Source organism: Vibrio sp. CAU 1672, assembly GCF_029223195.1.
Classification (GTDB): domain Bacteria; phylum Pseudomonadota; class Gammaproteobacteria; order Enterobacterales; family Vibrionaceae; genus Vibrio.
In genome coordinates, this window is sequence record NZ_JARHUF010000022.1 from 1 (window position 1) to 57,671 (window position 57,671).

A 57,671-nucleotide genomic window follows, 5' to 3' on the forward strand; every position below is an offset into this window, starting at 1 on the left:
ATTTGCTTACGGCGGAGAAAAGTTTTAAAGCAGGGATCAAGAGAAAGCAAAAGAAAGCGAATCGCAGTAATGCGTACCTTTCTCAAGTCCTTGCGGGGCAAGGGGCTTCGTAATCTTGCCCTGATTCTCCAGCCACTTAAAATCAAGAACTTTTCCATTTGAATAAGGAGTATTCAGCTTCACTATTTGGTGTGCCTTTTAATGAGTCTCTTACTGCGTTATTCCATAAAATATGGTTTAAGATTGAGAGTATGGATAACTTTCAATTTTGAGCACTTTTTTGTTTTAGTTGTTCGTAACTGTCCAATTCTACTGTAACTCTTTTTCCCATTTTTGAACTAGCAAACCGGTGGATGTTCTTTCCACGAGACTTAGTTAAATTACGAGCGGGAGTTTGGAAGGCACGCTCAAGGGCAATGAGTGTGGCATTGGAGAGGGTTGGTAGAGAAGACATAAAAATTGCCTCTTCATAAATATGTCGTAAACTTACAGAAGCTTAGACCATGAAGAGGCAATATCAATTTATGGTTGTTTCAACAGATTTTTAGGAAATTTGGTCGATTCACTCTTTACCGAACACGTTGTTCTCTTGTTCCTGAACGCGGATAAAAGTCGCACGCTTTGTCAGCTCCTTAAGCTTGGCCGCGCCTACATAGGTACAGGTTGAGCGCACCCCGCCAAGGATATCGGAGATGGTGTCATTGACGTCACCACGGAACGGTAACAATACGGTTTTTCCTTCTGCTGCGCGGTACTTCGCCACTCCGCCAGAGTGCTTCTTCATCGCCGACTGAGAAGACATGCCGTAGAATTTCATGAACATCTCACCGTCTTTCTCGATGATTTCTCCACCAGACTGTTCATGGCCGGCCAGCATACCACCCAGCATCACAAAATCAGCACCGCCGCCGAAGGCTTTCGACACGTCCCCCGCGCAGGCACAGCCGCCGTCACCAATGATCATACCACCCAGACCATGCGCGGCATCACCACATTCAATGATCGCAGAGAGTTGCGGGTAACCCACACCGGTTTTTACCCGAGTTGTGCATACTGAGCCCGGGCCAATCCCCACTTTAACGATATCCGCACCAGCAAGAATCAGCTCTTCACACATATCACCTGTCACGACGTTACCGGCAGAAATGGTTTTGGTCGGAAAGGCTTTGCGCACGCGCTCAACATACTCAACCAGATGCTCAGAATAACCGTTGGCAATATCAATACAGATGAACTCCAAGTCGTCACTCAACGCCATAATTTGCTGTGTTTTTTCAAAATCGGCGTCCGATGTACCGGTAGAAACAAAGACCTTGTTCAGGGTTTCTTTATCTGCACGGTTAACAAACTCTTTCCACTGCTCAACCGTGTAGTGTTTGTGGATCGCCGTCATCACACCATGCTGGGCAAGAGCGAATGCCATTTCAAAACTACCGACAGAATCCATGTTCGCGGCAATGACAGGTACGCCAGACCATTGACGACCACTATGCTTGAAGGTAAACTCGCGGGTTAAATTTACTTGAGAACGGCTTTTTAGGGTAGAACGTTTCGGGCGAAACAGGACATCTTTGAAACCTAACTTAAGTTCTTGTTCGATACGCATTATGTAATTCCTTGATTCATAAATATATGTGTCATCTCAGAGTGCGTAGTGAACGCGTTGGCAGACGAGTTCACTGTTCTTCGGACACAAAAAAACCGGAGCGTTGGCAGACGCTCCGGTTTTCAGCATTATAGGCTGTGATTTAATTCGTACAAGTCTGATATTGCAATTTTTTTTGTGGTATCATTTCGATACATTGCATATCAAAATCCCCCTTCAGCAGCCCTTATTAGAACTAAATTCTTTTAATTCATAGAGTTAAAACACAAACCTAACCAAACGCTTGCGCAACCCTTTGCGTTACGAACGCCATTCACCACCGGTTTACCCGCTGTTTGGATGCATTATTACCGAGACAGCAATCTTCTTCGCCCGGTAAATTGAACCACATCAACTGCAAATTTCCTTTTCACAGATAAACCGCTCTTGTGGTTGACCGTCGTCATCCGATTCATTTGACGCGCTGGTTGATAGCGGTTCTTAACTCATCAATGACATCACTGGCCAGCAACCCGACAGTTCCGAATTTGGTCACATTAAGATCAGCAGCATGACTGTGGATCACTACCGCCAAGCGAGCAGCAATCGCTAAAGATAAGCCTCGGGCTAGCATCGCTCCCAAAACGCCTGAAAGCACATCCCCCATGCCTCCGCTCGCCATGCCGGGATTGCCCGCAAGGCAAACGTACATTCGCTGGCCGTCATAGATCAGTGTACCCGCCCCTTTCAGCACCACCACCCCACCATATTCCTGCTGCAGGCGACGGGCCGCAGCAAAGCGATCCTGCTCGATCTCGGCAACAGAAACACCTAATAAACGCGCCGCTTCTCCCGGATGTGGCGTAATGATCCGCTGTTGATCCGGCGCCGGCTTGTGCTGCGCGGCCAACATATTAAGCCCGTCAGCATCGACCACTTTCACCTTCGCTTCCCCCGAGAGTTGCTGATAAGCACAATAAGCCCATTCATCCACGCCAAAGCCCGGGCCATAGACCAATATATCAGCCCACTGAATTCGGCGTGCCAAAGCATTATCCCGCTCACTGAGCGATTGCGCTGAAACCGCGGCGCTCATTACCTCAGGGCAGCCGGTCTGCAGTGGTAATACGGAGTCAGGATGGGTAATGGCCGCCACCAGCCCGGCGCCCGCTCTTGCTGCCGCGGTTGAACACAGCCGGATTGCCCCGGCCATACCTTGGTTACCTCCGACACACACCAACCGGCCATGGTCACCTTTGTGGGCACATGCTTCGGTTTTTGGCCACAGGCGTGGAATAATTTTATGGTCGATCCCGAGTGCGCTTTCCTGGCTGAGTGATTCAAACTCTTTGTCGACCCCTAATCCGCAAAAATGCAGCTCTCCGACATGATTTCTGCCACTCCCGGTGCACAAGCCTTGTTTCACACCAATAAAGGTGACCGTGTGGGCCGCTTTAATCGCGCAGCCCAGTGCAGCGCCGGTATCAGCAGACAAACCAGAGGGAATATCAATGGCAATCACCGGGCTGTAATTATCATTGATCTGCTCGATACGGCGGCGGAACTCATCCCTGACCTCTCCGGTTAATCCGGTCCCCAGCATCGCATCAATCACGACATCGGCTTCAAACAAATCATTTCGCCACTCACCCCAATCTCTGAGCTCACCGCCCTGAGCACGCCAATCCAGATAAGCTTGCCTGGCATCACCCTGCAACGACACCGGATCGCCCAACTGGTAAACATTTACTTTGAGCTGCGCTTGCATTGCCAGCGTTGCAAACACGTAACCATCACCACCGTTATTGCCCTTACCACAGACCACCAGTACATGTTTGGCTCGGGGGTAGATTCGTTGGAAACGTTCATAAACCGCCATACCGGCCCGTTGCATCAGACTGTACATAGGTACGCCTGCCATCTGCGCCGCCGTAACCTCACCGGTTTTCACTTGCTCAGCAGTGTATAGTTTTAATGCCAGACTGAAATCCATATCGGTGCTCCACCCTATCATCAGGTCTCTACATAAAGGGTATACAAAAAAGCCAAGGTTCTCCTTGGCTTTTAAAGGTTTATTTCTGCTGTGCCATTAAGGCTTCGGCGGTCGCATCCTGTATTGACAAGAACAGCGACTTAACTTCACCGGTTGGCGAGCGCATCGGGTTGAGGGTAACGTTCTGATACATGAACTCCGCTTGTTGGGTCACGGGCCTGACGTTACGGCAACGGAACAAATATGGCCGCTGACGCCAGGTGATAAAACTGCGGCACCCCAGGTTATATACCGGCTTGGTTTTTAGCACAAACCACTCTTGCGGAATTTCCGGGAAAATATCAAAAATAGACCGGCCAATCACATCCTTTGAATGCAAACCACTGTGGTGGGTCATAAAGCCGTTCCAGACCTGAACCGTGTAGTCTTTGTCTAATACCACCAGCCCCAGATCCACATTCTGTACCATATCGACCATCCAATGGAACTGCTCAAACTCAGCAGGTAAATGCAACATTAGAATTCCTCCATCAGATAGGAAAGTTTCTCGTCCAGTAACGGCAGAGACTCATCCACAAACATAAACAGTAAGTCGCAGCGAATGGATGTCCCGTCAATGTTATAACTCACCTCGAAAGTCATGGTTTTCTGGAAAGCGCCAGTGGTGGATTCGATGATCGAATCAATAGAAATATGCTGGCCCAGCAACACGGGTTGGCTTTGGAAAAAGCGCACCTCGGCCTGCTCACCCAGCCCGTTTAAGAACGAACCGACCAAAATATTGGAAATGTCCATCAGCATTTCCAGCTCTTCCAGCTCGTCGCTTTCGGCAGGGACGTTCATCAGCTTCTTCAAATCAGAAACGCTGGAGTCACTCAGAATAACCAGGGCTTCGCCCGCAATGCCTTCTCCACTGAATCCCTGGCACACACCCGACACGTTGTCGTGAGAAGCCAGGTCACGCAATGCCATGTGTAACTCACTCACCTCGAAAATATTGACATTAGGCAAAGGCAAATGAACAAAAACATCAAAATGGCGGGCCAATGCGTCGGCTGCGCGGCCTATCGCAAGGTTAGATACCTCCAGGTATATATCTCGGCGGCGTAAAACTGGCAGCTCAACCGTTGTTGGCGTCACAAACTGAGGTTTTTCCCGAGGTTCAACCAACGCATTCAAAGCAAGCTTCAAATCTTGTTTGGCAATCGGCTTCTGGATAAAAGCTTTCGCCCCCAGCGATAATACCCGTTCTTTAGCTTTAGGCTGGATATCTCCCGACACCACCACAACGGGAACATTTATCCCCTGGCGGCGCATTTCCTCTAATGTTTCAAAGCCATCCATTTCCGGCATAGTAAGGTCGAGAAACATTAACTTGAATTCTTTTTGCGCTAACTCTTCGAGCGCATTTTTACCGTGAATCGCAAAGGTAATATCGGCATTTAGCGTCGCAGGCAGTGATCTCGCCATCTGCTTTCGCGCTAAGGCTGAGTCATCACAGATGAGTACAGGATAAGACATTCGACCACCTTTAATAATTGGCACCGTTCAATGATGCAGAACGGCTATCGTGCGTGTTGCAGATAACTGACGAGCAATAACATCAGTATATGCTTTAGCATACGAGATATACGCGACTGAGTGAACCTTGTCGCATTCAAAAGCGTTATATTTAACCACATTTATCAATAAGAAGATAAGATCAGTGATCTTGGTACCGATATGATCAAAAAACCCGTGTATTGACACACGGGTTTAAACGATTCAACCAAGCCACGCTCGCTACTTGATGTCCCCAAAGCGTTCTAAATACAGTACAGTGGCAGCCGTACGTGACGGTACTTTTAGCTTCTTAAGCAGGCTTTTCATGTGCACTTTAACCGTCGATTCAGAGATAAACAGCCGGTCTGCAATCTGTTTGTTTCTAAAACCCCGTGCGACTTCCTGTAAAATTTGAGTCTCGCGATCCGTCAGTAAAGAGAAGACATCTTCACAGCCGGAGCGTTCACTCAAATACGCCGCGACCGCCTGGCTATAGGCTTTATCACCCTGATAGGCTTTTTTGAGCAGCTCCACCAGCTCATCCGGCTCAGTATCTTTGAGTAAATAACCATCCGCACCGGCTCTGACCATCGCTTCAATATCTGCCGGGCTATCCGACACTGTCAATATAACAATGCAGGCTGCACAACCATCCGCCCGCAGGGCTTTCAGCGTATCTAAACCAGACATGCCTTTCATGTTCAGGTCGAGCAGGACAAGGTCAAGTTCCGCTTCATGAGCTTTAGCCACCGCATCGGTACCGTTACTCGCTTCGTCAACCACTTCAAATTCAGGTTCAAAACTTAAAAGCTGCTTGATACCACGTCGCATTAGTGGATGATCGTCCACCAACATCACTTTACACACTGTCACTGTTTATATCCTTCGTTTGCCTGAACTCTAACCTTACGGTACACCCTCGTTGTGGCAGAGCCTCAACATGCAGTTCTCCGTTCAGGCGAGCTGCTCGCTCTTGCATAATGCTTATCCCGTAATGGTTTACTTTTTCATTTTGTTGTTCAAATCCGATCCCGTCATCACTGACCGTTACGCACACTTTGCCGTCGGATTCCAGGCACTGAACATCAATATGTTTGGCGTGAGAATGTTTGATGGCATTGATCGTAGCTTCACGGATTAACTGTAGCAAGTGTACTTGCCGATGGGCATCCAATTCTGTCGAGGAAAGCTGATTTCTTAAAGAAATCGTCGCAGGCGTCTGCTCATTTAATGTATTAAGCATCTCACTCAGCGCCTGACCAAAACTGCCCTCTTTAATCGTTAAGCGAAAGGTGGTTAATAACTCGCGCAACTGAGTGTACGCGGCCGAAAGCCCGGTATCCAGCTCTGCAATCGCCTGACTGGTTTGCTCAATCGCCTGGTCGTCCGGTATTTGCTTAACACTGCGTTTTAATAGCGACACTTGGATTTTCAGATAAGACAATGCTTGTGCCAATGAATCGTGCAGCTCGCGGGCGATCGTCGCACGCTCTTCCATCAGCAACAGCTGCTCAGCCTGGCGTTGTGCCTGGTTGTAATACACCGCGCGAGACAAGATTTGCACAAAGTTATCTATCAAAGCCTCATCCGGACAAGGCAGGCCCACTTTCCAGTGAAGATAGCCGAGATGCTCTCCATCAAGTGTCAGCGGTTTAGAGTGACATTCGTGATCGCACGCGTGGCACTCCTCTCCCTCCATCAAAATCTGGCTGGGCTCGCCTTGCTGATCTATCTCAAGTTTCACGGCGCGAATCCCCTCAATACTGATAATATGCTGGAGAATCGCCTGAAAGTTTTCCGAACTAATGCGTGAAGCCGTCAGCTCCTGTGAAGAATGATACAGAACCTGCAATGATTGATTGGCGTGCTGCAGTTTACGGGTTTTTTCATCCACAGCCTGCTCCAGGCCACGGTACAGTTTGCCCAGCTCGCTCGCCATTCGGTTAAACGTATGGGCCAATAACCCCATTTCATTGTCTTTTGATGCGTCCAGCGAGATTTCAAACGAGCGGCTTTGTATTTGTTCACTGGCCAACACCAGAGCACGTAACGGGCGCACGACTTCAAGACGGATGAAATACACCACAAACAGGCTGACCGACAAAATGCCGCCCAAGCCAAGCCCGCCAACCCAAGCCAGATTAATCAGTTTTTGCTCAGAGTGGTTTTGCAGCTTAAGCACAAAATCATCGATTTGTGCGACAAAACTGGCCACCAGCGTCAGGTAACGTAAGCGTTCCTCGCTTCTTAACACGGATTTCAGTTCATGCCAGCGTTGGATAAGAAGATAATAATCCTGAGTAATATCCGCTGGAACACTCCAGTGCTGGAGCGCTTTCATTGAAGGCGAGTAAATCGACTGCTCAAACATATCGATGTGCGTGGCATAGTCTTCAGATTTGGCCTGAATGTCATAAGCAAGGCGGTAGCTTTGCATTCGCATTGAGCCGGAAATATTCACGGCTTCAGCATCGTTCAGGCTCGACGCCAGTGTGAAAATAGCGAAGCCGGTTGTTGCCACAGATAGCATTAAAATCAAAAACATAGCTAAAGCAATCGTACGCACAACCGACTTTTTTACCGTTTTAAGCAATCTCAATTCCTCATCTGTGACTTAATAACGACGTTTAACACCGCTGACCCTCATTTTTTGGTTAGCGACATCAATATGTGATCACTCTCACTGGATTTTATTGATCTAAAACAATATAGCATCCCAATTACCCCCTTCGAGGTATTTAAGCAAATGTGTCAAAAACTACAATTATTATGAACTTAAATATCAAATTATGAATAACAGCATTGTCGGTAATTTTTAGGAAAGCCTTCAATGATTAGGTGTCGCAGTGATTGATCTGTCCAAACGAAGACTCTTCGCCAGAAACACAGTTCCTGACCGTTCTGCGCGCTTACCATGGTTAGCCAATCGCGCTGATTTTACTGATATGTGCACTCGTTGCGGTCAGTGTATTGAAGCCTGCGAAACACAAATCATCACTATAGGTGATGGCCGCTTTCCCGAAATCGATTTTTCGCGCGGTGAATGTACCTTTTGTTATCAATGCGCCGATGCGTGCCCTGAATCACTGTTTTTGCCCAAGGCAGAGACACCTTGGCAAGCAAAAGCGGTGATCGCCGATAGCTGTTTAGCCAAGCAAAATGTCGAGTGCCGCAGCTGTGGAGAAATGTGCGCAACCATGGCGATTAAATTCCGACCAGAGATAGGTACCGTCGCACAACCCAGTATAACCCTTAATGAATGTAATGGCTGCGGTGCCTGCGTTTCAGTTTGCCCCGCGTCATCCATCAGCGTGAGCAACATAACAGCCGAATAGGCAATAACGAGCGAGAGAAAGGTATGGCACTAAACGAGGTGCACATTTCAAGCTTAGTGGTCCACGTGCTGCCCGAGCACCTGGCTGAAATTAAACGCCAGATTTGCGCATTTGAGAACGCGGAAGTCTACGGTGACAGCCCTGAAGGCAAAATCGTGGTGGTATTGGAAACCGAAAACCAAGGTTTCATTACCGACACCATTGACGCGATTAACAATTTACCAAACGTCTTAAGTACGGTTTTGGTGTATCACCAAATTGAAACCGAGCCTAGCTTAACTGACGAGCAAGACACCGCAACACAACAATCCCAACTTGAGGGTGATGTATGAAAATGACAAGACGTGCGTTTGTGAAAGCAAACGCGGCTGCATCAGCTGCTGCTGTCGCAGGTGTGACACTACCAGCTTCTGCAACCAACCTGATTGCAAGCTCTGATCAAACCAAAATTACATGGGATAAAGCGCCTTGTCGTTTCTGTGGGACTGGCTGTTCTGTTCTTGTCGGTACTCAAAATGGCAAAGTAGTCGCCACGCAGGGTGATCCTGAAGCGCCGGTAAATAAAGGGCTGAACTGCATCAAGGGTTACTTCCTGTCTAAGATTATGTACGGCCAGGATCGCTTAACCCAGCCACTACTGCGCATGAAAAATGGCAAATACCACAAAGACGGTGATTTCACTCTCGTGTCCTGGGATGTGGCGTTCGACACCATGGCTGAAAAGTGGAAGCAGGCACTGAAAAAGCAAGGCCCCTCGGGCGTTGGTATATTCGGTTCTGGGCAATGGACGGTAATGGAAGGCTACGCCGCAGCTAAGATGATGAAAGCCGGCTTTCGTTCTAACAACATTGACCCTAATGCACGCCACTGTATGGCATCGGCCGTTGGGGCGTTTATGCGCACATTTGGTATTGATGAACCGATGGGCTGTTACGATGACTTCGAGCACGCCGACGTTTTCGTACTTTGGGGATCAAATATGGCCGAAATGCACCCAGTGCTATGGACCCGTATTACTGACCGACGCCTTAGTCAGCCTCATGTAAAAGTTAATGTACTGTCTACTTATTACCATCGTTCATTCGAGTTAGCAGATCACGGCTACATTTTTCATCCTCAATCTGATCTGGCGATTGCTAACTTTATTGCCAACTACATCATTGAAAACGATGCGGTGAACTGGGATTTTGTCAACAAGCACACCAACTTCAAACAAACGGCAACCGACATTGGTTATGGCCTGCGTGACAGTGACCCGCGGCAACAAGCGGCCAAGAACCCAAATTCCGGCAAAATGACCGCCATCTCTTTCGAAGAGTACAAACAGTCTGTCGCCCCCTATACCGCTGAAAAAGCGTCAGAAATTTCGGGTATTTCTGAGCAAAAACTGATTGAGCTGGCAAAGCAATACGCCGATCCAAACACCAAAGTGATGTCGCTATGGACGATGGGGATGAACCAACACACTCGTGGTGTGTGGATGAACAGCCTGATCTACAATATCCACCTGCTCACCGGTAAGATCGCCACCCCGGGCAACAGCCCGTTCTCCCTCACCGGCCAGCCATCGGCGTGTGGTACGGCTCGCGAAGTTGGCACCTTTGCTCACCGCCTGCCTGCCGACATGGTGGTTGCTAACCCTAAACACCGTAAGATTGCCGAAGGTATCTGGAATATTCCTGATGGCGTCATTCCGCCAAAGCCAGGTTATCACGCTGTGCTTCAGGATCGGATGCTAAAAGACGGCAAGCTGAATGCCTACTGGGTAATGTGTAACAACAACCTGCAAGCAGGCCCGAACATCAACGGAGAGCGCCTGCCAGGCTACCGCAACCCGGAAAACTTCATCGTCTGCTCTGACCCATACCCGACCGCAACAGCTCAGGCCGCTGACCTTGTTCTGCCAACAGCCATGTGGATAGAGAAAGAAGGCGCTTACGGCAACGCCGAACGCCGCACCCAGGCCTGGTATCAGCAGGTTAAAACTGTGGGTGAAGCCAAATCTGACCTTTGGCAGGTAATGGAGTTTTCTAAGCGCTTCAAGATGGAAGAGGTCTGGACCGAGGAACAACTTGCGGCGGCACCACAATACCGCGGTAAAACCATGTACGAGATGCTGTTCGCCAATGGCGTGGTCAACAAGTACCCGATTGAAGAAGCACAGCAACTCAACGACGATGCTCACCACTTCGGCTACTACGTACAGAAAGGTATTTTTGAAGAATACGCTCAGTTTGGCCGCGGCCATGGTCACGATCTCGCACCTTACGATGTCTATCATCAAGTGCGCGGTCTGCGTTGGCCAGTGGTGAATGGCAAAGAAACGCTTTGGCGTTTCAAAGAAGGCTCCGATCCTTACGCAAAAGCCGGTTCAGGTTGGGACTTCTATGGGAAGCCAGATGGTAAAGCACTGATCATCTCTGCGCCTTACGAAGCACCACCAGAGTCGCCTGATGACGAGTTCGATATGTGGCTCTGTACCGGTCGCGTGCTGGAACACTGGCATACCGGCACCATGACCCGTCGTGTTCCTGAACTGTATAAAGCTGTACCTGACGCTGTGTGTTATATGCACCCAGAGGATGCCAAAGCCCGTGGTGTTCGTCGGGGTGAAGAAGTGCTGATCGCCAACAAGCGTGGTGAAGTCCGCGTCCGTGTGGAGACTCGTGGTCGCAACCGCCCGCCAAAAGGATTGGTATTCGTGCCGTTCTTTGACGCTCGCATTCTGATCAACAAGTTAATCCTGGACGCAACCGATCCACTGTCGAAACAGACAGACTTTAAAAAGTGTCCGGTTAAGATCACTAAGATTGCTTAATTACGAGTACCCTGACTGCCACAGCGCGGGCAGTCAGTACCAAGATTTTTGCCATGAGGCGGAGAGTTAATAATGAAAAAACTATTAATCGCACTGTTATCTGTGGGTGCTCTTATCAGCGGTACTGCGATTGCTGAGCTGGACAATCCAGGCGGAATTGGTGGCCTGGAGTCACTGCGTGGTGCAAGCGAGCTGGAAGCAACCCGTCCGGCTGATGACTTTAAAAAGTACCCGCGTGAACAAGTGCTTGATAGCAGTTTCGTGTATCAACCACCACTAATTCCACATAACATCCGTGGATATGAAGTTTCGTTAAATGCCAATAAATGTCTGTCTTGCCATAGCTGGAAAAACGCTAAAGAAATGGGCGCAACAAAAATCAGTGTGACCCACTTTGTGAATCGTGATGACGCAGTACTCGCAGATATGTCACCTCGTCGTTATTTCTGTCTTCAGTGTCACGTTCCTCAAGCAAACGCAAAGCCACTTGTAGCAAATGAATTCAAGAGCGTAGACGCACTGAAATAAGTGACGCGTAAGAAAAAGAGGCTATCTATGAAATTATTCAAAGCGTTTTGGAAACGACTAACAAGTCCGAGTAAAGCTGCCGTTGGTGTAGTGTTGTTCATGGGTTTTGCTGGTGGTCTTCTGTTCTGGGGCGCATTTAACACAGGTATGGAAGCGACCAACACAGAAGAATTCTGTTCAGGTTGTCACGCACCTATCGTCGCAGAAATTCAGGAAACGATTCATTACTCTAACCGCTCTGGCGTGCGCGCTATCTGCTCCGACTGTCACGTTCCTCATGAATGGACGGACAAGATCGTTCGTAAAGTGCAGGCATCAAAAGAACTATTCGCCCATTTCGTCACTAAGACCATCGATACACCAGAGAAGTTCCAGGCTCGCCGGGCTCACCTTGCTGAACGCGAATGGGCACGTTTGAAGAAGAACGACTCTCTGGAATGCCGTAATTGTCACGAATTCGAGTACATGGACTTCTCTGAACAAGGTTCCCGAAGTGCAAAACAACATTCAACGGCGCTGGCAAATGGTGATAAAACATGCGTGGATTGCCACAAGGGGATCGCCCACAAACTGCCTGACATGCACGGCGTCGAAGGCTGGCAATAAGGAGACCAATTTTGAGTACATTAGAATCCATTATTTGGCACATCCTCGGCTATAGTGCGATGCCGGTGATTATTCTTGGTGGCTTTGTGGTGGTTGCTGCCATCTCGCTCTGGTTACTGTCACTCGGTAAAGATAAACAGGTTTAAGTCACTCCTGAATCATCACTTTTAGCTGATTTCCTGACCAAAAGCGTCACGCTCCTGCCTGGCGCTTTTTACATTAATGATGCAGCAACAACATTCAACCAGACTCCTGTCAGCCCAGCCTGACAAACAAAACCTTCACCGCAGCGATTGCTAACTTATATTCAACCCGTAATGATTATCCAGCCCTAAAAAAGGCGACCATTCAGGCCGCCGCTTACTATCAAGTCAGGTATCAATTAAGATTCTTCGATCGGCAATACCTGCTTAACGTACTGCCCGGGAGCCTGACCAACCACTGGATTTTGCTCTGATCCAACATTAAACGGCTCAATCTGCTCATCGGCATTAAACTGCATCAACCACTGATGCCAATGCGACCACCAGGATCCATCCTGATATTCAGCGTTACCCAACCATTCATCGGCCGTATCATCCAGATTATCGTTTAACCAATAACCATACTTGTTTTTTGCCGGATGATTCACAATACCAGCAATATGACCTGATTCACCCAGAACAAATGTCTTATTTCCGCCGGTATTCAGTGCCCCACGGTATGTGCCTTGCCATAGAGCGATATGGTCTTCTTTGGTCGACACGAAGTAGCTTGGGATTTTGATCTTGTTAAGATCGATCCATACACCGCCAACTTTAACTCCCTTGTCCTGTACTAGTTTGTTCTCTAAGTACAGTTCTCGAAGCAGGAAGTTGTGGCATGCCGCACTGACATTGGTGCTGTCACTGTTCCAGTACAACAGATCAAAATCAACCGGGCTGTTACCCTTGAGGTAATTGTCAACGTAGTAGTTCCAGTACAAGCTGTTTTCACGCAGCAGACTGAAAGTCACGCTCAAAGAACGGCCATCCATAAAACCTTTGGCATTATTCTGGCTTTCGATAGCACTGACTATGGTGTCATTAATATACGCGCCCACTTCTCCTGGCTGAGAAAAATCGAGCAACGTAGTAAAGAATGACGCCGACTTAATGCGCTTTTTCATCCGCTTAGCAGCATAGTAAGCCACAGTACATGCCAGTACCGTCCCACCGATGCAGTAGCCCGCCGCATTGATTTGATCTTTACCAGTAATGTCTTCTATCGCTGCAACGGCTTTGACCACCCCTTCGGTAACATAGTCACCAAACTCGACTTGTGAGTGAGCTTTACCCGGGTTGCGCCAAGAGATCATGAACACACTGTGTCCTTGTTCCAGCAACCAGCGTACCATGGAATTTTTGGCTGTCAGATCGAGGATATAGTACTTATTGATAAACGGCGGGACAATCAGAAGTGGCGTAGCGTTAACCTTTTCCGTCATCGGCCGGTATTGGATTAACTCGAACAACTCATTCTGAAAAACCACATCACCGGCTGTTGTTGCCACATCTTCGCCCACCCGGAACGCATTATTGTTGGTCATGCGAACTTTGAGAATATCAGCGCTGGATTCCACATCTTCTTTCAGTTTCTCAAGCCCGGCCAACAGGTTTTCACCCTTCTGCTCAAGAGTCAGTTTTAACAGCTCCGGGTTGGTTGCAATGAAATTGGAGGGCGAAAGGGCATTGATGGCCTGACGAGAGAAAAACGAGATCCGCTCTTTGGTTTTCTCATCCAAGCCTTCAATGGCATTGATAGTATCCAGATAAGTTTTGCTGAACAGCAGGTAAGATTGTTTAATGAAGCTGTACATCGCTTCGTTTTGCCACGCTTCATGGGAAAAACGCTTGTCACCCTTTTCTGCATCGATAATTTGGCTTTGGTTTCCTGCCAAGGCTACATTTTGCCAGATTTGCAGTTGTTGTTCCCACCATTCAGCCTGAAGTTTAAGGATCACTGCCGGCTGATTGGCAGCCTTTTCGAACAACTTGGCAGTGTCTTCAAAGTTCACTTCTTGCATGGCTTTGTTCAACGGAGAATTCACGACTGCCTTGTTGACTTCGAGATCATGCCACCACTGTTGATTGGTTTCCTGAAGCTTCACAAGATAGTCCGAAAAGAAGTGTTGAAACATACTCTTACTCCTATATTCGGAAAAATAACGCCGCCCAGACATGGGCTGGGCGGCGGAATTGAGACAAATTACGCAGGAGTCACTGTCTTTAGATTTTCCGAAGTTAGTTTTTCAACGTCTTCTTTGAACTCTTTGGCTATTGACTGAAGCTTGTTGCTGTCGTCCATCATCTGCTGAGACAGTTTAGTCAGCACATTCAGCTGTTGGCTATTGAATGCAGCTAGCGACGTAACATCTTTAATGTCTGATGCCGCTTTCATTTGTGTCAAACCCATTTCGCTGTAAGTACGAATAGCGTTTAGCTGAAGCTCGGTCAAGACTTCAACATTTTTGGTCACCAGCTTGTTGAACTTAAAGTACGGTTCTAGGTTCTTTTCTGTTTGATCCGTAAACGTTTTAAAGAAATCAGTGTACATGGTTTATCTCCTAGAGAAAGTATTAATAATATCCGTTTAAATAACTATTTAACTGCTTTTACAACCACAGCCGTGCCCATACCGCCCCCCACACATAGTGAAGCAACACCGTACTGACCGTCTTGTTTGTGAAGTTCGTGTACCAGCGTAACCAGAATACGGTTGCCAGAGGCACCCAGAGGATGACCCAGAGCAATCGCCCCACCATTGAAGTTTGCTTTATCCTGGATAGAGTTCACTGGCACTTGGTTTGTTTCAGCCAACTTATGAATCACGCCCAGCGCTTGTGCGGCAAAGGCTTCGTTCAGCTCATACACATCAATATCACTGGTGGTAAGCTCTGCTTTTTGCAGCGCTTTGTTAACTGACTCAACAGGACCTAAGCCCATAATTTTCGGATCCAAGCCAGATTGCGCGTAACTCACTACTTCTGCGATAGGATTCAGGCCATGCGCTTTAACCGCACTTTCTGAAGCAACAATGATTGCACTTGCCCCATCGTTGATACCCGACGCGTTACCAGCAGTTACTGTGCCTTCACGGTCAAATGCCGGTCGAAGCTTGTTCAGGCCTTCTAGTGTTGCATTTGCTTTCGGGTATTCATCGGTATCAAAAACAACTGTTTCACGGCGTTGTTTCACTTCAACCGGTACGATTTCATCTTTAAACTTACCGGCTTCGATGGCCGCCACTGCTTTTTGTTGGCTCGATAGCGCGTATTCGTCTTGCTGTTGACGAGTCAATCCGACTTCTTTCGCTACGTTTTCCGCTGTAATTCCCATGTGGTATTGGTTATAAACGTCTGTCAAACCATCAGCAATCAGAAGATCTTTGAGCTCCATGTGGCCCATTTTGTGGCCATCACGCACGTTACTTGGCACGATAAAAGGGATTTGCGACATCACCTCAACACCCGCGGCCACCACAAGTTCTGCATCACCACTGCGAACATGAGAAACTGCATCCATCACGGCTTTCATGCCACTACCACACACCATATTCACGCCGTAGGCAGGCACTGACTCAGGAATGCCCGCATATATCGCAGCCTGACGGCCGACCCCCATACCCTGGCCCGCAGCGATAACGTTACCGACTATGACTTCATCCACCTGATCACCAGACAGAGAGGCAGATTGCAAAGCCCCTTTTATCGCTATAGCAGCGAGGTTACCTGCTGAGGTATTTTTTAACGTCCCACCAAATGAACCAATGGGAGTACGCTTGGCTGCGACAATAAATACTTTTTCCATGGTTCTCATCCTTAATGCATGTATAAGCCGCCGTTAATCGAAAGCGTTTCACCCGTGATATACGCTCCGGCATCGCTGATCAAGAAGCTGACTGATGCTGCAATCTCCTCGGGTTTCGCCAGACGTTTCATTGGAATTTGGTTAGTGATGGATTCTAAGACTTCAGGCTTCATTTGCTCGACCATTGGAGTTCCAGTGTAGCCCGGTGCGATAACATTAACCGTTACTCCAGAACGAGCACCTTCGTATGCCAACGCCTTAGTAAAGCCGATCATTCCGGCTTTAGCCGCTGAATAGTTTGCCTGGCCAAACTGACCTTTTAGGCCATTGACAGAAGAGATGTTGATGATACGACCACCACCTTTCTCACACATTGCAGCGAACAAAGGGTGTGTGACGTTAAACAGGCTGTTGAGGTTGGTATTAATCACTTCATGCCATGCCTCGGCTGTCATTTTCTTAAACACACCGTCCCTGGTAATGCCAGCGTTGTTTACCACCACGTCAATGGTGCCCTCTTCCTCCAAGAGCAGAGCTAATTTCTCCGCACATTGTTTGGTGTCAGTGACGTCTAATTCAAAAAGGCGGACCTGATCCTGAGTAAAGCCTTTTTCATTAAACCACTCCAAAGCGCACTCATAATTGCCTGTGTTATAAGTAGCAATCACACGGTATTCATCTTTAACTAATTGAGAGGAAATAGCAGAACCAATTCCGCCTTTTGATCCAGTGATCAAAGCGACTTTCTTCATTGAAGACTCCATTCTTAACAGCATTAAAAAGCGATTTTTACACTGGCGAATCACTTCACCAACAGACGTGTTTTTATATTCTTCAGCAACCTACCCTAAACAGGTCTTTATATTTTAAGTTAAACGAGAAATATTACATTTCAAATAAAAATACAATTTATTTGCATAAGATTGATTTACCTCTCACTTGCAATGAAATGTTAATCGATCGTTAAATTGCAGTAAGCCAATGAAATTTAAGGCTTATTTTTAATGATATGCTTCATTTTATCCCAAAAAATACCTTTAAACTCAATGAGTTGCACATTATTGCAACAAGATTTCATTCAATCGTGGCTAAAGACCTTTTCTAGCGTATATCTCAGGCTAGTAACAAAATAATCAAAAATGACAATCTTTATTATTTGTGAGTGTGCGGATTTTTCTTAATTATTGATAATAAAGAAAAATAAATGCAAGATATTCGAGAGCGTTGTGAGTTAATTAACAAACAGATAAATACTATATAGTTATCTAAGCCGTTCTAATACTAACAGAGTAATTATTCAATTCTATTAAATGATACTGGCCACGCCATTCACTTTATTAATGTGAACATATTAATGAACAAACATAGTGCAACGTGCACCAATATGATATTAGTGTTTAACTTTCCTTCCCATTCCATTAAATGCCAGAAAAATATAATTTTCAGGTTTATCATCGGCCAGATAGAGTTGGTATCCCCCAACAATTTGCACTATCTTAGGCGCTAACATTAGGCACTAACGGAATTTTCAAACTGAATGAACACCACACTACTTGGCATGTTTATACCGACTTTCTTTTTAGTATCGATTACTCCGGGCATGTGTATGACCCTCGCTCTTACCTTAGGTATGAGCATCGGCTACCGCCGTGCTTTGTGGATGATGATCGGTGAGTTAGTCGGCGTTGCGCTGGTTTCTGTGTCTGCTGTTTTAGGGATTGCCGCTATTATGTTGAGTCATCCTTGGTTGTTTACCACACTCAAACTGCTTGGCGGCGGGTATTTGTTCTACCTCGGTATAGAGATGTGGCGCTCGAAAGGGAAACTGGCGGTCAGTGCCGACAACGAAACCGCTCTGCCGGCCGGTAATTGGGAACTCGTGTTGCAGGGCTTTATCACTGCGATCGCTAACCCGAAAGGCTGGGCATTTATGATTTCCCTGCTTCCGCCTTTTATTGATCAAAGTAACGACCTTGCTCCGCAATTGATCGTCTTGGTTTCTATCATTCTATTGTTTGAGTTCATTTGTATGTCACTCTATGCAACCGGTGGTAAAGGATTGAAACGCGCGCTCAGCCAATCTAAGAATGTACGCATGATGAACCGTGTCGCCGGCACTTTAATGATGGGAGTGGGAATTTGGCTGCTGCTAAGCTAGCCATAAATTAAGCAGCATGAAGGCTTTTCTCTACAAGACAAAACCATCACTACGTAACATATGGGATTATCAAACCAGAATTTAGGTTGTCAACGTCTGTTCTGGTGAACATTAAGAGGAATCATTTGTAATAAATGAAGACGATTTCTCTAAGCCTCTTCAGTCGATAAAATACAAAGGTTATAGCCCAGCCAGGTTAACTCAGGTTGAAACCATGACTTGTTCGCAGGTCATTGAGTTTCACCTTGAGGAGATACAACATCGTTAGATGTGTACAAAATAACACCCAATGCCTGCCCCATAAATATAAGCACCACTCTAGCCAGTGGTGCTTGTCCGTTCGGGAAACTAAGGTGCCGTGTCAATTTCAACCGGCAAATAGTGTTTAGGCTCCAGCTTCAACCACTCCGGCAAAACCGTACCAATAGAAATGGATGACCATGTACCAGAAAGTACGCCAATAAACATAGCAGTAGCGAAACCAGCCAGTGCAGCGCCGCCCATCATCCATAGCGCACCTACAGTGATCAAGGTTGTTCCGGATGTCACCATGGTACGCGAGAACGTCGCCAGTACCGCTTCGTCGTTGATTTGCTCTGTTTTCCAACTTTGCTTCGCCACGAGTAGTTCACGAATACGGTCAGCGATGATGATCGAGTCGTTCAGTGAGTAACCCAGAATCGCCAAAATCGCAGCAAATACCGTCAGGTTGAACTCCATTTGCGTAATAGCAAAAAAGCCCAGAACCAAGATGACGTCATGCGCCAACGCAAACAGAGAGCCGCTTGCTAAGCGCCACTCAAAACGAATACACAAATATCCAAGAATCATCAGCACCGATACCAATAATGCCAGCCCTCCCTGATCAAACAGCTCCTGACCCACTTGCGCGCCAACAATGCTATTACTCACAACTTCTGTTTGATGAGAAATAGATTTTAAAACATCTGCCACACCTGGTCTTGTTTGGCCATCTTCAGGCGCCGAGTACCGAATTACCCAACGGCCATCTTCTCCCGAGCGGGTGACCGAAGCTGATTCATCCAACTTTGATTGCAGCACATTTAGCAAATCGTGGTTGGTTAGCTGTTTATCCACTTTAACTTCTGTAACCATACCACCTGTGAAATCAAGGCCTAGATTCAGCCCTTGTATCCCCAGGGCAACCAGAGAAAGAACCGTCAGTACTACCGAAACCAACGTCGTGAAATAACGAATTTTACGAATATTTTGTTTTAACATTTCAACCATGATTAAACCCTCACATCACGACGGCCATCTCGGCCCCAAATTAAGTTGATCATTGCCCGGGAAGCAAATACGCCAGTGAACATACTGGTTAACAGACCCAGCCCCAGCGTCAACGCAAAACCCTGAATGGGGCCGTTGCCGATCGCGTACAGAATTACAGCCGTGATCATAGTGGTAATGTTGGCATCAAGAATGGTTGCGAATGCACTATCGAAACCAAGGTCAATCGCTTGCGCAAAAATACGACCTTCGCGCATTTTGTCCTTAATACGTTCGAAAATGATGACATTTGTATCGACCGCCATACCAACCGTCAGAACCAAGCCAGCGATACCTGGCAGAGTTAGCACCGCACCAGGCAGCAGTGCTATCAGACCAAGTAAACATAGCATGTTGGCACATAGTGCTGCGTTTGCTACCCAACCTAAACGGCGGTACCAGAGTGCCATAAATGTCAGGGTCAGCCCCATGCCCAACGCTAGCGCAGCAAAACCGTTTTGAATGTTTTCCGCCCCCAAAGAAGCGCCGATAGTACGCTCTTCAACAATCGTTACCGGAGCGGTAAGAGACCCCGCACGCAAAAGCAGCGCTAGTTGTTGTGCCTCATCCATGCTACCGGCACCAGTAATGCGGAACTGACTCCCCAGTTGGGATTGAATGGTTGCCACACTAATCACGCGCTCACTGCGCTCGGTCATACCACGTGCATTGGTTTTATATTCACGGTAAACCGTCGCCATTTGCTTACCAATGTGCGTCGCTGAAAAGTCACTCATCTTCTTCCCTCCAGCATGATCCAGAGAGATATTGACTTCTGACATTCCCATTTTGTCCACACCAGACCGAGCATTCACAATATGCTCACCAGTTAATACCGGACGCTTTGACAATATAACAATGCGACCGTCATTATCCTGTAGCTCCAAATCTTGGCTGGTGCGAGCCTGAGCGGCATCTTTGACTTCATAAAACGCCAGACTTGCAGTTGCTCCGATTACATTTTTCGCTTGTGCCGGATCTTGCACACCGGGCAGCTCAATACGAATGCTCTCCTTACCCTGGCGCTGAACCAAGGCTTCAGTAATTCCCAGCTCTTCAATGCGCCCGCGCATGATCTTCAAGTTCTGCTGCAATGTTGTGGTCTGGAACTCCTGGATGTTCTGTTCACTTGGTTGAAGCGTGAAACCACGGCCTGAGCTTATCATTTGCCAGCCAGGGTAGTTTTGATGAATAAACTGGCTGGCTGCTTTCAGACCCGTTTCGTTTTCACTGCTTAGTGCGATTTGATTGCGTGCTTCGGCACGAACTTGAACGCCACGGATGCGTTGTTCACGCAGGCTTGCTTTGATCTCATCCACAAGCGCATCACGTTGTTCTTCAAACGCTTTGTTCACGTCGACATTCAATAGGAACTGCACACCGCCACGAAGGTCAAGACCCAACTTGATAGGATTAAAACCCATTTCATTTAACCATTCCGGAGCCACGGATACGTAGGAAAACGAGATGCTGTCCTCTTTGTTTAGCTCCTGACCCAGCAAAGTCCGGGCTTTGCTTTGTTCGTTTTCATCTTCAAAGACTATGGTGGTTTTACCACCTTTCTCGACGATTTGAGATGCGGAAATATGGTTAGATTTAAGCAATTGATCGAGCTGAACTACTGACATCGGACTGTTACTTTGCCCGGCGAATGCCACCTGAATCGAAGGCTGCTCACCAAACCAGGTTGGGATAGCACTAAGGGTTAAGATAATAATGGTCGTAATAAGCACGACGTATTTCCATGCTGAGTAATGATTCAGCACTTTTCTGTTCTTTTTTGGTGTTGGTGTTTTCTTCATGTAAACATCATCCCTTCACTTATCAGTGAAGTTTCAATTAATTAGCTTCAAGACACGACAAAGCAATCACCTGACACTAAGCAGGTGCGGAGTAGTCAGAGCCGCTTACAGCCCTGTTAAGTAAGATTGCCGTGTTAAGAATGCACAAGTTGTGCAAAGTAATGATGTCTAGGCAGAAAACTGACTATTGAGCGCAACATACATGGCATTGGTATCTTTCCAGCCGGAAATACGATAGTCGCCAACAAAATGGTTAAAGGTAGACAGGCTTTGACGCCAGCTAATATCCACCAAGCTGTAAGCGTAGCCTGCATCTGCATAGAAAGGTGCAGTTAAATCGCTAACCACATCAACATGCTCATCGTCGATATTCTCACGCAGGTGGGATGACCAGCGTTGAGAATTCATGATGGCAAACGAATCTTGGTTTGCGTGACCTTCAGAGACGGGAGACTGCGTGGTTGGTTCTGTTAGCTCAGTAACATCGACCGGAGAATTCGATGCAGATTGACTGACCGTAAAAGGTTGCAGCAATGAGAGGTGAGGTAAGTGAACTGTTTGTCCACCCTGCGCAGCAGCCAACGCCGACATTGGCAACAACGCCATTGCGAGAAACAGTAAAAACAGTTTTCTAACGTTAATCCAAGGCATGACAGCTCACAAACAACAAAACGGGCAGAGTTGTTTCACTCTGCCCGCTGATAGTATTCCTATTGCTTATGGTAAACAACTAAAAAGTTATAAATCTCTGCTTCGGTTCCTCGCAACCACTGTTAAGCAAACGATCACAAGGTATTCACCGATAGAATAATTCACCGGTATCCACGTCTAAATAGATTTTATGCTCTTGATTCAGGCCGCCGCAATAAATGAAATACACCTTACGCTGCTGATAAGTGACTGAACGCACCCAACCACCTAACTCTTCAAAATCACTGGGGTCACACGTTCTATCATCTAACAACTGTTGGGTTTTATTACGGAACATATCCAGGTACAACTGCAAATCATCGGATTTTTGCAGGTAAGTATCGAGTATTTCCAGGCGCTCTTGTTCTTTAATTATTGGCTCAGCATCGGAAACACCATCTTGATAAATCCACTCGGCGGTTTCTTCTCCACCTTCTTCATAAACCAGATAATCCGAGATACGAAACCAGCCGTTGACTTTCTCCAATACGGCGACTTCTTCACCCTTGTACAGTTTGTCCACCAACAAAGCCGAAGTACTGGGTTTATTGAACACATCAATACTACGTTCAATGACATAGTAATCGGTAATTTCAGCCGGACCGGCTTCCAGATCCAAAATGGGTTTAAGCGGCTCTGACTCTGATGAAGCTTCCTTTGGCACATCAACTGGCGTGTCGGCTGGTAACTCTTCAGTTTGCATAAAGAAAAAATAATACCCGGCTCCTGCACTGCCTAATATCAGCAGAACTACCACTGCAATGATAATCTTCTTCATTTTTACTTCCTTCGCTGAGCCCATACTCAACCAGACCAGCACCGTTGCTGTGACAATCTATACTAAAGAGAGCCCCGACCTATACACATACTACGATGATGAATTCGCTTAAATGGCTGTTATTGGTTAATTTGCTTTGTCACGATGCCATCGCCGGCATCGGGTGTAACGAGTCTTCCTGGAATGACAATCTTACCCGTTTCAGAGCGCTAGAGTCCAACTTCAATCAACACGCCGAGACTTTTAACCAGTTATTGGCTGAACATAATCAACGCCAACTGCTATCGCAGGAATTTTCTCAACATGAACTCGTGCTATTGTGGCGTGCCCAAGCTAACGTCAATATATTCAAGCGGCAATTACAAGCAGCTAAACAGTACAGCCAACAACTGAATACAAAAGCAAACGAGATAGCAAATCTTACCAAGCTCTCCGACTCCATCACCCAAACTTGGGTAGAAATCGCAGATCATTGCCAACGTCACGGGTCAAAAACCAATCAGATATCGGCTGAGTGGTATAGCATTACCACTCAACAATTACACCGTGACATTAAGCAATTGCACGCACAATATTTATCTCTGGCCCTCCTTTATGACAAAGAAGCAGATGCGCTATCTGATGCACAACACCTAAGCAATTGAGCTGGATGCTGTTTTTCTTTGGCTAAATCAATAGCTGAGCAACATTCAACCAACTAGACAGAATATTCGAGATCTACGTCACAATAATACTTTACTAATGCACGGTTTTTGGGTACTGTATCTATAAACAAATTTTAATAAAAATTCACATTTGGCTGGAGACAACAAAGAGCGCATGATTATCAATCGTATGAATAATATGGATCGCCCCGATTCTACGCATGCCAAGTTTTTGTCAGTAGTTAGGCACGTTAAACAGTTCGGTTCAATCAGCGAATTGGACTTATGTAAAATATTTGGTGAAACTATCTGGAGCGATGGAAGGGAATACCACTCAGCAGCATTTTCATTTCGAATAGACCGCCTTACTGGTAGCTGTGAAATATCCAATTATAAGCGTCAGTAAAACATAAAATTACCGAAGCGGAGTCAGTCATCTGGCTCCGCTTCTTTGATCATCGCAATAGTAAAATCATGTTCTGAGTAGCCCTCTATCAATTCACTCTGTGGGCATAAATAACGGCAATACCTCAATACCCCTTGCTTATTATGCGACTCTAACAACTGCATGTTGGGCAGTTTTGCCTGATCAAGCAGGTTAAACACACAAGCCCGATTAGATGCCTGATACATCTTCTTGATCATCTCTGCGGTATGATCGGCCTGAGAAGATTGATAGTTAAGCGACCCCGAAACAACCACATAATCAGATTGCGGTAAAGGCATGCGGGAAAAATCACCACGAATAAAGCGTGCCGGTGTTACAAACTGACGTCTTCTCGCCTCTCGGATAAAGCTTCTCTGCTGATCGATCCCGACATACTCTGCAGGACGCATACTACCAGCCTCAATAAACGCCAATAAATCCCCAAAACCACAGCCGAGATCCAACACGGAGCGGCCGTCAAAATGGCATGCACGGCTCAATGCTTCAAAACGCGTAACCTGACTGTGCTCATCCTGCCAGCCCAATACCTTCGCTCGCTGAGAGCCAAACTGTTTAGAGCGTTTACGGTGATAATTGGCAATACGTAATCTATCAATTAATTTCATAGCTACTACTGTGGGATACTAACAATATATCGGCAACGAACTGTTGCCTTTTACTTGTCTGATTGCCAGATGAGTATGGATATCTTTCACATTCTCCAGTCGCTGCAGTTTACGAGTAAAAGACTCATACCCCATTAAGTCCTTACTCACCACTTCTAACAAGTAGTCATATGCACCAGATACAACATTGCAGGATATTACTTCTTCCATTTCTAATATTGCCTGTTCAAATTCATCAATCGAATTGGCCTGATGATTGTTAAGGCTGACTTCAACAAAAACGGTCATGGCGATACCCGCTTTCTCACGAGAAATAACTGCCCGGTACCCACGAACAATCCCCTGTTGCTCAAGCCGTTTTATTCTTCTGGCACAAGGGGACGACGATAAACCGACATGATCGGCAAGCTCACTTGTGGTCAATGTCGAATCTTTTTGCAGCAGACTTACTAGCTGCTTATCTATTCTATCCATAACTAACTTCAGCCAATTTTTGGCACATTGGGTGGAAATTTGAGTGATTTTTGCTAATTACCCATTTATTACTAATTGATTTTGCCACCATTGGACCATGCTTTCACCTCATAATTAACAAATAATTCACACAAGGATAAAGCACTATGGTTTTAGGGTACATCGCAATGGCTGCAACACTGTTTTTGTGGTCCGGTTTTTTCTTATCATTAAGAGGCGGACCGGTCACCAGTCTGCACCCAGCCGATATCGCCTTGGCAAGATTTGTCATTCCCACTCTGGTTTTAATGCCATTTGTTGCTAAATACCGTGCCCAACTAAAAGCCACACCGGTAAAGTACCTGTTCGGTGTGACTCTGGGCAGCGGCTTGCCTTACCTGCTGGTCGCCGGTACCGCAATGCAAACCGTTCCAGTCGCACACGGCAGTGCCATGATCCCCGGGACACTACCTCTGTTCGTCTCAGCAATCGCTGTGCTGTTTTACCACCAAGCATTAAGCAAACAGCGTATTATTGGCCTGATAGCAGTGTTGCTCGGCATCAGTAGCTTTCTCCTGTCCAATCTGGGGGGAAGCTATCAATCGGAGTTGCTTCAAGGCCATGGGCTACTCCTGCTTGGTAGCCTGATGTGGGCCATTTTTACCATTAGCGCCCGCGTTGCCAACTTAAACACATACGCCTGTGCCGGGCTGGTTGCTATATTCTCGCTTGTGATGTTGTTGGCTGCCATCTCGTTCGGGTGGTTACCCAGCCTACTTGCAGAAACCCCTGTTGAGCAGTGGCCATGGAAAGCATTAACCTGGCACCTGCTACTGCAAGGCGTTGGCGCAGGGCTACTGGCCTCCTTTACCTTCATATATTCAATAAAAACCATTGGCGCCGAAGCCAGTGCCGCGTTGGGATCTTTAACTCCCGTTGTGGCAACTTTGTTGGCTTACCTGGTATTTAATGAAATTCCAGACAACATCACTTTGATCGCATTGATGTTTGTAACCGGAGGAAGCATTCTGGCTAGCAATGTGTTTATGAATCAAGCTCAGCACAATCAATATCAACCTCACATTCGCAGATAGAGGTAAAAAAAAGGATAATCAGCAGTAAGCGCTTGAAACACAAAGCATCGGTAGCTATCCTTCGCGTTATAACGAATAAAATCAAGGAATGAAACAGACGTTATGCCGGCAACTCACAACAAAGAAGAACTGCATGGTTTTCTAAAAACAGGGATTAAGTTATCAGTCTGTTTTGAATTTAACTCCACCGACAAATACACCTACACCTCAACCTACCTCGGCTTAAAAGAAAATGCGTATCTGATCCTTGATATCCCAATACGCTTACTTGAAGAACTGGCTTTAAGACAACTGAATAATGCGGATGTGATCATTCGCGGAGTGGCCGATACTGAACTGGGTCATGTCATTGCTTTTAAAACCAGTGTGTTGATGCATATTGTTAAGCCCTCTCCGTTATTATTTGTTCGCATACCAAACAATTTTGCAACCAAGCCAATCAGAGAGTACGGCAGATACAAGCTTGATCAGCCTTGCCAGATTGATCATCAGAACAATATTTATGAAGGTACGTTAGTTGATTTTTCTCTTTCCGGATGTGGTATTGCAACCCAAATCGAACCGGAGTTCAAAGTCGGGGCAGAGGTAATCATTACGTCGCCACTCGATAACGATATTGGCAAAGACAACCAATGCAAAGTAGCAAACATCAAGAAAATGACCAAAGGCTGGATCATCGGTATTCAGTTTAGCCATCCCATTGAGATGAAAGAAGAACTAAAACACAACTTAATTGAACTGTCTTTTGCCGCCAGCTCCAACTTGCAACCCTAGCCTGAGTCCACTGCGACACAGGTCAGTTACAGCGAGTTCTCATCGCTCGACCCAAAAACGCTGTTTAAAGTCGACAAAAGCCTGGTGCAGAGCCTTTTCCTTGATCGGCTTAAGCAACACATAGTTTGCTCCCGCCGCGATAAAGGCGTCGCTGGTCTCCTGCTGTGTATCAGCGGTACACGCATAGATTGGCGTTCCCAGTTTGAGGGTTTGACGTATCTCCTGAGTAATTTCCACCCCTCCCAAGTGGGGCAGTTGATTATCCATCAGGATCAAATCGTAACTGTTAGCCTTAAGCAAACGTATGGCTTCCAGGCCATCTTTCGCCCACTCGACTTGCATTTTGTACTTGTCGCAAAACGCTTTGAGAATAAAAGCGTTGGTATGATTGTCTTCAACCATCAGCACTTTCAATTTTTCAGAAAATAATTCTGATGCAGGAAGACTATTTTCGACCGCTCGGGTGGAATACGACTTATGCTGAGCTTTGACTGGTAACGTTAGAACAAATCGTGTCCCATGCCCTTTTTGACTGCTCACTGTGATACTACCGTTCAGCATTTCAACCAAATTTTTTACAATCGTTAAACCGAGACCGCTACCACCGTACTCACGTGTCGTAGTTTCCTCCTCCTGAACAAAAGGCTCAAAAATCTGATCGAGCTTTTTACCGTCAATACCAATACCGGTATCTTGCAGCTCTACCTTCAGTACGCTGTCATTCACGTCACCATCTTGAACGAGGGACGCACTGAGGCTAATGGTTCCGCTTGGAGTAAACTTAACCGCGTTGCTGACTAAATTAAACAAAATCTGATTCAAACGCACTTGATCGGAATAGATCTCAAGATTGTCAGCCAGCTGATTATCAATTTCGAGCATCACGCCTTTTTTATCACAAATCGGACGGTAGATGTTTTCTAACGTTCTGATGCTATTGGAAAAAGAAAACGGATACTTTTGAATATTAAACTTACCCTGATCGATTTTTGAAAAATCGAGAATATCATTCAGCACAGCGAGCAAATGCTCACCACTCTGGCATAAAACGTCGATTTGTTTTTGCTGCTCCCGATCAGATAACGAGTCTTTCAAAAGCTGCGCGACGCCAAGAATACCATTGATTGGCGTACGGATTTCATGGCTCATTTTGGCCAGAAAATCAGCTCGCGCCTGGGCAGACTTTTCCGCTTCCCTACGTGCCAGGTTACTTTGTTTTTCAGCTTCAATCAGAGTGGTGATATCTTGCCCCTGAACGATAATTCCACTCACATTCCCCTCTACCCGGATAGGCGACAAGTTCCAGCGAAAGATCTTATCTCCAATGGGGACATTGACTCCAGTCAGCGTCGCACCCTGGGCTGCCATTGTTAAGTGAGGGGATAACTTGTGCTTGAACAACTGGAAAACTGGCTGCATCGTGTCACAGGTATCATCTCGTTCAACTACCAACTCCTTGCGCGCCGCTGGGTTCATCTGAATAAGAATCCGCTGCTCTGACCAAACCATAATCGGTGATAACGCAAAGTTAAACAGGTCTCGAAACGATTCCTTCTGTGACTCTAACTCTTCAAAAGTTCTTTCCAGGGTGTAACCAATATGGCTAAACTCTTCAATGTCAGAACCCGAAAAACGGGCAAAACCCGACTCGCCCCGCGCTGACTTGGTGTAGGACATAAGTGAATCTAGTGCTCTGGTGAGCTTACTTTCGATCCATTCTCTACTTAGCAACGCGATCATCATCAAACCGATAACCGAAACCAGCAGCGCCAGGCCATGTTGAAACTGCAGCGTGACCACATTTTTATTGTCCTGAACCGTCAACAAAGTCAGTTCAGTTGTCACAGAGTTCACCTCTATCGGTGTTCTGATAACCAGCAAACTATCTAATAAGTATTGGCTCTCACTTCCAACGCCAATGTCTTCTACATTGTATGCGTGGTTTTTGTCCACCGATTTGGCCAGAGTTCGGTCACCAACCACCAGCAACACATCATCGACGTTACTGTCACTTTTCAGCTTTTCCATCAACGCAAAATTGTTATCCAACACAATAGCGATATAGGAGTGCCCCAACACTTCACTGGCCTGGGGGCTCAAAACAGGTACCCTGCGGGCCAGTATATGTCGCTGCCCCATCAGTGTTTGTGGGCTTAAGTAGTACCAGTTATTGCTATAGTTTATTTTGTTCGCCAGCGACTCCAGAGCAGCTTCATTTAACCCATAAAAAAGCGCATTACCATCATCCCAGATGATCTGATTGTGATCAGCCAGAAAACGAATTTCAGGTGTATGGGAAGGATCGTTTTGATCAATGCTCAAATAGTAATAATTAAGTGCATCCAGATCCGGCTGGCCAAAGAAACCACTTACAGCGTGACTCCTGGCATTACTGTCCTGATGGATCTGGATAGCCGCTAAATGATTATCGAGGATGTTGTGGATCAACGCCGAAGTTTGCTGTTGGTTTCGCTCCACTTCCTGCCAAATGATCTGCTTAGAGAAATAATAGCTCTGGATGAAGATACCGAAGATGATCGGAGCTAATACCAAAACAATGATACGGGTAATGAGCGTCGCCAATGAACGACGCTTAGCTGGGGTTACTTTCGCTGTCATCAATTATCTGAGTATCTGAATGCGCGTTTCTTAAGTTTATTGATACGTTCAGGCGAATCATTTTTAGTGACAATTTCAAAACGGCCTGAGTACACAGTAGGCACCGCCTTTCCCTCTAAATCCCATTTAATCGCTTCTGCCATCGCAATCCCTGTGTCATCATTCATTCGCATAACCGTTACATCCAACTTACCCTGCTGAATGGCAGCAAGCTCCGCCGAACCACCGCCCCAGCCGTTAATCAGGACGTCCTCTCGCCCGAGCTCTTCCAGCGCTTCCACCGCACCAAGCGCAACATCCGTTGAACAGGCATAAATAAAGTCAACATCAGGGTATTTCTCTAAACTGGTCTTGGCTGCCAGATAACCGGACTCTTTGGTGGCTTTGGTATAAAACGCAGACTGCAGCTCAAAATCGTGATTATGCTTTACCTGTTGAATGAACGTATCACCTCGAGCGTCACTGATATAACCTTCAGAAAAATAAAGCACACTATAGGAACTATGCTTGGGGAAGTAATAACCAAATTCTGCCGCCAAAGCACGGCTGCCCTCAGCATGATCAAATCCCACATACATAAGAGGCTGATGACTTTCCCACTCTCTCACTGGTGTGGTGATGTTCTGCAAAATAATTTTGGTTTTCTTGGAATCCAGAACATGTTCAATAAACTTACGATGCCGGGTCGTATCCAGAGTGAAGATCAGATAGTCCGATTTACTCTGCAATGCCTCCATCAGAGAAACGCTTTGCTGCTTCACATCCGCATTTGGTCGGGTGAACACTTGGTTGATTTGGTAGCTGATACCCAACTTATCTAAGCGCTTTTCAAATGCCGCAATGTTACGCACCCAGTAATCCGAAACCTGCTGTCCCGGATAAACCACCGAAATTTTGATTGGTCGCTGCTTCTCCAGGTCAATCGGCACCGGTCTGCCACGCACCGCTTCGCTCATTTGCTCGGTTAGTTGCTTTTGCTCAGGAAACTGTTCAAGAAAATCCTTATATGCCCAATAGCCATTAAGCACTTGCGATGCCTGAGATGCGGGGGATGCGGGGGATGCGGGGGATGCGGGGGATGCCGCAACCATAGCTATCAAAGAAAATAACAACGTTGTTCTCATTTCGTGCTCTTTTATCTTTTTAATTTTTACGAGCGCTATCTTGCTCTTTTCACCTAGCCGATCCTACTTCATATATGAGCGTTATTTTCCTTTAACGCTGGCACACTAACCATATTCAAATGGATTAGGGTGCGAACTCATTATGAGCCAGAGCTATAGGAAATGATACCCAAAATCGAGAATTTACTGCCGTGGTTGCTTACTTATATGACCATAGAGTCCAAATGACATTATTCAAGCTTAATCTTCGAGAACAGTGTAGCAAACGGCACTCGTGACACTGTAACTCAAGATGGCTCGGCCATTAACCAAGTTTTCTTTTTTCTCTTTTGACAACTGCTTAATAAAATACTCAGTTTTGAGTGCCTGGCTTTTGTTCGCGACAGGCATCGACCACTCCAGCTGCAGCGGCCCTTTACCCTTGAGCGCTTTCGCCCCGGTTCCTGATTGATGCTGTTTGAAGCGCCTTTCCACATCATTAGTCACCCCGCAATAGAGAGCATTACGGTTATTGCGGATTAGGTAGACGCTCCAATAAGTGCCCGTCGGTTGATTCATGAAAGCAACGAATCTACCTGCTGTTTTAACGTCTCTAAATCTGCGCGTAACTGAGAGACTTCTTCTTCCAGCTGAGCAATGCGGTCAGAGCTTGGTGTGCTCACTGTTGACGCCATAGCAACCTCAGTCACGTCAACTTCACCACAAAACAGATGCATATAGCGAGACTCTCGCTTTCCGGCCTCACGCGGTAGTTTCACCACCAAGGGGCCACGCTCTTGATCGGCCAGTTGTTCAACAACCGATTCAACTTCTTTGACGTCATTAAACGTAGCCAGGCGATTAGTACGAGTACGGATTTCACCAGGGGTTTGTGCACCACGCAAAAGCAGGCAGCAGATAATACCCTTCTCCTGCTTAGTTAACTGCAGATCGCCGAACTCGGTATTACAAAAACGATGTTGGTATTTGCTAACCCGACTATTAAAGCCACTTTCATCACTGACCAGCCGGCGCTCTATCAGTGCATCAACGGCATCCAAAACCTCTGCCTCAGACAAAGACATTACTGGGTCTCGGTTACTTTTTTGGTTACAGGCGTTGGTCAACGCATTCAGGCTTAGGGGGTACTGATCTGGGGTAGTGGCTTCTTTTTCAATTAAGCAGCCAATCACTCTTGCTTCAATTGCCGTGAGCTCAACTTTCATCATGCATTTCCTTATTATTGTTTGCATTTGAGGTTGAATGCCGGGAAAAGAGCTGCATGCTTTGACCCGGCATTCTAATGAATGGAATGGGTCATCAATGTTCTGAAAGAATCGGCACCCGTTTCATATTGCCGTTCTCATCAATCATCATTACTTTCGAGCGGTTAAGTTCAACCTCAGTAATTTCTAATTTGGTTCTTTCTCTAATGTAAGCCGCTTTTAACTTCTCAGCCACCGAGCGTTTCACTGATTCATGCTCTTGACTTTCAGCAGGCTGAGGAGCGTTACCAGAGTTCATATCAAGTTTCATCATATTGTCACTAATGTCGATGATGATATAGCGAAGCCTGGTTTATGACAATGCATCTATGCACGATGAAAGTCATTGACCAGTACATTCCCGGTCCATTTTGTTACCGAACAGCAGAATTGATGGATAAATGTGCAACCCTGCATCCGGTTTGATCTAAAGTCTGTTATGCAAAGACGTGTTGTGCTTTAATCGATAAAGATATTTGCCATTTTCACCATTTAGGAAAGGGAACTATGAGTAGCGTATTTGAAATCGTCAATCAGGCTCGTCGTAAAAACAAACTGAAGCGTGAGCTGATAGACAATGAAAAAAAAGTTCGTGATAACCGCAAGCGCGTTGATCTTTTGGAAAACCTGCTGGACTACATCAAACCAGAAATGACACATGATGAAATTCTGGCTATTATCAAAAACATGAAGGCTGACTACGAAGATCGTGTTGATGACCACATCATCAAAAGCGCTGAAATCTCTAAAGCTCGCCGTGACATCAGCCGTCGCATCCGCGAACTGACTGAAGAAGATAAACAGAGCAGCGGTAAAAAATAAACCGTTATCCGGTTAAATCCCCCCGCGAGCATTTCCCCTTGTGGGGGTTATTTTGTCAATCTATCGTCGTCTATGTACAATGCGGCTAATCTAAGCTCACTTGCCATCGCGACGTTATGCCATCTCCTACTACCTCTGCACCACCGACACTCGCCAAACAATTGTTTACCATGACATGGCCCATGCTGTTTGGTGTGCTATCCCTAATGAGCTTTCAGCTTGTCGACAGCGCTTTCATTGGCCAACTTGGCGTACTTCCATTGGCCGCCCAAGGCTTTACCCTGCCCTTACAGATGGTGATCATTGGTACTCAGGTAGGACTTGGCATCGCAACAACTGCCGTAATCGCCAAAGCTCTTGGGGCCAGGCAAGACAAATACGCCAAACAGCTTGGCGGCTTGGTATTAATGATAGGTTCTATCGGAGTGGCACTGTTCGGCGCACTGATCTGGTTGTTGCGCTATCCTATTTTGTCTTTGCTCAGCGCCCCAGAATCGGTTATGCCGATTATAGACAGCTACTGGCCATGGTGGATTCTCAGCTCGTGGACGGGGGCGCTGCTGTATTTCTATTACAGTATTTGCCGGGCGAACGGCAATACCATGCTTCCCGGCACCATGATGATGGTTACCAGTGGGATAAACCTGCTTCTGGATCCGCTGTTCATTTTCACCCTGGACATGGGGATCAACGGTGCGGCAATTGCCACCGTAGTGTCGTTTGCTGTCGGCCTTACTGTGGTTGCGCCACGGGTACAACGCAACCATTGGTCGTCGTTCCAGTGGCACGATCTAAACGTACTGAAAAGCATCGCATCAATTGGCAACATCATGGGACCGGCGATGGTCAGCCAGCTTCTGCCACCTCTCTCCTCAATGTTAGCAACCAAACTCCTTGCCGGCTTTGGTACGGCGGCCGTTGCCTCATGGGCGTTGGGTTCCCGATTTGAATTTTTTGCGATTGTTTCGGTCCTGGCACTAACCATGTCCATGCCGCCGATGATTGGCCGCCTGCTGGGAGCAAAAAACTATCCTGATATTCGTTCATTGGTGAACATCGCGATAAAATTCATCCTTATTTTTCAGCTACTTATTGCCGCCATCAGCTTTCTTTCCGCCAAACGTTTAGCTTTGCTCATGACCAGCGACGGCAGTGTTGAACAAATATTGGCATCGCACCTCATGATCGTTCCGGTAAGCCTGGGCTCTCTGGGGGTATGTATGTTAATGGTATCCGTTTGCAACGCGCTGGGTAAACCCTATACCGCTCTGAGGATTTCAGCGTTGCGCCTGTTCCTGTTTTTCCTGCCGTGCTTGTGGCTTGGCGCACAGTTAAACGGCATACAAGGCCTGTTGATGGGGGCCTGTCTGGGTAACATATTGGCCGGCATCTTCGCCTATTTGAACTACCGCAAGGCCATCCAGAGCCTGTCATCAACGGCTCTGCACACCCCATAGCACATTCAACAAAACCCTTCATTGGAGGGCTTTGTTAGTTAATAGCTATCGGCAGATTAATTATCCGCCGGGAACACGACCCCGGTCTGGTGTCGTATCTCTGTGAGGATTTTCGCGACTGTCAGTGAGCGTTGTTTGGTCACCTGACAAATAGAGCCGGTCTCAATTTGGTCAGCAAACGTCCTGGCTTCATAAAACATGTGATTCTCTACCTGGGGCAATGTTAAGCTTTCCGCTTGCTGGCCACGCATCACACGCTCTATGCTTTTGCCCGTTGAGATCATGTCCACCAGTACACTGCCTCGCTCGCCCTGAAACTCACTTGGAATCAGAGAGTCACTTATTTTTGAATGCAGCAGATTCACATTAAAGCCATCGTACGTCAGAGTAACACTACCGCATCCATCCACTCCGGAAGCAAGCAGACACGCACTGGCCTGAATGGTTTTCGGTTCACCAAATAACTCAACAGCCGCTCCGACACAGTAGTAACCAATATCCATCACCGAACCATTCGAGAATTCGGGGTTAAAGGTGTTTGGCATCTCCCCATCCAAATACTTCTGGTAGCGGGAAGAATATTGACAATAACTGATGGTTGCATGACGCAAAGGCGCTATAGCAGGTAAGGTTTGTTTCAGAACTCCGAAGTTAGGTGTATAAGGTGACATGAATGCTTCAAACAACACCACCTGATTCTGTTCTGCACATTCAAACATTTGTTGCGCCAGCGTATAGTTCGACGCCATCGGCTTTTCACAAATAACATGCTTACCTGCCTGCATCATTCTCATCGCCTGGGGGGCGTGTAACGAGTTAGGACTGGCGATATATACTGCATCAACATCATGATCAGATGCCAAGCGATCCAAATCATCATAATACACCGCAGCCGAAAATGACTGGCCAAACTCACGCGCCTTATCAATATCGCGTGAATAGACGGCATGCAGCGCGAACCGCTCCGTCTGTAACGCGGCTTCAACAAATTGCCGCGAGATCCAGTTAGTACCTATTACCGCCAACTTATACATAGTGATTCCTTTTCCGCCTAATACTGACTTTTCGCTGGATTAACCCACGGATTTAAGCAAGCTTTAACTCATTAAACAACTCATAAAGCTGGTTGGATTTATACGGTTTAGGCAAATATGCATCCATTCCTGCGGCGAAACACTTCTCAATATCTTCCTCGAGCACACTGGCGGTGAGCGCGATAATCGTCACTTTTTCGTTGCCGACATTTCTCTCCCAACGCCGGATTTCCCGGGTTGCGGTCAACCCGTCCATCACCGGCATCATGCAGTCCATTAAGATCGCATCAAATGGTCCATCCTGTGTGACGGCCTCCAGGGCTTCCTGACCATTACTGGTGATAAGGTAATCATACCCGGCTTTCTCTAAAAAGAAGCTGGCGATCTTCTGGTTCATTAAATTATCTTCAACGACAAGAATGCGACGTCTGGCCCGTGTTGTCACCAGATTGCGTGAATGTGCCCCATTCGATACCACGGCGTCTTGTTGCGGATACTGTCGTATCGCGGCTAACTCATCCATCGCGGTTTTAAACCGATTACCTAAAAACGGCTGAGTTAAAACCGTATGGATATGCTCAGCATTTATGTCCGATGCCCACAGGTGATGCTGGCACACGACGACCTTGCTCAATGGATAAGTTTTCTCAAGCTGCTCCAAAGCGCGGTTGATATCATTTTTGTTCGTATGGCAATAGAACACCACATCAAATTCATCGCGCATACCGATCGCATGTTCCAGATCACACACGTTAGTCAACTGAATGCCAGCAAGACGGCATTCACTGGCCAGCTGACGGGTGTAACCATATCCATTTGCAATCAAGAGCCCACAGCGGATGCTCTTTGTGGTCCAATGCGGTACCGCCAGAACATCAACATCAACAAAGAACTGGAAGCAACTACCAATCCCCTTGGTCGATTTGGCCGTCAACTCTCCTCCCATTAACGCAACCAGTTGCCGGCAAATTGCCAGTCCAAGCCCCGTACCACCAAACTGGCGGGTAATACCAGTATCCTCTTGAGTGAAAGGTTCAAAAATCGTCTTGAGTTTCGCTTGATCAATACCAATCCCGGTATCAGTCACTTGAAAAGTAATCCGCCCTTTATCACTCTGTAACGCTTGATACCCGACGCTGACAGCAACATTCCCCTCATGGGTGAACTTGATAGCATTACCAACTAAGTTGGTGAGTATTTGCTTTATCCGATGATCATCGGCCATTACGCGCGCCGGTATGCCTTCTGCCAGCTTGACACCCAATGCAATGTTTTTACTGGTGGCTTTAGATTGAAATAAAATCAGAGACTGATACACCACTTCGCGTATATCAGCTTCAACATAAGAAAGGTTAAGATTACCTGACTCGATCTTAGACAGATCCAAGATATCATTGAGCAACAGCAACAAAGAGTGCGATGATGAATCGATATCCATCAGTACTTCGTTCTGCTGTGAAGTTAAATTGCTTTGAGACAAGATCTCTGTCATGCCAATGATGCCATTCAGCGGGGTGCGGATCTCATGTGACATATTGGCCAGAAATACTGACTTAGCACGGTTCGCAGATATCGCCGATTCTTTTGCCTGCACGATAGCATCGGTCTGGTCGCGCATCGCCTCAATAATGCCATTGACCTGCCGGGAAAATATCGTGAACTCATCATTCCCATCGATTGTGATCTGAGTGCCTTTCTCATTCTTATCAAGCAACGCACTCAGCGATCGAATCAGTGAGTTTAGCTTGCCACTAACCCGATACCAGGTTGTGATACCCAGCCAACACAAAACTGCAATAAGCACAGCAACAAATAAACTCATGATGATGTTGGCTCTTTTTTGCTTCGCCACCTCCTGACGCAGAGCCGACTCAACCTCCAGAGAAAAACCATCGACCATGTTTTGCAGTCTTTGTACCCTGTAATCCAGTTCACTCAGGTATTCAGCATGATCATTGTCTGCCATGAGGCCATTGAGTAAATTTTCCCGTTCATGCAGATTTTGTTGAAATCGATTGGAAGAAAAGAATGCCAACAATTGTTCGGTATGGTGATAACTGCTACCTAAGCCAAGAAAGTGATCCAAGCTCTGTTGCTGTCGCTCGATCGCCTGGAAAAAGGGGGCTTTATCAAACTTTAAATTTCCATCATACATCTGACGATAGGTAAGCCACGCCTCTTTCTGGGTCCAGTACGACAGTTGTGCTAAAGAGACAATAACGTCTTGCATCCACAGTATTTTCCTGCTGTCCAGCTGAACTTGGTAATTAAGCGAGTCCGCTATATCTTTGAGTAAAGAAAATGCCCACTCTCCTGATTCCAGTCGGATTTGATTATCGTCTGAAAGGGCGCCCACCATGACATCATGAAGTTCAGCCGCATACTCCCGTGTATGCGGGTTTTGGCGGAATTGCCAATATAACAACTCAACGTCTGCATGAGTCGGGGTTGGATGGCTGGCGGTTTCACTTTGCAGAGCAGGAATACGATGCGCATTTTCCAGTGACAGCACCAAATTAGAAGACAAAGAGATCAGTTTATAAGTCTGGATGTCATACAACACATGATTGAGCCGCTCAATCTGAGCGGAATATCGGGAAAATTGCTGAGCAGCAAACATAGCAATCACGACTGCCGGTAGCAGTGCCAAAAGAGCCAGTCGAGTTTTTATTTTATACCTAGCCATGCTTTGCTCAGACCACTCAGTGAACGAACTTTCATTAAATACTAGACCAATTTTATAAAAGCCGAGAACAGAGCTCTGGGTACGCCAGTCAAAACAGCCTAGTGTCAGTAGCGTCTGGCAGCAAACCATGCATTGTCAAAAAGAAACATCGACCGAACATTATTGGCCAAACAGGGTGAGGCTAATTATTACGACGTTGCATCTTTTAACATAAAAACGTGATCTCTAACCCATTTGGGGCAACTTATACTATCTGAGTATCGCCCACCCTGATTTAAACCAAAGCATAAATACTGCCGCAGACTTAAACCGCACTTGTCGTTTACTTTTTTGGTGTGTTATTTGATCGGCATTCAATAGTTTTCGTGTATATCAATTTAATCTCATAGCAATATTTTGAACTGACTTGTTATCCTCGCAAAATAAGTTTTCACTTCCTAAAAAGTCAATATGCCTAAGATGCCCTTTTAGTCATAGTTTTGAACTAATTCGGTCAGCTTAAACAACAGATTTACCTTAATTTATTTTTCCTAGCAGAATAAGTGCTCTACCTGTAAACTCTGCACACATAACTGTTACAACTTAATTACATTACCAGCCAAACCCTCCAACAACGCATCACAGCTTGCAGGAGAGAGTAAGGCCAGCCCCTAACGTGAAAGGTCCAATACAACAATGAGTCCAGAGAAATATCTCCAAGACTGGCAAACCAGCCAAACGATTGCTGAATCCATCTCCCCTCTTATTGGTAAGTTATATCGTCAGAAAGGCATCGAAGTTGTCCTGTTCGGGAAAACACTCATCAATGCAACGACGATCGACATTCTCAAAACTCACCGTGTCGCCCGACGCTACACCGGAAGCCCGCTATCACTAGAGCACACCATGCCAATCATTCAAGCCCTGTGTGAGATGAGCATATCTTCCTGCCGCGTTGACGCAGGTCAGCTAGCGACAATGTACTGGAAAGAGCATGATGACGCCTCTGCCGTCAGCGATTTTTTACACACCGCTCTTGCTGGAGCTCGTGATGCCGACTCCTCACTAGAAGTCCGTGATGTGGTACTGTACGGTTTTGGCCGTATCGGTCGTCTGCTGACGCGGCTCCTGATTGAAAAAAGTGGCCCGGGATATCCGCTACGATTACGCGCGATCGTGGTGCGTGGTGGTAAGAAAGGCGATTTAGAAAAACGTGCCAGCCTGCTCCGCCGCGACTCTGTTCATGGTCAGTTCAACGGCAGCATTGTCGTAGATGAAGAGCGTAAAGCACTTATTGTGAACGGAAATTATATTCAAATTATCTACGCAAACCAGCCAGCGGACATCGATTACTCGACATACGGTATCAACAATGCATTGGTTGTCGATAACACCGGCGTTTGGCGTGATGCTGAAGGTCTGAGCCAGCACCTGACATGTCAGGGGGCTGAAAAAGTACTCCTCACGGCGCCGGGTAAAGGTGACATCAAAAACGTGGTTTTCGGTGTCAACGAATCGGTAATTAATAAAGATGACACCATTATCTCTGCCGCAAGTTGTACGACTAACGCCATTACTCCGGTACTAAAAGCGCTCAATGATAAGTATGGCGTGCTTTCTGGCCACATTGAGACCGTACACTCGTACACCAATGACCAGAATTTGATCGACAACTTCCACTCTGGTGACCGCCGTGGCCGCAGTGCCTCTCTGAACATGGTGCTAACCTCAACCGGCGCGGCAAAAGCGGTCGCTAAAGCCCTGCCGGAACTGGCTGGAAAGCTGACCGGAAACGCAATACGCGTACCGACACCAAACGTATCGATGGCAGTAGCAAACCTCAATCTGGGAGAAGAGGTTGACCGAGATAACCTAAACAATTACCTGCGTGAGATGGCCCTTAACTCCGCGCTGTCAGCTCAGATCGATTACACTGACTCGACCGAAATTGTCTCGAGTGATTTAGTCGGTTCGCGTCACGCCGGCGTCGTCGATGGCCAAGCCACGATTGCACAAGACAAGCGTTGCGTACTGTACATTTGGTACGACAACGAGTTTGGATACAGCTGCCAAGTGGTGCACTGTATGGAACAAATGATGGGCGTTCGTTACCAGACTTTCCCTCGATAGGTAAACTTTGCTCCACAACGTTAACCACAGCCGGTAACAACGAAACCAACGTTTGTTCTAGTATTCGCTCAATGTGAGCATAATAATAATTTTAAACTCCCCCGTTTTACGCCTGACTCATCCTCAGGCGTTTTTTCTTTCTCAAGCTAATTTAACCATCCTCTGACAAATCAGAACCGGTTTGAACGACGTGTTCATGTTTCGTTCATCTTCAGGCCGTTAATCTCAATACATAGATTGTGAAAGAGGTCATTATATGAACAGAATTGTCGTTACAACATTGGCACTGATTACCGGTTTTTTTACCTTAATCTTTAGCTTAGTTATGGCGATTCCATTGACGATTGCAGCACTGATTACCGGTAAACGTATTGAGAGACGCGTCAAGCAGATGCAACAAGAAATACATGAAGAATATGAGTTCAATACAGGAAAAGCTGACGCCATTGAAGGCGAATTTGAAGAGATTCGTCGTTAGAATTTAACAAGCAAGGTTACTTAACTCCCCCATATGTTCCTGAGCAACCTTCCTTGTTGACATCCTGACTCAACTGATGAGTCGGGATTTTTTTTACCTGATATAAAGTCGGCCTGCGACAGCGCGGAAAGCTGATGTATCATCAGTCCCGAGAACCGTTTGAGTCATATTTTGATGCTTTAGCGTTGCGATAACCCTCACACCATAACTCTGCATCAATAGATGCATAAGGATTGGCTTCCTCCGGTAGACCTCGCAGATAGGCATTGCGCCCTTCTTGCTTGAGTTTCTCAATTCTATCACGCACAAAGTTAAAACTATTAGGATCCACCTGGCGTAAAACCATGGCTATAATCCCAAATCCAGCCACGATTATTGACTATAGGCCAACAAAGCTACCAAAGCCTTTGCCTGTCAACAAAACCCAAGCAGTAGAGAAGAATCCGGTAACCAGAAAAGCTGAAAGTAAACAACTTGCTTTTTTCATATTTCTCTCACTTTAGTAGAAAGCCTTACACCAATCCCATCATCGATGAATAAGTAAGAGGAAAATCCCAACATAAGTTCTTTATCAAATAAAGACCACTTTACGGCCAACGTCAATTTCATATGCAACCCGTTTAATAATAAATAATTAACGCCTGTGCGTGACAGTTTTCCATATCTATACCAAGCCAAAAGACAAAAGCAGCCGGGATGGCTGCTTTTGTATAACCCGCTTTTTCTTACAGCTAAACTGCTAACACCACTCGTAGCGCCAGCAGTATCAATACAACCCCCGACAACCGGTCGATCAACACGGCTTTCGACCGAATACGCTCAACCAGTCGCGAACTGGAAAGCACCAAAGTAATGAAGGTATACCACAAACCATCAACAACAAACGGCGTTGCGACGATGATCATTTGATTGCTCAAACCGTTCCCCAGTGCCACAAACTGACTGAACAGAGCGATGAAAAACAGCGCTATTTTCGGACTCAAAATCGAAATCAGAAACCCTTCACGTGCTGATTGGAGCACTTTGGTCTGTTGACCGGATTCCAGCTTCGCTGCAACACCTCCCTTCGAGCGTAATGCATTAAAACCCAGATACGCCAGATACGCGGCCCCAGCTAAACTGATGGTTTTAAATAATACCGGGCTTTGCTGCAGCACCACGGCAAGGCCAATTAAAGTAATAAAAGCGTAGATGCCGATGCCAAGTGCATGCGCCCAAGCCGTTGCCAGACCGTTTACACGTCCGCCGGCAAGCGAATGCTTAGCAACCATCGCCAAACTCGGCCCCGGAGACATCGCACCAAGCAAACACACGGTAAAAAGTGATAACCAAACTGTCAGTGTCATAAACTTCTCCTGTTTGGCGACAATTTATCAATAGAAAGGATATAAATAGAAATCAGACTTTTTCATAATGGTTATGATTTCTAATCATAACCTGGCAACAAATGTTCAGCGGATCGAATACTCACACCACTGCATCACCCCACGCATCTCTTCACGTACCCATTTATGCGCAGGATCATTATCAAACTTTGGATGCCACATCAGCCAATACTGGTACGTTTGCGTTTCCAACGGTAAAGGCTTATGCACCAAGGCCCAATGTCTGGCCAGATTATGCGCAATGTGTTCCGGGACAATCATCAAATGTTCACTCGAAACCAGGCGATTAACCGCCGCAGAAAAGAACGGCACCTTGAGGGTAATATGGCGTGACAGCCCCCGCTCTTTTAGCGCTACATCCGTACTGGAATCTTTATCACCGCCTCCCGTCACTTTAATGTGAGAATAACGGATCAGATCATCAACACTGAGTGTGCGTTTATCCACCAGTGGATGACCAGCCTTCATCATGCAGACAACAGTATCCGCCCCTATGTTGATACTTGACACGCCGGGAGGCTTTTCCGGGTACATGGTCGATGCGATATGAATGCCGCTTTCATGCAGCTTATCAAGAAAGTCCGGCTGCCAAAGCCGGTAGTCGATATCTAACTGCGGCGCACACGCGGTTAAATGCGCCGCAATATCTGGCAGCACATACTGAGCAACATAGTCGCTTGACGCAATCACCAACTCACCCTGCCACTCTGCTGGATTAAACGGTTTATCATCTAACAGGTGATCAAACTCAGCCAACAACGCATCCAGCTTATTTTTCAGCACCAGGGCTCTGGGAGTGGGGAGTAACTGGTTACCCTGACGCACCAGCAGGGGATCACCACACAACTCTCGCAATTGAGCTAACTGGCGACTGACCGCAGATTGAGTGATGTGCAGTCGTTGTGCCGCCCGGCTGACATGGCACTCATCTAAAAGCACGTGTAATGAACGCAATAAATTGAGATTGATGTTATTCAGCACGTTCTGCCCCCTTTGCTCGCCACTTGCTGCCAGCGTGGACATCATGGCTTTCCATCACTTGCTCACAATAAAGCACAACGTCTTGCCTTGTCATTTAACGAACGTGTTCCCTGTGGTATTAAAAAACTCGGTCAGTACGGTATGGGTTGTAAGATGCCGAAGCTCCGGATAACGTTGAATTTGATCACGAATTTGGTTAAGCCGGTTCATATGGGGAACCTCGACGAACAGCATCATGTCGGTTTCACCACTGATCGCATGGCACCATTTCACCCCATCAATTTTATACAGCTCATCCACATAAGACTCACAGTAGTGGCTGGATGAAGACGTATCAAACTTCAGCGCGAAATAGGCACATATTGACGTGCCCTCAGTTGCAGCGATCTCCGCATGATAGCCCAGTATAATCTTGTCATTCTCCAGTCTTTTGATACGCGCGGTTACCGCAGAGCGGGAAAGATTCACTTTGTCGGCGATATCAGTTATTGACAAGCGGGCATTGTGCCGGAGTATGTCTATGATTTTAAGGTCAAATTTGTCCATAAACTTACCTAGCTTTCCTTAATTTTTCCATTCTATACCCAAACAAGCAGAATAAGCGAGATCTGCAACAGCCGACACCTTATAAATCCCCAACATGGCGCAGCAAATCCGGCGTTAAACGGCCATTTTGTTGGTAACAACCCAAACAACCGTCATTTTGCTGGTAGACAAGCGCATTTTGTTGTTGAGAATTTGGGTAAGCTAGAAACGTAAAAAGATCAGGACGCCAAACAACAGTTATGGAACAACTCAAAAAAGACATCACGCTCACTTCCGGGATAAGTCAGCTATCAACCACATTGATGGGAACCGGTTTATTTATGATCCCGGCTATCGCCTCTGGCATCGCGGGCCACTACGTACTCTGGGCGTGGATCGTTCTGTTTATCGCGATCTGCCCTATTGCGCTGACTTTCGCTCAGTTAGGCAAACGCTACCCCAACGCCGGAGGTACCGCTTATTTTGTCCGTCGGGCATTCAACAGCAAACTGGAAAGCAGTGTGGCCTGGCTGTTTGTCAGCGTGATCCCGGTCGGCGTACCTGCAGCTATCGCGCTGGCGGCAGGTTTTTTACAGCAGCTTCTGCCGGCATCGTTCAGCAATCACCTTTTTGCCCAGGTGATTACCATTGTACTGTTAATTGGGGTAAATCTGCTCGGGACCAAGTCTTCCGGGCGCTTACAGACCTTAATCGCCCTGAGCATTTTTGCCCTGGTGGGCGCATTTGTATGGCGAGGCGATATCGGCAGTGCCGATTTGGCCATGCCTGACATCACGGCTGAAACCTCTTGGCCAATCGCGGCTGCGCTTGGCGTAATGTTCTGGTGCTTCGTTGGCATTGAAGCTTTCGCTCATATGGGCGAAGAATTTAAAAACCCTCAGCGGGATTTCCCGGTTGCCATCATCATTGGCTGCTTCGTCGCAGGTGTGACCTACTGGGCATGCTCGGTAGTAATATTAAAGTTTGGTGCCTACGGCAATGCCGAAATGGACAGTGCCTCCATCCCCTGGCTCAGCGCTCACCTTTTTGGCGATGGGTTAAAATGGCTCATCAGCCTGATTGGCTTTGCCGCATGCTTTGCCAGTATCAACCTTTACACCCAAAGCCTTGCCCGTATGGTGTGGGCACAAGCCAGGGAACATCGCCCGAATGATCCCATTGCCCGCCTTTCGGTTCGTGGCGTACCCGCCAATGCCACCCTGCTGGTTGGCAGCATCTTACTGGTTTCCTGCTTAATTGGCTCACTATCAGGACTGAACCTGGAGTTTTTCCTCAAACTTGCCAACGGTATATTTGTCTTGGTTTACCTGCTTTCTATGCTCTCCGCCGTAAAACTCCTGCAAGGGATCGGCAGAGTGCTGGCGGGAGTTTCTTTGCTGCTCTGTAGCGGCGTATTTATCTGCCTGGGTTGGTCAATGCTGTACGCCATCACCATTTTTGTCGTGCTTTCACTGCCATGGAAGCAATGGAGAAAAAAGAACCAGACAGAAACGACATTATCATAAAGCCTGTCACGCTTTGATCGCCAGCGGCTCACAACTACTGGCGACACGTCACACTCTGGCGCTAATGCACATGGCGTTCGAGGTACTGTCTTGGGGTCAGCCCCCGATTTCGTTTGAACATTCGATTGAAACTGGCGGTATTGGTGTACCCCAACAGTCCGGCAACCTCATCGATTCCTTTACCATTGACCAACATTTGTACCGCGACATTACTCAATACGTAACCGAGCACTGTGGAAAAGTTCATGCCAAACTTATGTAAGCGCCGCTGGAACTGTTGTTCTGAAAGCCCCAGTAAGCCAGATACCCGGCCGAGTGAAGGTAAACCAAAATGGCGGCTGTAATTGAAGACTTCATAAATGGCTTTCAACTCATCTTCCGGATCCGGCATGTTCAGCAGCTCATCCAAGTCGGAAAAATTCATCGCCAGGCGCTGAGCTTTGGGAGGGTTTGCCTGCCGCGACGCTAAACGATCATTACCATGCAGCCACACTTCTGTTCTGGAATGGTTCCAGTCGACCTCGCAACCAAAATATCCTGTGTAGAGTTCGTGATTTTTGCGAGAACCAGATAACCGCACTCGCAGCGGGGCATAATCTGCGCCAAGGAACTCACGCAAGACCTTTAACATCAGCATCGCAATACGAATACTGTCATGCACATTGACTGATGGATCAAGAAAGCGGTTAGCGTAGGTCCACTTAATAATGCTTCCCGACTGAGCACCTGCCAGCGTCGCCCCCGACTGAATATTGCTCATGCCATAATTAACCCGTCGAATCGTGCTGGCAAGATCCTCTCCGGAATAAAGCCATCGTCCAATTGGGCCAATTTGCTGCAACTCAACATGACGACTCATATTGAGATACACATCCGGATCCTGGCTGTTCTCCTCCAGTTTCATATACCATTTGTTCAACTCTGGCATTGGTATCAAATTCATCGGATTGTGGAAGACACTGTCCGGAATCCCAAGAGCCCCTTCAGGCAACTGGTAATGAGCGCGAGCATTTCGGTGAACATTCACAATGCCCAATGCGCGGATAAATCGGATCATAGGTAACAGAACGCATCATTATTAAGTACATTATAAAGTAATCTGTCATAAAACCCCCTCCATTTCAATTGATCAACACAATACGCTCCTTCGTCCAAATAGGAGTTATGAATGAGCTTATTGAGTGTCCCATTTGTCGGTACTGGTGCAGATACCGCACTGCACGTCGTCGCAGCGGTGGTGCTGGTCGCAAGCGTCGCAGGTGCCTGTTACGGCTTTTGGAAAATCCACGAGTTACCTATCAACAAGGCCCACAGCAAAGATCATCATCAAATCGGCTTGATCACCGCCATGACGTGGATTGGCTTTGTCTGGCACTGGGTGTGGGTTTTGGCAGTGATTTTTGCCTTTGTCGACATGGAAAAAGCCATTATTAACCTGCGGGATACATGGAAAGGCCAACCACACCCTGAGCATCAACCACAAGAGGAAGCGTAATGTTAGAAGGTTTGGCGGTTTGGGCCCTGTTTATTTACTTACTGCGTTTGGTCGGTATGCCCTGGAATAAAGTCACCAAGTCTTTCGCCTATTTGGGCGGTATAGGCTGGTTGATGTTTGTCTGGGTCGGGCTGATTAACTTTACCCCCATGGACATATCCGGTGGTTCGGTCGTGCAATCACCGCATATCCAGTTACGCCCCGACTCAACAGATGTCAGAGGCAAAGTTGAGCATATTTATATTGAGCCCAATCAACAAATTGAGAAAGGTCAGCTGATTTACGAACTGGACAGCACGCGCTATCAGATTGCCTTAAATCAAGCTAACGTGTCAGCCGAAGCGGCAGGTGTGGCACTGGCTACCGCCCAAGGGGATGTCGCCATCGAGCAGGCCAGCCACCAGGCATTGCTGCAGGATCTGGAAACCTCAAAAAGCAAGCTTGCTGCCGCCGAAGTCGACTATGCGTTACAACAAAAAATGCTCGCGCGTTACCAGGAGCAGAATCGTGTGGTACACAATACCATCACCGGTAGTGACATTGATAAACAGGCCAGTGCGGTGGAAACGGCACGTCAGCATGTCCTGACGCTTGAATCACAGATCAAAAAGCAGCAGGTTGATATTTCTCGCGCTAAACTCGCAATTAGCAAAGCCGAGCTAGCAGTAGAGAGCCGGCAAGCAGAACAGCGACAGGCCATCGAGAAGGTCGCGAAAGCCCAGTGGGACATGGACAGCACTAAAGTCTACGCACCAACGGATGGCTTTGTGACGAATTTTATCCTGCGCGAAGGGCAACGCGTGTCAATGATGCCCCGGTTAAACATGTACACCAATGAAAAATACGTGTTGATGCGGGTTAACCATCAGGCGATCCGTAATATTAAGCCGGGACAGACAGCGGAGTTCGCCTCTTCGGTGTACCCGGGTAAGATTTTCTCAGCCAGTGTCGAGGGCATTGTCGAAGCAACCGGTGAAGCGCAGGGTAATCTGCTCGGTTTCGATGATAATGTGCGGGCTACCACCGGGAAGAACCTTCAGAACAAGCACCATTTTGTCCGTCTGAAAATCAACGAAACGGAAGGCTATGACATTCCGGTTGGCTCAGTCGGTCTGGCGTGGGTAAGTGGCGAGAAACCGATCAGCTTCCTGGCATTCCTGGATGTCATTCGCGGCATCATCATCCGCATGAAATCTCAGCTGTACTTCTTCTACTCAATTTAACCCACTACCGCCAGAACACTGGCGGTTTTTGTTTGTCGGCTTGTGCCCTATCGAGTTAGTTTGGCGTATAAGAGGAAGATTAACCAGGAGCCTTAATATGCCAAACAAGGATAAAAGCCTGCCCGTTCATCGCATCACCAGGCTGGGAAAGTTTGCGTCACTGGCAACGCGGGTAGCCGGTAACGTGATAGCGGAAGGCAGCAAGCAAATCGTCCAAGGCCAACGGCCGAAGGCAAAAGACTTGCTGTTGACCCCACAAAACATCACCCGCCTGACCACACAGTTGGCACAGTTGCGCGGCGCAGCGATGAAACTGGGCCAAATGTTGTCAATGGACGCCGGTGATATGCTGCAACCAGAGCTGGCCGAGATCCTTGCCCGGCTGCGATCTGACGCCGACCCCATGCCAGCCAAACAGCTCAATGCGGTATTAGAAACCGCGTTAGGGCCTGACTGGAAAATGGCTTTTCTGGCTTTCAATTTTAAACCTATAGCCAGCGCATCAATCGGCCAAGTCCATCAGGCTTACAGCGACACCGGTGACAGACTGGCGGTAAAAGTGCAGTACCCGGGAATTCGGCAAAGCATTGACAGCGATGTTGACAATGTCGGTACCTTATTAAAGGTTGTCAACTTAATCCCGGAATCTATTGATTACAAAGGGTTTCTTGAAGACGCCAAACAACAGCTCCATGACGAGGCAGATTACCAGCGCGAAGCCGCTTTCGCCAGACGCTATCATGATCTGCTCCGACCCTATACGCAATTCGTAGTACCGAGGATTTACCCAGACAGCTGTTCAGCCTCTGTACTGGCGATGGAATTTATCCAGGGAGAGCCTATCGAAACCATTGCGCACAGAGATCAGCAAACTCGTGATTTGGTGATGAAAAACTTACTCGAGTTACTCTTCCTTGAGCTGTTTGAATTTAAGATGGTGCAAACGGATCCGAATTTTGCCAACTTTTTGTATCTCAAGGACACCGGGCAAATCGGCTTGTTAGATTTTGGCGCCACGCGTGAATACAGTACACACTTCAGCAATGGCTACCGACAAGCTTTCAAAGCGGTAATCCATCATGATGAGAATGGTTTGAATCAGGCCCTGCAACAGATCGGTTTTTTCAGTCAGGCTATACTGCCAGAGCAGCGGCAGGCCATTCTTGACTTGGTCAAAATGGCCTGCGAGCCAATGCTCATTGACGACCAGTATGACTTCCAGGCCAGTGGGTTAGCTGTGCGCTTACGCAAAGCCGGTACAATTTTGAGTATGGAGCAGGACTACTGGCATACCCCGCCGGCAGATGCGCTCTTTCTCCATCGTAAAATCGCGGGGTTGTATTTGCTCGCAGCCAGGACTGGAGCCAAAGTCAACGTTCGCAGGATGGTTCTGCCTTATCTTGACTGACCGGACCATCAAGGTATTGTTTTTCTCCCACTTTCAAGTAACTTGAACAGCAGTCAACTATAATAACCGGGTTCTCGGGGTATTCTGTGAGCAAATTTCAAGACCTCTCGACGCTAATTGAACAAGTGGTCAAAGCCGATGAAGCACAGCAAATGACGTTGCTCAATGAGTCTATTGAGCATGGGCTGGAGCCTAGTGCCGTTGCGTTGATTCTCGAAGCATTTCCTATTGAAGAGCGTGTTCGGCTCTGGCGGGCACTACCGTTAGAGCTGCATATTGACGTATTAACTGAAATGCGTGCCGATGTACGCTTTTCGATCATTAATGCCCTCACTGAGGTCGAGCTCAAGCTTACCCTGGCCAAGCTCGATAACCTGGCACTGATAGAGTGGGCCGACTCGCTTCCGGAAAGCATTATCAATGAAGCACTGGAGCTGGTCGAGAAAGATGAACTTGAGCTTTACGACCAGGCCAACCAGTATGAAGAGGATCAACTCGGCCGCTGGGCTGAACGTAAAGTCATTACGCTACCATTCAATATTACCACCGGCCGTGCCTGCCGACTGATGGAGCGCCATAGTTACGATACTCCTCAACAGGTTTACCTGATCAACCGTCAAAAACAGCTGCGGGGTGTCGTCAATTACTACGATATTTTACGCAGTGAGCCTAATACAAGCCTGAAAAGCCTCGATAATGAGACCATCACTGTGCTGGACAGTAAACTGCCCTTGGCTGAAGCCGTTGAAGCGCTCGAACACAGTGCCTTCCCCTCTCTGCCGGTAACCGATGAAGACCAGACGCTGGTTGGTGAGGTCGACTGGCAGTTTGCTCTCAGCACCCAGCGCGAAATATACGAAGCACGCCTGATGGCCGGTACCGGTATGGACGAAGGTGACGACTTATTTGCTCCGGTAATGAAAAGTTCGCAAAAACGCGGGGTATGGCTGGGCATCAATTTACTCACCGCAATTTTGGCTTCGGTGACGATTGGGTTATTTGAGGATGTGATCGCTCAGGTGGTCGCACTGGCGGTATTAATGCCGATTGTAGCCTCAATGGGCGGCATTGCCGGCAGCCAGACATTAACCTTGATGGTGCGCGCCATGGCACTTAACCAGATCACTCCCGGTAACCGTCTGGCATTGCTTAAAAATGAGCTGGGGATAGGATCATTAAATGGCTTGGTATGGGCGCTGATCATCGGAGCCCTGGCAGGCTTATGGTTTCAGTCGCCAATTTTAGGTGCCACGATTTCACTTGCGATCATCGTCAACATCATTACCGCTGCTCTGTTTGGGGTAATCATCCCGATTGTTTTGGACAAACTTAAACTGGATCCGGCTCTGGCTGGCTCAGTGATCCTAACAACCGTGACCGACGTGGTCGGCTTTTTTGCCTTTTTAGGCACCGCTAGCCTGGTCATGCTTTAAATATCAATAATGACCAGCTCATGAGGTTAATGTTAATTCCAGGTGAGGAATCCAAAGAACGTGCTCTATATCGAAATTCGCTGGTGTAACGGAAAAATGATGCTTTCAATATTTGCACATCGCGACGACTAATACTATCGTTTAAAGCCTCTATTGAGCTTCCTAACAAAAGGATCAATAGTGTGCTATCAAGCAGATTTATACTAGCAACGTCAACTATTAATAAGAAAAATCAACAAAGAAGATAGGAGCAAAGGGCCAGCAATTGCTGGCCCTTTTTATTGCCTGGAATAATTAAACAAGTAACAAAAGAAATGAGCTTCAAACTAAATTATCCGTTTACGGTAAGGCAGCAGTTCTCAATACTCAAACAACTAAAAGGTGCCTCACTTTCAGCTTGGTAACCCAGCTCCAAAAATTAGCTGGTGTTACTTGTCATCCGCCAACGAAGCCCACGGCTGCTCTCTTTTAAGCATTACCAACTCCCGCAGACCACTCCTCGCGATTTGAGGCAAACTGGCTCTTAGTTATATCAATCACCTGAAAAAGCAATCACCTAATCCCCATAACAACGCTATTTTTTAGCAATTTGTTTTAGAGTTGGGCATACTTTTGCCCAAACCAATATTCAAAAATGCTATCCATGACGTTATTAACCCCAATAGAGCCGTTGCTGCTTGAGTATATGGCACAAGAAATGCGAACCGACAGCGCACACGACATCAGCCACATACAACGCGTAGTCAAAACCGCCAAACACCTCACCGAGCAAGAAGGGGCAGAGTTAGCAGTAGTATTGCCGGCAGCCTACCTACACGACTGTTTCACCTATCCCAAAGATCACCCCAACAGAAAACAAAGCTCGTTGGTTGCGGCCCAAAAAGCCATCGAATTTCTGGAAAGCATTGCCTACCCCAGCCAGTACCATGATGCTATCGCTCATGCCATTGAAGCTCACAGCTTCAGTGCCAATATCAGCCCACAAACACTCGAAGCGCAAATTGTGCAAGATGCCGACCGATTAGATGCACTGGGAGCGATCGGGATAAGCCGCTGCATTCAGGTCAGCACACACTTTGACGCCCGGCTCTATGATCACGATGACATGTTTGCCAATCAGCGTAAACTTGATGACAAACGCTATGCCATCGATCACTTTCGTACCAAACTATTCCAAATCGTTGACACGATGCATACCGATTCAGCAAAACACGAAGCCTTAAAGCGCAAAGCATTCATGCAACAGTATTTGGCGCAATTACAAGCGGAAGTCGAGGGTTAGAAACCACACGCCACCATTCCCAGATCTAAGCTTGCAGTCACCCAAAACCTGCCAAATAACCAGACCATCACCCATTAACCAGGAGAGTTGGCAGAAAACCGAATTTTCTATAATAAGTGGCTTTATTCAAAAGCTTTTAGTCGTCATTTGTTACAACAAAAAGGGCAATATTTACTCATAAACTGACAGCAGTTAAGCACGGTTTCTAGTAGGATAGATAAAGGTACTATTCCGGGAGGTCTGATGAAAATCATTATTTTACATGGTCTTTATATGCATGGGCTGGTCATGCAGCCTCTTAGCCAAAGCCTGCGCAAGCTGGGCTATGACACTCAGGTACTCAGCTACAACACGATTGCTATCAATGAAGAAGCATTGTTTAAACGTCTTGACCAAGCCCTTAATCCAAAAGGCCCCAACACCCTGGTTGGACACAGTTTAGGTGGCCTAATGATCAAACGCTACCTCGCCAGCAGGCACCCGACAACCAACCTGGTTTCTCATGTGGTCGCCATTGGTTCTCCCCTAAAAGGCGCTTCAATCGTGTCACGGATTCAGGATCTCGGCTTAGGCGCACTGCTGGGTAACTCTCCCCATCACGGGCTGAACAAACACGAAGACGTTTGGTCATTCCCACAAAAGCTCGGCAGTATCGCCGGTACTATGCCTATTGGCGCCCGGCCGCTTTTAATCCAGGATGACAATACCATGTCTGATGGTACCGTAACGGTAGAAGAAACCCGCTTAGAAGGCATGCAAGATCATATACTCGTCAAACAGACCCACACCAGTTTGATTTACAATACGTTTGTTCCACGCCAGATTGATTATTTTATCCGCCATGATTCCTTCCTCCACTCACATTAACAGAGTGATAACTTATACAATATCGCACTGTTTGGCTTTCCAATCGATTGCGTAAACAGTATTATCTTGCTGCCGGACTTTTTAGAGAGTTATCGGCTTATTGAATTGTTCTCAGGGCGGGGCGAAATTCCCCACCGGCGGTATACTCCTAAGAGTGAGCCCGCGAGCGCTCGATTCGTCGAGGTCAGCAGATCTGGTGAGAAGCCAGAGCCGACGGTTACAGTCCGGATGAAAGAGAATTAAGAAAACACCAGCTTCTGACCCTTGTCGGAGGACACTGGCGTATTTCTTTTCGATCCCGCAAAGCGGATCACTCATACCGCCCTGATTCTGGTAATATTTAAGGAGTTAACCATGAATCAGTCATCACTACTTGCCGAATTCGGCGACCCGATCACCCGCGTTGAACGCGCATTAACCGCCCTGCAGCAAGGCCGGGGCGTTCTGTTACTTGACGATGAAGATCGCGAGAACGAAGGCGACATTATTTATTCAGTGGAACATCTGACGAATGAACAAATGGCGCTGATGATTCGTGAATGCAGCGGCATTGTATGTCTGTGCCTTACCGACGCACAAGCAGATAAGCTGGAGTTGCCACCGATGGTCGTCAACAACAACAGTGCGAACCAGACCGCCTTTACGGTCTCGATTGAAGCAAAGCAAGGGGTCACCACGGGTGTCTCTGCCGCTGATCGGGTCACAACGATTAAAACCGCCGCCCACCCGAACGCAAAACCAGACGACCTGGCACGGCCAGGGCATGTGTTCCCTCTGCGAGCCCGCCCAGGTGGCGTGCTGACCCGCCGGGGCCATACGGAAGGCACCATTGACTTAATGCAAATGGCAGGGCTCCAGCCCGCTGGTGTCTTATGTGAGGTGACTAATCCAGACGGCACGATGGCGAAAACTGCCGAGATAGTGGCGTTTGGCCGACTACACAATATGCCGGTTTTAACCATTGAAGATATGGTTACCTACCGAAAACAGGTTGACTTAAAGCTTGCCTGAACATGGCATCCGCTATCAGTACCAGATCCAACTTGCTGACTAAAATCACCTCTAGCTACCTTATGGTGGCTATTGGTGATGATTTAGGTAACCAGAGTAACAAGTTAACGGTAATCTATATCTTGTTTTATACCCAAATGGTTACCACAAACAATATAGTCAGCATAGCTAAGGCTTAAGCTGAAATAAAAAACACCCGCAAACGCTAAGTTTGCGGGTGTTTTGTGCCAGGCAAAAGCTTGTTCAACCGTTAATTCAGCGTTTTAATGCTGACTTGTTGCCGGCTTTTCAAACTATTAGGAGCATTGACTGTTACAGGTAGTAACGAGCACCGATAGTCCATTTGTCATCAGTATTGCGACCGTTGCTGTCGTTAAGATCAAACTGGTAACCGGTATATCCGACGAACTTAGGCGTGAAGTTGTATTCAGCCTGTACAGCCATCTCTTCACGTGCGGTTTGCGTTGAAGAACCTTTCTGCTCTTTACCTTCCACTTTTTCGTAGTTCAGGCTCAGATTCAGGCTGCTAGGCAACGCATAAGCGATCAACGCTTCGTACGCATCACTTTCTGCAAGAAGAGTGTTACCCTCGTTCATGTTTTCGTTAGAAGCATACACACCCGCTACATACAGACCTTTACCATATGAGCCGTAGGATGCTGAAACCAGGTGAGATTCAGCGCTGTGCTTACCAACATATGATTGATGCTGGAAATCACCGCCGGTGTAGGCATAGCCAAGTGTTGCCCCCATGACAGAGTAAGACAATGCGACCTGTGCACGCTGATCGTAGTCAACACCATCATCAGCATTAGCGCCCTGCCAACCCAGGCCAAGGTTAAGTGCACCAGCGTCACCTAACTCAAACGTATTGCGGTAAGACAACATTTTTTCCGCACGACCCGTGCCCAGGTTGCCGTGGTTGTCGTATATGAAATCGTTGGCAAACGCAATTGGCATATCGGCAACGCCCGCCACATCATAGTACGGCGCCCATTGCGTACCGGCAACCGCTCGGCCAAAACCTTCATGAGTTAAACCCAGGTAGCCCAGACGAGTCGTAAACGCGTTTTCGCCACCATCCAGGTAGTTAAGCGCCCACTCACCGCGAGCATCCGCCGTAAAACCATTACCTAAATCATGAGTCGCATTGAAGTTGATACGTGGAGAATTGGTACCTACATCCGTATCACCTTGTTCTGAACCATTAAGATTAACTGACACGTGACCGCCAATAGCGAATGTTGTGCCGTCATTGTTGTATAGCTCTACCGCTACGGCTTGAGTGCCAAACGTGGCTGCTGCGATCGCTGCTGCGAGAATTTTTTTGTTCATTATAAAGTCCATGTATTCATTTAATCAGTTGATAAGGCTGTCTTTACAAAAGGGACAACGTGAGCTTCGGCAGCACAAACCCGTCACTTTTGCCTAACAACTGAATCTCACTGTATTGCATCTGGCAACCACAGCAGAGTGAAAAGATATAATTAAAAAAAAAGCCGCAAACGTTCACCTCAAGCAGCCAACGTTCTGCTCAGTAGTCACTCACCTATAAATTACATTTAGTTACAGACGCCGCAGATTTACGTGAGCTCCATCACCAAAACAGCAGTACGCTGGGCTTTAGAACACAGATCCACAGTTACAATTTTTGCCATTGTCCGCGGCTGAAATTCCTTACGCCCCGCCCCGCCTCAAAAGAACTAAAGCACCTCAAAAAAGCTAAAGCCTCTCTCATTACTTTTTTGCAACCTCGAAAACTGACATCTCACTTCAATAAAACTGCAATAAAATCATAATCTAATAGAAATCTATCTTTCATTTTTGCCGTTTACCTTAGCCTCATCAAACACATCGGGCATGTAAGCTCACTAATTACAATTAAGGTAATAAGATAATGAAAAAAGCAGCACTCACTACTGCAGTCCTGGCGGCATTGGTATCAGCACCCACTCTGGCAGCAACCGTTTACGACAACAACGGAACCACGCTGAAAGTTGGCGGCCGTGCAGAAGCGCGTTTTAACCTTTCAGATGAAAATAAAAGCGCTGACACAGATGCTTTCAAAGACAAGTCGCGTGCCCGCGTTAACCTAAAAGGCAAGTCTGAAATTTCTGAAGGCCTGTACGGCTTTGGCAAATACGAAGCAGAACTCGATGGTGAGTCTGACCTCACTAACCGTTATTTCTTCGCCGGTCTGGGGACTTCTTTTGGTGAGTTCTCTTACGGTAAACAAGATTCTGCCCAAGTAATGCTGACAGACATCACTGACACAATGGCAACATTTGGCGGCGAAGCAGCCGACATTGTTGCTGGTAACAAAGATAAGCGTGAAAACAACTTCCTGTATTCTGGTGAATTTGACGCCCTGACACTCAAAGTCAACTATCTGGCCGCAGATGCAGACAACAGCAAAGATAGCGATAGTATCGGTATCGCAGCTCTGTACAATTTTGGCTCATTTGATCTGGGGGCGGGCTACGTTTCGCAAAGCAACGGCAGCGACAATGACGACCAATTCAACTTAGCAGGCCAGTACTCAATGGATGCATTCACCCTGGGCGCACTATTCACTATGGGTACCAAAGCCGATGACGACTACACCGGCTACGAAATTTCGGCTATCTACAAGCCGATGAAGAAACTGGCGCTGGTTGGGGTATATAACTTCCTGGAAATGGACCCAAAAGTGGGCTCAACTGAAGATAAAGTGGACAAACTGGCGATTGAAGCGGTCTACAAGTTCAACGGTCACCTGCGTACGTATGTGGGTTACAAGTTCCAACAAATCGATAATGCTGATGACGAGCTGCAGGCAGGTTTTCGTTACGATTTTTAATTCCCGCCTATGGGGGTAAGTAAGGCCGACACAAGATGTCGGCCTTTTTCGTATAGTAAGCATCTAGAGCTGTACGTCAGAACACCTCCTGCCCCGTTTTAAAGCAGTTTCTCCCACCATTAGTGCAATCACACTACTGAACTAAACCACAATCAAAACAAACACATTAAAATCAGCAACTTAAAAACTGGCATGCAATCTGCAATATTAATATTGAGCAAATGCATGGCAGCGTTTGTGCTTCTCGTTCTTTGTCCCTGCTCTGGCAGGAACGTCCTTTGAATTGGTCACTTGCCTCCCTCCGGGAGGCTTTTTTTTATTGGCGACACCGGCTTTAAAACGTATGATCCCTTCACTCTACATCTTTAGGAAAAACACCAGTGAATCATCATCCTATTCAGGGGGCATCATGGATGCTGACCGCAGGATTAGCATTTGCGATTGTGAACAATTTTGCCCAGATCGCCAGCATCCATTTTAGCGTTGCTTCAACAACTTTCGCTTTATTTCAATATGCCATCGCCCTACTCGCCATTCTTCCCTACCTGCGCACCTTAGGAATTCGACGTTCATTAAGAACCCGGCATTTCGGCTGGCACGCTTTACGGGTCTTTTTTTCTGTGATCGGCATACAACTCTGGCTGTGGGCACTGGCCTACCCGGTTCCAATCTGGCAAGCCATCGCTCTGTTGATGACCTCACCTCTGTTTGCCACGGTCGGGTCCGGGTTGCTTTTGAAGGAAAGAGTGGGGGCTGCTCGTTGGGCTGCCACACTGATGGGCTTTGCCGGGGCGATGATCATTTTGGAACCATGGGCAGATTCCTTTACCTGGGCCGCGCTGCTGCCGGTCGGTGCCGCCTTTTTCTGGGCCGCCTATTCTTTGATGGTGAAGAAATTATCGGTTAATGATCCTCCCTCCACCATGGTTGTGTACTTACTGTTGTTGATCACACCATTTAACGTTTTGTTAGCACTGCCAGAGTTTGCTCTGCCGGAAGAACCGTTAGTTTGGGCACTGTTGCTGGTCGCAGGTGGCCTGACTGCATTGGCACAATGGGCGATTGTAAAAGCGTACGCCGTTGCTGATGCCTCTTTTGTACAGCCCTTTGATCATGCCAAACTGCCACTGAACGTCCTTGCGGGTTGGATGGT

General features: G+C 47.1%; 54 protein-coding genes and 1 riboswitch (1 of these 55 running past the window's edge). Of the genes, 25 read left to right on the forward strand and 29 right to left on the reverse strand.

From position 1 onward, the window contains the following. Nucleotides 1–262 precede the first annotated feature (262 nt). The 7 genes from P2G85_RS16700 to narQ all read right to left on the reverse strand — a co-directional run bounded on the left by P2G85_RS16700 (nucleotide 263) and on the right by narQ (nucleotide 7,713). Nucleotides 263–454, reverse strand: coding sequence for a hypothetical protein (locus P2G85_RS16700; protein WP_275865201.1), 192 nt, complete (start codon nucleotides 452–454; stop codon nucleotides 263–265). Between the two features lie 108 nt (nucleotides 455–562). After that, nucleotides 563–1,606, reverse strand: coding sequence for a GMP reductase (locus P2G85_RS16705; RefSeq protein WP_275865202.1), 1,044 nt, complete (start codon nucleotides 1,604–1,606; stop codon nucleotides 563–565). Between the two features lie 451 nt (nucleotides 1,607–2,057). Then, on the reverse strand, nucleotides 2,058–3,578 hold the full coding sequence (locus P2G85_RS16710) for an NAD(P)H-hydrate dehydratase (protein ID WP_275865203.1): 1,521 nt from the start codon (nucleotides 3,576–3,578) through the stop codon (nucleotides 2,058–2,060). A 79-nt stretch (nucleotides 3,579–3,657) separates the two neighbouring features. Then, the gene (locus P2G85_RS16715; RefSeq protein ID WP_275865204.1) at nucleotides 3,658–4,095 is read right to left on the reverse strand and encodes a PAS domain-containing protein; all 438 of its coding nucleotides are present in this window, start codon (nucleotides 4,093–4,095) and stop codon (nucleotides 3,658–3,660) included. Next, nucleotides 4,095–5,099 carry a response regulator gene (locus P2G85_RS16720; protein WP_275865205.1) on the reverse strand — a complete coding sequence of 335 codons (1,005 nt, stop codon included), beginning with the start codon at nucleotides 5,097–5,099 and terminating at the stop codon, nucleotides 4,095–4,097. Before P2G85_RS16720 ends, P2G85_RS16715 begins: the two co-directional genes overlap by 1 nt. Nucleotides 5,100–5,360: 261 nt before the next feature. Continuing rightward, on the reverse strand, nucleotides 5,361–5,993 hold the full coding sequence (locus P2G85_RS16725; protein ID WP_275865206.1) for a response regulator: 633 nt from the start codon (nucleotides 5,991–5,993) through the stop codon (nucleotides 5,361–5,363). After that, nucleotides 5,980–7,713: a nitrate/nitrite two-component system sensor histidine kinase NarQ gene (gene narQ, locus P2G85_RS16730; RefSeq protein ID WP_275865207.1), complete on the reverse strand. Its 1,734-nt coding sequence runs from the start codon at nucleotides 7,711–7,713 to the stop codon at nucleotides 5,980–5,982. Before narQ ends, P2G85_RS16725 begins: the two co-directional genes overlap by 14 nt. A 253-nt stretch (nucleotides 7,714–7,966) precedes the next feature. On the opposite strand from narQ, the gene napF reads away from it, so the two are divergent. From napF to P2G85_RS16760, 6 genes are all read left to right on the forward strand, one after another. Beyond that, nucleotides 7,967–8,455, forward strand: a complete 489-nt coding sequence (gene napF / locus P2G85_RS16735; RefSeq protein WP_275865208.1) for a ferredoxin-type protein NapF — start codon at nucleotides 7,967–7,969, stop codon at nucleotides 8,453–8,455. Between the two features lie 23 nt (nucleotides 8,456–8,478). Beyond that, nucleotides 8,479–8,787, forward strand: a complete 309-nt coding sequence (locus tag P2G85_RS16740) for a chaperone NapD (protein WP_275865209.1) — start codon at nucleotides 8,479–8,481, stop codon at nucleotides 8,785–8,787. Beyond that, nucleotides 8,784–11,273, forward strand: coding sequence for a periplasmic nitrate reductase subunit alpha (napA, locus tag P2G85_RS16745; RefSeq protein WP_275865210.1), 2,490 nt, complete (start codon nucleotides 8,784–8,786; stop codon nucleotides 11,271–11,273). The genes P2G85_RS16740 and napA overlap by 4 nt, the downstream gene beginning before the upstream one ends. A gap of 72 nt (nucleotides 11,274–11,345) precedes the next feature. Beyond that, a complete protein-coding gene (locus P2G85_RS16750; protein ID WP_275865211.1) occupies nucleotides 11,346–11,801 on the forward strand; it encodes a nitrate reductase cytochrome c-type subunit in 456 nt (151 codons plus the stop codon). 27 nt (nucleotides 11,802–11,828) lie between these two features. Further along, nucleotides 11,829–12,407: a NapC/NirT family cytochrome c gene (locus tag P2G85_RS16755; RefSeq protein WP_275865212.1), complete on the forward strand. Its 579-nt coding sequence runs from the start codon at nucleotides 11,829–11,831 to the stop codon at nucleotides 12,405–12,407. An 11-nt stretch (nucleotides 12,408–12,418) separates the two neighbouring features. After that, entirely contained in the window at nucleotides 12,419–12,553 is a 135-nt protein-coding gene (locus P2G85_RS16760; RefSeq protein ID WP_275865213.1) for a TIGR02808 family protein, read from the forward strand. Between the two features lie 236 nt (nucleotides 12,554–12,789). Here P2G85_RS16760 and phaC read toward each other — a convergent pair whose 3' ends face one another. The 4 genes from phaC to P2G85_RS16780 all read right to left on the reverse strand — a co-directional run bounded on the left by phaC (nucleotide 12,790) and on the right by P2G85_RS16780 (nucleotide 16,986). After that, nucleotides 12,790–14,565, reverse strand: coding sequence for a class I poly(R)-hydroxyalkanoic acid synthase (phaC, locus tag P2G85_RS16765; RefSeq protein ID WP_275865214.1), 1,776 nt, complete (start codon nucleotides 14,563–14,565; stop codon nucleotides 12,790–12,792). Nucleotides 14,566–14,633: 68 nt separating this feature from the next. Further along, nucleotides 14,634–14,981: a phasin family protein gene (locus tag P2G85_RS16770; RefSeq protein WP_275865215.1), complete on the reverse strand. Its 348-nt coding sequence runs from the start codon at nucleotides 14,979–14,981 to the stop codon at nucleotides 14,634–14,636. Between the two features lie 44 nt (nucleotides 14,982–15,025). Then, complete coding sequence (locus P2G85_RS16775; protein ID WP_275865216.1) at nucleotides 15,026–16,234, reverse strand: acetyl-CoA C-acetyltransferase; 1,209 nt, start codon at nucleotides 16,232–16,234, stop codon at nucleotides 15,026–15,028. Nucleotides 16,235–16,245: 11 nt separating this feature from the next. Next, nucleotides 16,246–16,986: an SDR family oxidoreductase gene (locus tag P2G85_RS16780; protein ID WP_275865217.1), complete on the reverse strand. Its 741-nt coding sequence runs from the start codon at nucleotides 16,984–16,986 to the stop codon at nucleotides 16,246–16,248. A gap of 785 nt (nucleotides 16,987–17,771) precedes the next feature. Here P2G85_RS16780 and P2G85_RS16785 point away from each other — a divergent pair. Next, nucleotides 17,772–18,392 carry a LysE family translocator gene (locus tag P2G85_RS16785; protein ID WP_275865218.1) on the forward strand — a complete coding sequence of 207 codons (621 nt, stop codon included), beginning with the start codon at nucleotides 17,772–17,774 and terminating at the stop codon, nucleotides 18,390–18,392. A gap of 348 nt (nucleotides 18,393–18,740) precedes the next feature. Here P2G85_RS16785 and secF read toward each other — a convergent pair whose 3' ends face one another. From secF to P2G85_RS16805, 4 genes are all read right to left on the reverse strand, one after another. Continuing rightward, on the reverse strand, nucleotides 18,741–19,643 hold the full coding sequence (secF, locus tag P2G85_RS16790; protein ID WP_275865219.1) for a protein translocase subunit SecF: 903 nt from the start codon (nucleotides 19,641–19,643) through the stop codon (nucleotides 18,741–18,743). Between the two features lie 2 nt (nucleotides 19,644–19,645). Beyond that, nucleotides 19,646–21,484 carry a protein translocase subunit SecD gene (gene secD / locus P2G85_RS16795; protein WP_275865220.1) on the reverse strand — a complete coding sequence of 613 codons (1,839 nt, stop codon included), beginning with the start codon at nucleotides 21,482–21,484 and terminating at the stop codon, nucleotides 19,646–19,648. Nucleotides 21,485–21,652: 168 nt separating this feature from the next. After that, on the reverse strand, nucleotides 21,653–22,135 hold the full coding sequence (locus P2G85_RS16800) for a hypothetical protein (protein WP_275865221.1): 483 nt from the start codon (nucleotides 22,133–22,135) through the stop codon (nucleotides 21,653–21,655). 145 nt (nucleotides 22,136–22,280) lie between these two features. Then, nucleotides 22,281–22,952 (reverse strand): SH3 domain-containing protein, encoded by a 672-nt coding sequence (locus P2G85_RS16805; protein WP_275865222.1) that lies wholly within the window; start codon nucleotides 22,950–22,952, stop codon nucleotides 22,281–22,283. A 95-nt stretch (nucleotides 22,953–23,047) separates the two neighbouring features. On the opposite strand from P2G85_RS16805, the gene P2G85_RS16810 reads away from it, so the two are divergent. Together P2G85_RS16810 and P2G85_RS16815 are read left to right on the forward strand one after the other, a co-directional pair. Next, nucleotides 23,048–23,596 carry an ATPase gene (locus tag P2G85_RS16810; protein WP_275865223.1) on the forward strand — a complete coding sequence of 183 codons (549 nt, stop codon included), beginning with the start codon at nucleotides 23,048–23,050 and terminating at the stop codon, nucleotides 23,594–23,596. A 175-nt stretch (nucleotides 23,597–23,771) separates the two neighbouring features. Next, nucleotides 23,772–24,002, forward strand: a complete 231-nt coding sequence (locus tag P2G85_RS16815; protein ID WP_275865224.1) for a hypothetical protein — start codon at nucleotides 23,772–23,774, stop codon at nucleotides 24,000–24,002. A gap of 23 nt (nucleotides 24,003–24,025) precedes the next feature. Here P2G85_RS16815 and P2G85_RS16820 read toward each other — a convergent pair whose 3' ends face one another. Beyond that, on the reverse strand, nucleotides 24,026–24,649 hold the full coding sequence (locus tag P2G85_RS16820; protein WP_275865225.1) for a class I SAM-dependent methyltransferase: 624 nt from the start codon (nucleotides 24,647–24,649) through the stop codon (nucleotides 24,026–24,028). A gap of 18 nt (nucleotides 24,650–24,667) precedes the next feature. Beyond that, complete coding sequence (locus P2G85_RS16825; RefSeq protein WP_275865226.1) at nucleotides 24,668–25,123, reverse strand: Lrp/AsnC family transcriptional regulator; 456 nt, start codon at nucleotides 25,121–25,123, stop codon at nucleotides 24,668–24,670. A gap of 146 nt (nucleotides 25,124–25,269) precedes the next feature. Between P2G85_RS16825 and P2G85_RS16830 the strand changes: the two genes are divergently transcribed. Together P2G85_RS16830 and P2G85_RS16835 are read left to right on the forward strand one after the other, a co-directional pair. Then, entirely contained in the window at nucleotides 25,270–26,196 is a 927-nt protein-coding gene (locus tag P2G85_RS16830; RefSeq protein ID WP_275865227.1) for a DMT family transporter, read from the forward strand. Between the two features lie 102 nt (nucleotides 26,197–26,298). Beyond that, a complete protein-coding gene (locus P2G85_RS16835) occupies nucleotides 26,299–26,970 on the forward strand; it encodes a PilZ domain-containing protein (RefSeq protein ID WP_275865228.1) in 672 nt (223 codons plus the stop codon). Nucleotides 26,971–27,009: 39 nt separating this feature from the next. Here P2G85_RS16835 and luxQ read toward each other — a convergent pair whose 3' ends face one another. The 5 genes from luxQ to P2G85_RS16860 all read right to left on the reverse strand — a co-directional run bounded on the left by luxQ (nucleotide 27,010) and on the right by P2G85_RS16860 (nucleotide 32,228). Next, nucleotides 27,010–29,589, reverse strand: a complete 2,580-nt coding sequence (gene luxQ, locus P2G85_RS16840) for a quorum-sensing autoinducer 2 sensor kinase/phosphatase LuxQ (RefSeq protein WP_275865229.1) — start codon at nucleotides 29,587–29,589, stop codon at nucleotides 27,010–27,012. Continuing rightward, nucleotides 29,589–30,713, reverse strand: coding sequence for an autoinducer 2-binding periplasmic protein LuxP (locus P2G85_RS16845; protein WP_275865230.1), 1,125 nt, complete (start codon nucleotides 30,711–30,713; stop codon nucleotides 29,589–29,591). The genes luxQ and P2G85_RS16845 overlap by 1 nt, the downstream gene beginning before the upstream one ends. A gap of 240 nt (nucleotides 30,714–30,953) precedes the next feature. Next, a complete protein-coding gene (locus P2G85_RS16850) occupies nucleotides 30,954–31,271 on the reverse strand; it encodes a GIY-YIG nuclease family protein (protein ID WP_275865231.1) in 318 nt (105 codons plus the stop codon). Beyond that, nucleotides 31,268–31,918 carry a YceH family protein gene (locus P2G85_RS16855; protein ID WP_275865262.1) on the reverse strand — a complete coding sequence of 217 codons (651 nt, stop codon included), beginning with the start codon at nucleotides 31,916–31,918 and terminating at the stop codon, nucleotides 31,268–31,270. The genes P2G85_RS16850 and P2G85_RS16855 overlap by 4 nt, the downstream gene beginning before the upstream one ends. 94 nt (nucleotides 31,919–32,012) lie before the next feature. After that, complete coding sequence (locus tag P2G85_RS16860; RefSeq protein WP_275865263.1) at nucleotides 32,013–32,228, reverse strand: hypothetical protein; 216 nt, start codon at nucleotides 32,226–32,228, stop codon at nucleotides 32,013–32,015. A gap of 236 nt (nucleotides 32,229–32,464) precedes the next feature. On the opposite strand from P2G85_RS16860, the gene P2G85_RS16865 reads away from it, so the two are divergent. Together P2G85_RS16865 and P2G85_RS16870 are read left to right on the forward strand one after the other, a co-directional pair. Beyond that, nucleotides 32,465–32,779, forward strand: a complete 315-nt coding sequence (locus P2G85_RS16865) for a DUF496 family protein (RefSeq protein ID WP_275865232.1) — start codon at nucleotides 32,465–32,467, stop codon at nucleotides 32,777–32,779. 116 nt (nucleotides 32,780–32,895) lie between these two features. Beyond that, on the forward strand, nucleotides 32,896–34,236 hold the full coding sequence (locus P2G85_RS16870) for an MATE family efflux transporter (protein ID WP_275865233.1): 1,341 nt from the start codon (nucleotides 32,896–32,898) through the stop codon (nucleotides 34,234–34,236). 56 nt (nucleotides 34,237–34,292) lie between these two features. Here P2G85_RS16870 and P2G85_RS16875 read toward each other — a convergent pair whose 3' ends face one another. Both P2G85_RS16875 and P2G85_RS16880 read right to left on the reverse strand, forming a co-directional pair. Then, nucleotides 34,293–35,270, reverse strand: coding sequence for a Gfo/Idh/MocA family oxidoreductase (locus P2G85_RS16875; protein WP_275865234.1), 978 nt, complete (start codon nucleotides 35,268–35,270; stop codon nucleotides 34,293–34,295). A gap of 52 nt (nucleotides 35,271–35,322) precedes the next feature. Continuing rightward, the gene (locus tag P2G85_RS16880) at nucleotides 35,323–37,956 is read right to left on the reverse strand and encodes an ATP-binding protein (protein WP_275865235.1); all 2,634 of its coding nucleotides are present in this window, start codon (nucleotides 37,954–37,956) and stop codon (nucleotides 35,323–35,325) included. 675 nt (nucleotides 37,957–38,631) lie between these two features. Between P2G85_RS16880 and P2G85_RS16885 the strand changes: the two genes are divergently transcribed. Both P2G85_RS16885 and P2G85_RS16890 read left to right on the forward strand, forming a co-directional pair. After that, entirely contained in the window at nucleotides 38,632–40,065 is a 1,434-nt protein-coding gene (locus P2G85_RS16885) for a glyceraldehyde-3-phosphate dehydrogenase (RefSeq protein WP_275865236.1), read from the forward strand. A gap of 256 nt (nucleotides 40,066–40,321) precedes the next feature. Next, the gene (locus P2G85_RS16890; RefSeq protein WP_275865237.1) at nucleotides 40,322–40,543 is read left to right on the forward strand and encodes a hypothetical protein; all 222 of its coding nucleotides are present in this window, start codon (nucleotides 40,322–40,324) and stop codon (nucleotides 40,541–40,543) included. Nucleotides 40,544–41,274: 731 nt separating this feature from the next. Here P2G85_RS16890 and P2G85_RS16895 read toward each other — a convergent pair. From P2G85_RS16895 to P2G85_RS16905, 3 genes are all read right to left on the reverse strand, one after another. Beyond that, nucleotides 41,275–41,889 carry a LysE family translocator gene (locus P2G85_RS16895; RefSeq protein ID WP_275865238.1) on the reverse strand — a complete coding sequence of 205 codons (615 nt, stop codon included), beginning with the start codon at nucleotides 41,887–41,889 and terminating at the stop codon, nucleotides 41,275–41,277. Between the two features lie 105 nt (nucleotides 41,890–41,994). Next, on the reverse strand, nucleotides 41,995–42,909 hold the full coding sequence (locus tag P2G85_RS16900; protein ID WP_275865264.1) for a LysR family transcriptional regulator: 915 nt from the start codon (nucleotides 42,907–42,909) through the stop codon (nucleotides 41,995–41,997). Between the two features lie 90 nt (nucleotides 42,910–42,999). After that, nucleotides 43,000–43,455: an Lrp/AsnC family transcriptional regulator gene (locus tag P2G85_RS16905; RefSeq protein WP_275865239.1), complete on the reverse strand. Its 456-nt coding sequence runs from the start codon at nucleotides 43,453–43,455 to the stop codon at nucleotides 43,000–43,002. A 239-nt stretch (nucleotides 43,456–43,694) separates the two neighbouring features. On the opposite strand from P2G85_RS16905, the gene yjeH reads away from it, so the two are divergent. Then, the gene (gene yjeH / locus P2G85_RS16910) at nucleotides 43,695–44,960 is read left to right on the forward strand and encodes an L-methionine/branched-chain amino acid transporter (RefSeq protein ID WP_275865240.1); all 1,266 of its coding nucleotides are present in this window, start codon (nucleotides 43,695–43,697) and stop codon (nucleotides 44,958–44,960) included. 61 nt (nucleotides 44,961–45,021) lie between these two features. Here yjeH and P2G85_RS16915 read toward each other — a convergent pair whose 3' ends face one another. Further along, complete coding sequence (locus P2G85_RS16915; protein WP_275865241.1) at nucleotides 45,022–46,017, reverse strand: helix-turn-helix domain-containing protein; 996 nt, start codon at nucleotides 46,015–46,017, stop codon at nucleotides 45,022–45,024. Nucleotides 46,018–46,128: 111 nt separating this feature from the next. Between P2G85_RS16915 and P2G85_RS16920 the strand changes: the two genes are divergently transcribed. From P2G85_RS16920 to ribB, 7 genes are all read left to right on the forward strand, one after another. Beyond that, on the forward strand, nucleotides 46,129–46,455 hold the full coding sequence (locus tag P2G85_RS16920) for an MFS transporter (protein WP_275865242.1): 327 nt from the start codon (nucleotides 46,129–46,131) through the stop codon (nucleotides 46,453–46,455). Further along, nucleotides 46,455–47,678, forward strand: coding sequence for a biotin/lipoyl-binding protein (locus P2G85_RS16925; protein WP_275865243.1), 1,224 nt, complete (start codon nucleotides 46,455–46,457; stop codon nucleotides 47,676–47,678). The genes P2G85_RS16920 and P2G85_RS16925 overlap by 1 nt, the downstream gene beginning before the upstream one ends. 97 nt (nucleotides 47,679–47,775) lie before the next feature. Then, nucleotides 47,776–49,086, forward strand: coding sequence for an AarF/ABC1/UbiB kinase family protein (locus tag P2G85_RS16930; RefSeq protein WP_275865244.1), 1,311 nt, complete (start codon nucleotides 47,776–47,778; stop codon nucleotides 49,084–49,086). Between the two features lie 86 nt (nucleotides 49,087–49,172). After that, nucleotides 49,173–50,519, forward strand: coding sequence for a magnesium transporter (locus P2G85_RS16935; RefSeq protein ID WP_275865245.1), 1,347 nt, complete (start codon nucleotides 49,173–49,175; stop codon nucleotides 50,517–50,519). Nucleotides 50,520–51,162: 643 nt separating this feature from the next. Beyond that, complete coding sequence (locus P2G85_RS16940; RefSeq protein ID WP_275865246.1) at nucleotides 51,163–51,801, forward strand: HD domain-containing protein; 639 nt, start codon at nucleotides 51,163–51,165, stop codon at nucleotides 51,799–51,801. A gap of 243 nt (nucleotides 51,802–52,044) precedes the next feature. Further along, nucleotides 52,045–52,668: a triacylglycerol lipase gene (locus P2G85_RS16945; protein WP_275865247.1), complete on the forward strand. Its 624-nt coding sequence runs from the start codon at nucleotides 52,045–52,047 to the stop codon at nucleotides 52,666–52,668. Nucleotides 52,669–52,771: 103 nt separating this feature from the next. Beyond that, nucleotides 52,772–52,912: riboswitch (FMN riboswitch) on the forward strand. A 110-nt stretch (nucleotides 52,913–53,022) separates the two neighbouring features. Further along, nucleotides 53,023–53,679 (forward strand): 3,4-dihydroxy-2-butanone-4-phosphate synthase, encoded by a 657-nt coding sequence (gene ribB, locus P2G85_RS16950; RefSeq protein WP_275865248.1) that lies wholly within the window; start codon nucleotides 53,023–53,025, stop codon nucleotides 53,677–53,679. A 312-nt stretch (nucleotides 53,680–53,991) separates the two neighbouring features. Here ribB and P2G85_RS16955 read toward each other — a convergent pair whose 3' ends face one another. Next, a complete protein-coding gene (locus tag P2G85_RS16955; protein ID WP_275865249.1) occupies nucleotides 53,992–55,014 on the reverse strand; it encodes a porin in 1,023 nt (340 codons plus the stop codon). 562 nt (nucleotides 55,015–55,576) lie between these two features. Here P2G85_RS16955 and P2G85_RS16960 point away from each other — a divergent pair. Further along, nucleotides 55,577–56,518 (forward strand): porin, encoded by a 942-nt coding sequence (locus P2G85_RS16960; RefSeq protein ID WP_275865250.1) that lies wholly within the window; start codon nucleotides 55,577–55,579, stop codon nucleotides 56,516–56,518. A 413-nt stretch (nucleotides 56,519–56,931) separates the two neighbouring features. After that, nucleotides 56,932–57,671, forward strand: the 5' portion of a protein-coding gene (locus tag P2G85_RS16965; protein WP_275865265.1) for a DMT family transporter. The gene runs 103 nt beyond the window's last position; the window shows 740 of its 843 coding nt (coding positions 1–740); its start codon is at nucleotides 56,932–56,934; the stop codon falls past the right edge of the window.

Coding starts and splice junctions, on each gene's coding strand:
- P2G85_RS16800 (WP_275865221.1), bottom strand. CDS start 22,135: ATGCCTTGGATTAACGTTAGAAAACTGTTTTTACTGTTTCTCGCAATG.
- P2G85_RS16750 (WP_275865211.1), top strand. CDS start 11,346: ATGAAAAAACTATTAATCGCACTGTTATCTGTGGGTGCTCTTATCAGC.
- P2G85_RS16845 (WP_275865230.1), bottom strand. CDS start 30,713: ATGAGAACAACGTTGTTATTTTCTTTGATAGCTATGGTTGCGGCATCC.
- P2G85_RS16700 (WP_275865201.1), bottom strand. CDS start 454: ATGTCTTCTCTACCAACCCTCTCCAATGCCACACTCATTGCCCTTGAG.
- yjeH (WP_275865240.1), top strand. CDS start 43,695: ATGGAACAACTCAAAAAAGACATCACGCTCACTTCCGGGATAAGTCAG.
- secF (WP_275865219.1), bottom strand. CDS start 19,643: ATGGTTGAAATGTTAAAACAAAATATTCGTAAAATTCGTTATTTCACG.
- luxQ (WP_275865229.1), bottom strand. CDS start 29,589: ATGACAGCGAAAGTAACCCCAGCTAAGCGTCGTTCATTGGCGACGCTC.
- P2G85_RS16915 (WP_275865241.1), bottom strand. CDS start 46,017: ATGATCCGATTTATCCGCGCATTGGGCATTGTGAATGTTCACCGAAAT.
- P2G85_RS16955 (WP_275865249.1), bottom strand. CDS start 55,014: ATGAACAAAAAAATTCTCGCAGCAGCGATCGCAGCAGCCACGTTTGGC.
- P2G85_RS16710 (WP_275865203.1), bottom strand. CDS start 3,578: ATGGATTTCAGTCTGGCATTAAAACTATACACTGCTGAGCAAGTGAAA.
- P2G85_RS16805 (WP_275865222.1), bottom strand. CDS start 22,952: ATGAAGAAGATTATCATTGCAGTGGTAGTTCTGCTGATATTAGGCAGT.
- P2G85_RS16835 (WP_275865228.1), top strand. CDS start 26,299: ATGCCGGCAACTCACAACAAAGAAGAACTGCATGGTTTTCTAAAAACA.
- P2G85_RS16850 (WP_275865231.1), bottom strand. CDS start 31,271: ATGAATCAACCGACGGGCACTTATTGGAGCGTCTACCTAATCCGCAAT.
- P2G85_RS16810 (WP_275865223.1), top strand. CDS start 23,048: ATGATGAATTCGCTTAAATGGCTGTTATTGGTTAATTTGCTTTGTCAC.
- P2G85_RS16960 (WP_275865250.1), top strand. CDS start 55,577: ATGAAAAAAGCAGCACTCACTACTGCAGTCCTGGCGGCATTGGTATCA.
- ribB (WP_275865248.1), top strand. CDS start 53,023: ATGAATCAGTCATCACTACTTGCCGAATTCGGCGACCCGATCACCCGC.
- P2G85_RS16895 (WP_275865238.1), bottom strand. CDS start 41,889: ATGACACTGACAGTTTGGTTATCACTTTTTACCGTGTGTTTGCTTGGT.
- phaC (WP_275865214.1), bottom strand. CDS start 14,565: ATGTTTCAACACTTCTTTTCGGACTATCTTGTGAAGCTTCAGGAAACC.
- P2G85_RS16825 (WP_275865226.1), bottom strand. CDS start 25,123: ATGGATAGAATAGATAAGCAGCTAGTAAGTCTGCTGCAAAAAGATTCG.
- P2G85_RS16830 (WP_275865227.1), top strand. CDS start 25,270: ATGGTTTTAGGGTACATCGCAATGGCTGCAACACTGTTTTTGTGGTCC.
- P2G85_RS16815 (WP_275865224.1), top strand. CDS start 23,772: ATGATTATCAATCGTATGAATAATATGGATCGCCCCGATTCTACGCAT.
- P2G85_RS16715 (WP_275865204.1), bottom strand. CDS start 4,095: ATGTTGCATTTACCTGCTGAGTTTGAGCAGTTCCATTGGATGGTCGAT.
- secD (WP_275865220.1), bottom strand. CDS start 21,484: ATGAAGAAAACACCAACACCAAAAAAGAACAGAAAAGTGCTGAATCAT.
- P2G85_RS16920 (WP_275865242.1), top strand. CDS start 46,129: ATGAGCTTATTGAGTGTCCCATTTGTCGGTACTGGTGCAGATACCGCA.
- P2G85_RS16925 (WP_275865243.1), top strand. CDS start 46,455: ATGTTAGAAGGTTTGGCGGTTTGGGCCCTGTTTATTTACTTACTGCGT.
- P2G85_RS16855 (WP_275865262.1), bottom strand. CDS start 31,918: ATGAAAGTTGAGCTCACGGCAATTGAAGCAAGAGTGATTGGCTGCTTA.
- P2G85_RS16880 (WP_275865235.1), bottom strand. CDS start 37,956: ATGGCTAGGTATAAAATAAAAACTCGACTGGCTCTTTTGGCACTGCTA.
- P2G85_RS16875 (WP_275865234.1), bottom strand. CDS start 35,270: ATGTATAAGTTGGCGGTAATAGGTACTAACTGGATCTCGCGGCAATTT.
- P2G85_RS16780 (WP_275865217.1), bottom strand. CDS start 16,986: ATGAAGAAAGTCGCTTTGATCACTGGATCAAAAGGCGGAATTGGTTCT.
- P2G85_RS16770 (WP_275865215.1), bottom strand. CDS start 14,981: ATGTACACTGATTTCTTTAAAACGTTTACGGATCAAACAGAAAAGAAC.
- P2G85_RS16705 (WP_275865202.1), bottom strand. CDS start 1,606: ATGCGTATCGAACAAGAACTTAAGTTAGGTTTCAAAGATGTCCTGTTT.
- P2G85_RS16740 (WP_275865209.1), top strand. CDS start 8,479: ATGGCACTAAACGAGGTGCACATTTCAAGCTTAGTGGTCCACGTGCTG.
- P2G85_RS16785 (WP_275865218.1), top strand. CDS start 17,772: ATGAACACCACACTACTTGGCATGTTTATACCGACTTTCTTTTTAGTA.
- P2G85_RS16720 (WP_275865205.1), bottom strand. CDS start 5,099: ATGTCTTATCCTGTACTCATCTGTGATGACTCAGCCTTAGCGCGAAAG.
- P2G85_RS16945 (WP_275865247.1), top strand. CDS start 52,045: ATGAAAATCATTATTTTACATGGTCTTTATATGCATGGGCTGGTCATG.
- P2G85_RS16775 (WP_275865216.1), bottom strand. CDS start 16,234: ATGGAAAAAGTATTTATTGTCGCAGCCAAGCGTACTCCCATTGGTTCA.
- P2G85_RS16940 (WP_275865246.1), top strand. CDS start 51,163: ATGACGTTATTAACCCCAATAGAGCCGTTGCTGCTTGAGTATATGGCA.
- P2G85_RS16930 (WP_275865244.1), top strand. CDS start 47,776: ATGCCAAACAAGGATAAAAGCCTGCCCGTTCATCGCATCACCAGGCTG.
- P2G85_RS16865 (WP_275865232.1), top strand. CDS start 32,465: ATGAGTAGCGTATTTGAAATCGTCAATCAGGCTCGTCGTAAAAACAAA.
- P2G85_RS16885 (WP_275865236.1), top strand. CDS start 38,632: ATGAGTCCAGAGAAATATCTCCAAGACTGGCAAACCAGCCAAACGATT.
- P2G85_RS16755 (WP_275865212.1), top strand. CDS start 11,829: ATGAAATTATTCAAAGCGTTTTGGAAACGACTAACAAGTCCGAGTAAA.
- P2G85_RS16820 (WP_275865225.1), bottom strand. CDS start 24,649: ATGAAATTAATTGATAGATTACGTATTGCCAATTATCACCGTAAACGC.
- P2G85_RS16870 (WP_275865233.1), top strand. CDS start 32,896: ATGCCATCTCCTACTACCTCTGCACCACCGACACTCGCCAAACAATTG.
- P2G85_RS16905 (WP_275865239.1), bottom strand. CDS start 43,455: ATGGACAAATTTGACCTTAAAATCATAGACATACTCCGGCACAATGCC.
- napA (WP_275865210.1), top strand. CDS start 8,784: ATGAAAATGACAAGACGTGCGTTTGTGAAAGCAAACGCGGCTGCATCA.
- P2G85_RS16890 (WP_275865237.1), top strand. CDS start 40,322: ATGAACAGAATTGTCGTTACAACATTGGCACTGATTACCGGTTTTTTT.
- P2G85_RS16860 (WP_275865263.1), bottom strand. CDS start 32,228: ATGAAACTTGATATGAACTCTGGTAACGCTCCTCAGCCTGCTGAAAGT.